Annotated in this window: 46 protein-coding genes; 31 read left to right on the plus strand and 15 right to left on the minus strand. The window is 67.4% G+C overall.

Annotation, left to right across the window (positions count from 1 at the left end; translation table 11 throughout):
- The coding region (locus DT074_RS20140) for a c-type cytochrome (RefSeq protein WP_162915038.1) at positions 1-391 on the minus strand (391 nt) is incomplete at its 3' end.
- A gap of 131 nt (positions 392-522) precedes the next feature.
- Between DT074_RS20140 and DT074_RS20145 the strand changes: the two genes are divergently transcribed.
- The 8 genes from DT074_RS20145 to DT074_RS20180 all read left to right on the plus strand — a co-directional run bounded on the left by DT074_RS20145 (position 523) and on the right by DT074_RS20180 (position 8,470).
- The gene (locus DT074_RS20145; RefSeq protein ID WP_119421664.1) at positions 523-1,494 is read left to right on the plus strand and encodes an SDR family NAD(P)-dependent oxidoreductase; all 972 of its coding nucleotides are present in this window, start codon (positions 523-525) and stop codon (positions 1,492-1,494) included.
- 138 nt (positions 1,495-1,632) lie between these two features.
- Entirely contained in the window at positions 1,633-3,039 is a 1,407-nt protein-coding gene (locus DT074_RS20150) for an amidase (protein WP_119421665.1), read from the plus strand.
- Positions 3,040-3,061: 22 nt separating this feature from the next.
- Positions 3,062-4,039: a branched-chain amino acid ABC transporter permease gene (locus DT074_RS20155; RefSeq protein ID WP_119421666.1), complete on the plus strand. Its 978-nt coding sequence runs from the start codon at positions 3,062-3,064 to the stop codon at positions 4,037-4,039.
- Positions 4,040-4,048: 9 nt separating this feature from the next.
- Complete coding sequence (locus DT074_RS20160) at positions 4,049-4,930, plus strand: branched-chain amino acid ABC transporter permease (RefSeq protein ID WP_119421667.1); 882 nt, start codon at positions 4,049-4,051, stop codon at positions 4,928-4,930.
- Positions 4,927-5,640 carry an ABC transporter ATP-binding protein gene (locus tag DT074_RS20165; protein ID WP_119421668.1) on the plus strand — a complete coding sequence of 238 codons (714 nt, stop codon included), beginning with the start codon at positions 4,927-4,929 and terminating at the stop codon, positions 5,638-5,640. The genes DT074_RS20160 and DT074_RS20165 overlap by 4 nt, the downstream gene beginning before the upstream one ends.
- 7 nt (positions 5,641-5,647) lie before the next feature.
- On the plus strand, positions 5,648-6,409 hold the full coding sequence (locus DT074_RS20170; protein ID WP_368744795.1) for an ABC transporter ATP-binding protein: 762 nt from the start codon (positions 5,648-5,650) through the stop codon (positions 6,407-6,409).
- A 52-nt stretch (positions 6,410-6,461) separates the two neighbouring features.
- Positions 6,462-7,691, plus strand: a complete 1,230-nt coding sequence (locus tag DT074_RS20175; protein ID WP_119421669.1) for an amino acid ABC transporter substrate-binding protein — start codon at positions 6,462-6,464, stop codon at positions 7,689-7,691.
- 26 nt (positions 7,692-7,717) lie between these two features.
- Positions 7,718-8,470, plus strand: coding sequence for a DUF1194 domain-containing protein (locus tag DT074_RS20180; RefSeq protein ID WP_162915039.1), 753 nt, complete (start codon positions 7,718-7,720; stop codon positions 8,468-8,470).
- Between the two features lie 11 nt (positions 8,471-8,481).
- Here the strand turns inward: DT074_RS20180 and DT074_RS20185 are convergent, their stop codons facing one another.
- The 4 genes from DT074_RS20185 to DT074_RS20200 form a co-directional block, all read right to left on the minus strand.
- Positions 8,482-9,498, minus strand: coding sequence for a GDSL-type esterase/lipase family protein (locus tag DT074_RS20185; RefSeq protein WP_119421671.1), 1,017 nt, complete (start codon positions 9,496-9,498; stop codon positions 8,482-8,484).
- A gap of 150 nt (positions 9,499-9,648) precedes the next feature.
- Positions 9,649-9,888: a hypothetical protein gene (locus DT074_RS20190; protein ID WP_119421672.1), complete on the minus strand. Its 240-nt coding sequence runs from the start codon at positions 9,886-9,888 to the stop codon at positions 9,649-9,651.
- Complete coding sequence (locus DT074_RS20195) at positions 9,867-11,444, minus strand: hypothetical protein (RefSeq protein WP_119421673.1); 1,578 nt, start codon at positions 11,442-11,444, stop codon at positions 9,867-9,869. Before DT074_RS20195 ends, DT074_RS20190 begins: the two co-directional genes overlap by 22 nt.
- Positions 11,445-11,465: 21 nt before the next feature.
- Positions 11,466-12,302: a hypothetical protein gene (locus tag DT074_RS20200; RefSeq protein ID WP_162915040.1), complete on the minus strand. Its 837-nt coding sequence runs from the start codon at positions 12,300-12,302 to the stop codon at positions 11,466-11,468.
- Between the two features lie 256 nt (positions 12,303-12,558).
- On the opposite strand from DT074_RS20200, the gene DT074_RS20205 reads away from it, so the two are divergent.
- Both DT074_RS20205 and DT074_RS20210 read left to right on the plus strand, forming a co-directional pair.
- Positions 12,559-14,031, plus strand: a complete 1,473-nt coding sequence (locus DT074_RS20205) for an amidase (RefSeq protein ID WP_119421705.1) — start codon at positions 12,559-12,561, stop codon at positions 14,029-14,031.
- A 21-nt stretch (positions 14,032-14,052) separates the two neighbouring features.
- Positions 14,053-14,808 carry an alpha/beta fold hydrolase gene (locus DT074_RS20210; RefSeq protein ID WP_119421675.1) on the plus strand — a complete coding sequence of 252 codons (756 nt, stop codon included), beginning with the start codon at positions 14,053-14,055 and terminating at the stop codon, positions 14,806-14,808.
- Positions 14,809-14,820: 12 nt separating this feature from the next.
- On the opposite strand, the gene DT074_RS20215 is transcribed toward DT074_RS20210, so the two are convergent.
- Positions 14,821-16,503, minus strand: a complete 1,683-nt coding sequence (locus tag DT074_RS20215; protein WP_119421706.1) for a flavin-containing monooxygenase — start codon at positions 16,501-16,503, stop codon at positions 14,821-14,823.
- A 166-nt stretch (positions 16,504-16,669) separates the two neighbouring features.
- Here DT074_RS20215 and DT074_RS20220 point away from each other — a divergent pair, with 166 nt between their 5' ends.
- From DT074_RS20220 to DT074_RS20240, 5 genes are all read left to right on the plus strand, one after another.
- Complete coding sequence (locus DT074_RS20220) at positions 16,670-17,746, plus strand: P1 family peptidase (RefSeq protein ID WP_119421676.1); 1,077 nt, start codon at positions 16,670-16,672, stop codon at positions 17,744-17,746.
- A 100-nt stretch (positions 17,747-17,846) separates the two neighbouring features.
- Positions 17,847-19,397, plus strand: a complete 1,551-nt coding sequence (locus DT074_RS20225; RefSeq protein WP_119421677.1) for an AMP-binding protein — start codon at positions 17,847-17,849, stop codon at positions 19,395-19,397.
- A gap of 180 nt (positions 19,398-19,577) precedes the next feature.
- The gene (locus tag DT074_RS20230) at positions 19,578-19,862 is read left to right on the plus strand and encodes a HigA family addiction module antitoxin (RefSeq protein WP_119421678.1); all 285 of its coding nucleotides are present in this window, start codon (positions 19,578-19,580) and stop codon (positions 19,860-19,862) included.
- A 118-nt stretch (positions 19,863-19,980) separates the two neighbouring features.
- Entirely contained in the window at positions 19,981-21,168 is a 1,188-nt protein-coding gene (locus tag DT074_RS20235) for an ImmA/IrrE family metallo-endopeptidase (protein ID WP_162915041.1), read from the plus strand.
- Positions 21,165-21,632: a PIN domain-containing protein gene (locus DT074_RS20240; protein WP_119421679.1), complete on the plus strand. Its 468-nt coding sequence runs from the start codon at positions 21,165-21,167 to the stop codon at positions 21,630-21,632. The genes DT074_RS20235 and DT074_RS20240 overlap by 4 nt, the downstream gene beginning before the upstream one ends.
- A 22-nt stretch (positions 21,633-21,654) precedes the next feature.
- On the opposite strand, the gene DT074_RS20245 is transcribed toward DT074_RS20240, so the two are convergent.
- Positions 21,655-22,368: an RES family NAD+ phosphorylase gene (locus DT074_RS20245; RefSeq protein WP_119421680.1), complete on the minus strand. Its 714-nt coding sequence runs from the start codon at positions 22,366-22,368 to the stop codon at positions 21,655-21,657.
- Positions 22,365-22,778, minus strand: coding sequence for an antitoxin Xre-like helix-turn-helix domain-containing protein (locus DT074_RS20250; RefSeq protein ID WP_119421681.1), 414 nt, complete (start codon positions 22,776-22,778; stop codon positions 22,365-22,367). Before DT074_RS20250 ends, DT074_RS20245 begins: the two co-directional genes overlap by 4 nt.
- Before the next feature lie 464 nt (positions 22,779-23,242).
- On the opposite strand from DT074_RS20250, the gene DT074_RS20255 reads away from it, so the two are divergent.
- From DT074_RS20255 to DT074_RS20305, 11 genes are all read left to right on the plus strand, one after another.
- Positions 23,243-23,959: a gamma-glutamyl-gamma-aminobutyrate hydrolase family protein gene (locus DT074_RS20255; RefSeq protein WP_119421682.1), complete on the plus strand. Its 717-nt coding sequence runs from the start codon at positions 23,243-23,245 to the stop codon at positions 23,957-23,959.
- Between the two features lie 11 nt (positions 23,960-23,970).
- The gene (locus DT074_RS20260; RefSeq protein WP_119421683.1) at positions 23,971-24,315 is read left to right on the plus strand and encodes a DUF1493 family protein; all 345 of its coding nucleotides are present in this window, start codon (positions 23,971-23,973) and stop codon (positions 24,313-24,315) included.
- 101 nt (positions 24,316-24,416) lie between these two features.
- Positions 24,417-25,385, plus strand: a complete 969-nt coding sequence (locus tag DT074_RS20265) for a Bug family tripartite tricarboxylate transporter substrate binding protein (protein WP_119421684.1) — start codon at positions 24,417-24,419, stop codon at positions 25,383-25,385.
- Positions 25,386-25,437: 52 nt separating this feature from the next.
- The gene (locus DT074_RS20270; RefSeq protein WP_119421685.1) at positions 25,438-25,908 is read left to right on the plus strand and encodes a tripartite tricarboxylate transporter TctB family protein; all 471 of its coding nucleotides are present in this window, start codon (positions 25,438-25,440) and stop codon (positions 25,906-25,908) included.
- A 10-nt stretch (positions 25,909-25,918) separates the two neighbouring features.
- Positions 25,919-27,391 (plus strand): tripartite tricarboxylate transporter permease, encoded by a 1,473-nt coding sequence (locus DT074_RS20275; RefSeq protein WP_119421686.1) that lies wholly within the window; start codon positions 25,919-25,921, stop codon positions 27,389-27,391.
- Between the two features lie 69 nt (positions 27,392-27,460).
- Complete coding sequence (locus DT074_RS20280) at positions 27,461-28,033, plus strand: cytochrome c oxidase assembly protein (protein ID WP_368744797.1); 573 nt, start codon at positions 27,461-27,463, stop codon at positions 28,031-28,033.
- 3 nt (positions 28,034-28,036) lie between these two features.
- Positions 28,037-29,131: a c-type cytochrome gene (locus tag DT074_RS20285; protein ID WP_119421688.1), complete on the plus strand. Its 1,095-nt coding sequence runs from the start codon at positions 28,037-28,039 to the stop codon at positions 29,129-29,131.
- The gene (locus DT074_RS20290; RefSeq protein ID WP_119421689.1) at positions 29,128-30,120 is read left to right on the plus strand and encodes a cytochrome c oxidase subunit II; all 993 of its coding nucleotides are present in this window, start codon (positions 29,128-29,130) and stop codon (positions 30,118-30,120) included. Before DT074_RS20285 ends, DT074_RS20290 begins: the two co-directional genes overlap by 4 nt.
- A gap of 2 nt (positions 30,121-30,122) precedes the next feature.
- Entirely contained in the window at positions 30,123-31,181 is a 1,059-nt protein-coding gene (locus tag DT074_RS20295) for a sodium:calcium antiporter (RefSeq protein ID WP_119421690.1), read from the plus strand.
- A 4-nt stretch (positions 31,182-31,185) separates the two neighbouring features.
- On the plus strand, positions 31,186-33,726 hold the full coding sequence (gene ctaD, locus DT074_RS20300; protein ID WP_368744798.1) for a cytochrome c oxidase subunit I: 2,541 nt from the start codon (positions 31,186-31,188) through the stop codon (positions 33,724-33,726).
- A 4-nt stretch (positions 33,727-33,730) separates the two neighbouring features.
- Positions 33,731-34,099, plus strand: a complete 369-nt coding sequence (locus DT074_RS20305; protein WP_119421691.1) for a hypothetical protein — start codon at positions 33,731-33,733, stop codon at positions 34,097-34,099.
- Here DT074_RS20305 and DT074_RS20310 read toward each other — a convergent pair.
- The 6 genes from DT074_RS20310 to DT074_RS20335 all read right to left on the minus strand — a co-directional run bounded on the left by DT074_RS20310 (position 34,096) and on the right by DT074_RS20335 (position 39,912).
- The gene (locus DT074_RS20310) at positions 34,096-35,412 is read right to left on the minus strand and encodes a TRAP transporter large permease (protein ID WP_119421692.1); all 1,317 of its coding nucleotides are present in this window, start codon (positions 35,410-35,412) and stop codon (positions 34,096-34,098) included. The genes DT074_RS20305 and DT074_RS20310 overlap by 4 nt on opposite strands.
- A gap of 12 nt (positions 35,413-35,424) precedes the next feature.
- On the minus strand, positions 35,425-35,958 hold the full coding sequence (locus tag DT074_RS20315) for a TRAP transporter small permease (RefSeq protein ID WP_162915042.1): 534 nt from the start codon (positions 35,956-35,958) through the stop codon (positions 35,425-35,427).
- A 72-nt stretch (positions 35,959-36,030) separates the two neighbouring features.
- Entirely contained in the window at positions 36,031-37,143 is a 1,113-nt protein-coding gene (locus DT074_RS20320) for a C4-dicarboxylate TRAP transporter substrate-binding protein (RefSeq protein ID WP_162915043.1), read from the minus strand.
- A gap of 108 nt (positions 37,144-37,251) precedes the next feature.
- Entirely contained in the window at positions 37,252-37,689 is a 438-nt protein-coding gene (locus tag DT074_RS20325; protein ID WP_119421695.1) for a GNAT family N-acetyltransferase, read from the minus strand.
- Positions 37,690-37,822: 133 nt separating this feature from the next.
- On the minus strand, positions 37,823-39,151 hold the full coding sequence (gene aptA, locus DT074_RS20330; protein WP_368744799.1) for an omega-aminotransferase AptA: 1,329 nt from the start codon (positions 39,149-39,151) through the stop codon (positions 37,823-37,825).
- Positions 39,152-39,285: 134 nt separating this feature from the next.
- Positions 39,286-39,912 (minus strand): glutathione binding-like protein, encoded by a 627-nt coding sequence (locus DT074_RS20335; RefSeq protein ID WP_119421697.1) that lies wholly within the window; start codon positions 39,910-39,912, stop codon positions 39,286-39,288.
- 155 nt (positions 39,913-40,067) lie between these two features.
- On the opposite strand from DT074_RS20335, the gene DT074_RS20340 reads away from it, so the two are divergent.
- A complete protein-coding gene (locus DT074_RS20340; protein ID WP_119421698.1) occupies positions 40,068-40,916 on the plus strand; it encodes a fumarylacetoacetate hydrolase family protein in 849 nt (282 codons plus the stop codon).
- A 7-nt stretch (positions 40,917-40,923) separates the two neighbouring features.
- Here the strand turns inward: DT074_RS20340 and DT074_RS20345 are convergent, their stop codons facing one another.
- Positions 40,924-41,370: an ion channel gene (locus DT074_RS20345; protein WP_119421699.1), complete on the minus strand. Its 447-nt coding sequence runs from the start codon at positions 41,368-41,370 to the stop codon at positions 40,924-40,926.
- A 72-nt stretch (positions 41,371-41,442) separates the two neighbouring features.
- Here DT074_RS20345 and thrC point away from each other — a divergent pair, with 72 nt between their 5' ends.
- The 4 genes from thrC to DT074_RS20365 form a co-directional block, all read left to right on the plus strand.
- Complete coding sequence (gene thrC / locus DT074_RS20350; RefSeq protein WP_119421700.1) at positions 41,443-42,846, plus strand: threonine synthase; 1,404 nt, start codon at positions 41,443-41,445, stop codon at positions 42,844-42,846.
- Positions 42,843-44,102 carry a M16 family metallopeptidase gene (locus tag DT074_RS20355; protein WP_119421701.1) on the plus strand — a complete coding sequence of 420 codons (1,260 nt, stop codon included), beginning with the start codon at positions 42,843-42,845 and terminating at the stop codon, positions 44,100-44,102. Before thrC ends, DT074_RS20355 begins: the two co-directional genes overlap by 4 nt.
- A gap of 40 nt (positions 44,103-44,142) precedes the next feature.
- Entirely contained in the window at positions 44,143-44,790 is a 648-nt protein-coding gene (locus DT074_RS20360; protein WP_368744800.1) for a GNAT family N-acetyltransferase, read from the plus strand.
- Positions 44,791-44,865: 75 nt separating this feature from the next.
- On the plus strand, positions 44,866-46,514 hold a 1,649-nt coding region (locus DT074_RS20365), incomplete at its 3' end, for an EAL domain-containing protein (protein WP_162915044.1).

Here is a 46,514-nt window from a genome sequence, read left to right on the forward strand (position 1 = left end):
TGGCCAGCCAGAACACCTCCTCGATATTCCACTCGGCGGCGGCCTCGGTCAGGTGCGGCGGCCGCGGGCGCATCCCGCCCGCCCATTCCGACCGTTCGACGCCGGGCCCGGCATGGCAGTGCTGGCACATCGCCTTGTAGTGCTCCGCGCCGGCCGCGATCATCTGGGGCGTGACATTCTCTGGCGGCGCGATATCCGCCGCCCGCCGCTCGATTGAATTTTGGAAGGTGGTCTCGAAGGCCCATCTGGTAACCGAGGTGTGGTCCTCGGTGGCCGCGATGTTGTAGAGCCCGCCATACACGACCACCAGGCCGATTCCGGCGAGCAGCGCCAGCGTCCCCAGGACACCGGCAGTCACGGCAATGCTGGCCCGTTTCCTCTCTTCGTCCATTTGCGGTCCCTGCTGTCACCGGAAGAAAGCAGGGGCGTGGCTTTTGTTCCGGCTTCGCTGCGGCATCCGCGGCGTATACTGCGCTACGCTCAAGCTCGCCGCTTTGAGGCGAGCGCCCAAGGGAGGAAAGCATGCAGGATTTCGCGGGCCGGATTGCCGTCATCACCGGCGGCGGCACCGGCATGGGGCGCGAGCTGGCGCGCCAGCTGGCGGCCGAGGGCTGCAACGTCGCCATGTGCGATGTCTCGGCGAAGACCATGGCGGAGACCAAGGCGCTGTGCGACAAAGCCGGCCTCGCCCAGGGCCAGCGCATCACGGCGCATGTCGCGGACGTGGCCGACGAGGCGCAGGTGACGCGCTTCCAGCGCGAGGTGGCGGAGCAGCAGGACACCGACCGCATCCACCTCCTGTTCAACAATGCCGGCATCGGCGGCGGCGGCAGCATGATCGCGACGCCGCGCGCGGAATGGGAGCGCACCTTCGGCATCTGCTGGGGCGGCGTCTATCTCAATACCCGCGCCTTCCTGCCCATGCTGATGCGGGCCGATGCCGGCCACATCGTCAACACCTCCAGCGTCAACGGCTTCTGGGCCTCGCTCGGACCCGGCGTGCCGCACACCGCCTACGCGGCGGCGAAATTCGCGGTCAAGGGCTTCACCGAGGCGCTGATCACCGATCTCCGCATCAACGCGCCGCATATCAAATGCTCGGTCGTGATGCCGGGCCATATCGGCACCTCGATCGCGGGCAATTCTGGCAAGGTGATCAGCGGCAATTTCTCCGACAAGCTGAGCGCGGCGCAGATCGCAACCGCCCGCGCGCGGCTTACGGCGATGCAAGTCGATGCCGCCAAATACAGCGACGAGCAGATCGAGGCGATGGTGAAGGAGCGCGCCCGCCGCTTCCTGGAAGAGGCGCCGATGACCGCGGCGGAGGCCGCCAAGGTCATCCTCGACGGCGTCAAGGCCGGGCGCTGGCGCATCCTGGTCGGCGCCGACGCGCACCGGATCGACGAGATGGTGCGCGCCGACCCGGAACGGGCCTACGAGCCGGATTTCTTTGCGACGATGGCGAAGGAAGTCGGCTGGCGCATCGGCTCGTGAGCGCGCCGCCCGCCCGCGCTGTCCCGATTAGTGGAACTCGATTGACTCGTTGACGGGCATGGCAGCAGCAAGCACGCTCGCCGCGATCGCGACGGCGTGCGTGACGATGCCGTCGCCGGTTGTCTTTGGGGGAGCGCCGTGGAACTGGCCGAACTGACCTTGGTGGAGCTTGCGGCCGTTCTGGCGGGTGGCAAGGCCTCCTCGCGCGAGGTGGCCGATACCTTCCTCAACCGGATCGAGAAGGCCGACGTCAATCTGCACGCCTTCACGGAGGTCTATGCGCCGGAAGCGCGGGCGATCGCCGATGCGGCCGACAAGGTGCTGCACGCCGGCCTGCCGCATGGGCCGCTGCTCGGCCTGCCGATCGGCTTCAAGGATCTCTGCGACATCGAGGGCCGCACCGGCACCGTCGGCTCGCAGATGTGGGCGAACCGCAAGGCAACGGAGACCTCGGCCACGGTGGAGCGCCTGCTCGCCGCCGGCATGGTGCCGCTCGGCAAGCTGCACATGGTGGAGTTCGCCTTCGGCGGCTGGGGCACCAACCCGCTGATGGGCGCGCCGTGGAATCCGTGGGATCTGGCGACCCATCGCTGCGCCGGCGGCTCGTCCAGCGGCACCGGCGTCGCGGTGGCGGCGCGCCTCGCCCCGGCCGGTATCGGCAGCGACACGGGCGGCTCGGTGCGCATCCCCTCGGCCTTCAACGGGCTGGTCGGTCTGAAAGTCACCTACGGCCGCATCTCGCTCCACGGCACCGGCCTGCTCAGCTGGACGCTCGATTCGATCGGGCCGATGTGCCGCTCGGTCGAGGATTGCGCGCTGCTGCTGCAGGCGCTCGCGGGGCCTGACCCGCGCGATCCGGCGACGCATGGTCAGCCGGCGGAAGACTTCCGCGCTGCGGCGGCCGGGCGCCCGATCAAGGGCGCGCGCATCGCGTTGCCGGATGCGGCCCAGCTGCCATCCTTCATGCATCCCGCCGTCACCGCCGCCTGGCAGACCGCGGCCCGCAGCTTCGAACGGCTGGGCGCCGTGGTGGAGCCGGTGCGGCTGCCCGACTGGTATTTCGATCTCTCCGTGCCGGCGGGCGCCATCATTGCCTCCGAGGCCTTTTCGCTGCATCGCGGCTATATCGAGGACGAGACGAAGGCGATCGGCCCGGCTGTGCGCCAGCGCGTGCTCAATGCCAAGAGCTTCGCCCCAGCGCTCTATGCCGAGACGGGGCGCGAGATGCAGGCGCGGCGCCGGTTCTTCGCCGACTGGTTCCGGCCCTATGACGCGATCCTGCTGCCCACGGCGGCGATCCCCGCCATCCCGCTCGACACCATCGACGAGATGTCGCCGATCCCGGGCTATCTGACGCGTCCGGCCAACTATCTCGGCCTTTGCGGCCTGGCGCTGCCGTCGGGCTTCGCCGACGGTCTGCCGCTCAGCGTGCAGGTGATCGGCAAGCCATTCGCCGAATCCACCGTGTTGGCGCTCGGCCGCGCCTTCCAGGATGCGACCGGCTTCCACAAGCGGAAGCCCGACCTCGCCGCGCTCGGCCTCTGAGCCCGTGGCGGATGCATCCGGCATGAACCGGCCGAACCCCTCGTCGCGCAGCGCCGACCGCGAGCGCGCCGACCGGATCTACTACACGCTCGCCGCCCTGCTGGGCGGCGCGGTGATCCTCTATTTCGCCGTGGTGCCGTTCGTCGGCGCCAATCTCGCCTTTCATTTCTACCTGATGCTGTGGATCACCATGGCCTCGGGCTTCAACGTCTCGTCCGGGTTCTCGGGCTACATGCCGTTCGGCTATGTCGCCTTCTACGGCGTCGGCGCCTTCACCACCGCGATCCTAGTGAAGAAGCTGGGCTTTCCCGTTTTGCTGGCGCTGCCGTTCTCGGGCCTTGCGGGGCTCGTTCTCGCGCTGCTCTTCGCCCCGACCTTGCGCCTCTCCGGCATCTACTTCGCCATCGTCAGCCTGGCGCTGGCGTATATCTGCCGCCTCGTCATCACCAATATGCCGGAGGAGATGACCGGCGGTAGCTTTGGCATTCAGCTCGGCAGCCAGGCGGAACCCGTGCTGTCCTTCTACGTCATGATGGCGACGATGATGCTGGCGCTCGGCACCATCCTGTGGCTGTCGCGCTCGCGGCTCGGCAAGGCGCTGCGCGCGGTGCGCGACGATGCCGAGGCGGCCGACATGATGGGCGTCAACATCACCCGCGTCCGCCTCTACGGCTGGCTGATCGCCGCCTTCTTCCCGGCGGTCTGCGGCGGGGTGGAGGCCTGGTACACCAACATCGTCGACACCGAGACCGCCTTCAACACGCTGATCACCGCCAAGACGGTGATCTACGCCATCGCCGGCGGCCTCGGCACGGTCAGCGGCCCGATCGTAGGCGCCCTGGTGATGGTGTGGCTGGACGAGCTGATCTGGCGCCAGTTCCCGCTGCTCAACCTGCTGATCCTCGGCCTGGCGACGGTGCTGCTCGTCCTGTTCCTGCCGCGTGGCATCGTCGGCACCCTGCTGCGCTGGCGCCCGGCCTGGCGCCGCTACGTGCCCTGAGGCCGGCCTATGGAAACCCTGGTCATCATCGGCATCGTCAACGGGCTGATCGTCGGCGGCGTCTACGCGCTGATCGGCATGAGCCTGACCCTGCTCTACGGCGTGCTGCGCGTGGTCAACTTCGCGCATGGCGAGTTCGTCATCGGCGGCTCGTTCCTCGCCTACGTGCTGTTCAACACGTTCGGCATCCCGCCGCTCGCCGCCCTGCCGATCGCCGCGATCAGCTTCTTCGGCCTCGGCTATGTCGCCTATTTCCTGCTGATCCCCCGGCTTGCCCGCAGCGACGATCCGGAAAGCATGTCGTTCCTGATGATGTACGGCCTCTCGATCGCGCTCGCGGCCTTCATGCTGGTGCTGTTCGAAGCCGATTCCCGCTCGATCGACTACAGCTTCACGCCGATCTCGATGAAGGTCGGCCCGGTCTATGTGGCCACCGCCCGCGTGGTGGCGCTCGGCGTCACCCTGGTGGTCGCCGCCGGGGTCAGCGCCTTCCTGTTCCTGACCCTGCCGGGCAAGGCGCTGCGCGCCGCGATCATGAACCGCGAGGCGATCCAGATCATGGGCGTCGACATCGTCAAGCTGTCGGCCTTCGCCTTCGCGCTGGCGACCGGCATCGCCGGCATCACCGGCGTGCTGGTGGCGCTGGTCTTCCCGGCCTTCAATGCGTTTTCGGGCCCGGAATACGCCATCATCGGCTTCATCGTTGTCGTGCTGGGCGGGCTCGGCAATCCGCTCGGCGCGCTGGCGGCCGGCGTCTTCTACGGCCTGGCCGAACAGCTCGCCACCGTGTTCCTGCCCCAGGCGATGGCGCAGATCGTCGGCTTCGCCCTGCTGGTCGGCACCATCCTGGTCCGCAATGCCGGCTTCGGCCGCTGGCGGGTCAGCCGATGAATGCGGCGCTGGAAGCCCGCGACCTGATCAAACGCTTCGGCGGCCTGGTCGCGCTCGACGGCGTGCAGTTCGCGGCGGCAGAGGGTGAGGTGCTCGGCATCATCGGCGTCAACGGTGCCGGCAAGACAACCCTGATGAATTGCCTCTGCGGCCTCTACCAGCCCGATGAGGGGGAGATCCGTCTGGCCGGCGAGGATGTTACCGGCCGCACGCCGCACGAGATCGCCGCTCGCGGCGTCGGCCGCACCTTCCAGGTGCCGCGCGTTTTCCGCCGCATGTCGCTGATCGACAACCTGCTGGTGCCGGTGCTGCGCCGGCGCGCGACCGACCGCGCGCTGATCGACCAGGCCGAGACGATGCTGGAGCGCATGCGGCTGATCGACCTGCGGCACAACTTCGCCGAGGAACTCTCGGGCGGGCAGCAGAAGCTGCTCGAGATGGCGCGCATGCTGATGCCGGATCCCCGGGTGGTGATGCTGGACGAGCCTTTCGCCGGCGTGCATCCGACGCTCTGCCGCTTCATGATCGAGCAGATCGAGGCCATGGCGGCGGAGCGGAAGACGGTGCTGCTGATCAGCCACGACCTCACCTCGATCTACCGGCTGTCGCATCGCGTGCTGGCGCTGAACCAGGGCCGCGTCATCGCCGAGGGCGGCGTCGAGGCGATCCGCGGCAATCCCGCCGTGATCGAAGCCTATCTCGGTGCGTGAGGGCCGGATGACCAATCCCGCCACGGATGCCCGCCCGGTCATGGAGCTGCGCAATGTCAGCGTCGCCTATCACGGCGATATCCGCATCCTGCAGGGCCTGAGCCTCGCGGTCCGGCCAGGGCAGATCACCGGCATCATCGGTCCGAACGGCGCCGGCAAGTCGACAGCGCTGCGCACGCTCTACGGCTTGCTCAAGCCGATCGAGGGCGATGTCGCGGTCGATGGCGAGGTGGTGACCGGCATGCCGCCCTGGCGCTTCATCGCCAAGGGCATCGCGCTGGTGCCGCAGAACCGCAGCCTGTTCAACGATCTCTCGGTCGAGGACAATCTGCGCCTGGCCTGCTGGTCGTTCCGCCGCGACAAGGCGCGGGTCAATGGCGCGCTGGAGCGCGCCTACGCGCAGTTCCCGATCCTGCACGAGCGCCGCAAGCAGCCGGCCGGCAAGATGAGCGGCGGCCAGCAGCGCTTCCTGGAACTGGGCCGTGCGCTTGCGCTGCAGCCGCGCGTCATCCTGCTCGACGAGCCGACCGCGATGATCGCGCCGCGCCTCAGCGCCGAGATCTACGAGTTCATCGCCACCCTGCCCAAACAGGGCATTACCGTCGTGCTGGTCGACCAGAACGTGCGGCAATGCGTGCGCATTTCCGACCATCTCTACGTGCTGGAGCTCGGCCAGAACAAGGTGGACGGTGCGAAGCAGGACTTCGCACAGGACGAGCAACTTCGTACTCTGATCGCCGAATGGGTCGATTATCGCATCGACGCTTGAGTCATCGGGGCAGCCGGCCGAGGCGGCCGGCGCCAAACAGGGAGGACCGAACATGAAACGCCGTGACTTCTTCTTGACCCTCGCCGCGCCCGTCCTGGCGGCCGGCCTGGCCGCCGCGCCGGCGCTGGCGCAGGACGGCCCGATCCGCATCGGCATGACCGTCTCCTCCACCGGCACCTTCGCGCTCGCCGCGCAATCGGGCCTGCGCGGCGCCGAGATCTGGGTCGACGACGTGAACTCGCGCGGCGGCATCGAGATCGGCGGCAAGAAGCGCAAGGTGGAGCTGGTCAAGCTCGACGACCGCAGCGACAAGACCACCGTGCCCAAGGTCTACGAGACGCTGATCAAGGAAGAGAAGGTCGATCTCCTGTTCGGCCCCTTCGGCTCCACGCTCACCGCCGCCGCGGTCAACGCGACCGAGACGGCGGGCAAGTTCATGGTGATCTGGTCGGCCTCGGCCGATTCGATCTATGCCCAGGGCTATAAATACGTCGTCTCGGCGACGCAGATCGCGGGCTCGCTGCTCGGCCAGCCCGGCGTGCGCGCGCTGCATTCGATGGGCGTGAAGAAGATCGCCTTCGCCTATCTCGACGAGCCGTTCCCGGCGGCGCTGACCCAGGGCGCGGTCGATCTGGCCAAGCAGCTCGGCATGGAAGTCACCATGAACGAGAAGTTCGCCAAGGGCACGAAGGACTTCAACATCCTGATCCAGAAGGCCAAGGCATCGGGCGCGGAGGCCTTCTATCCGACCGCCTACGAAGGCGACCAGATGACCATCGCGCGCCAGCTGCGCGAGGCGAACGTCAACTTCAACGCGGTCTATCTCGTCTATGCCTCGCAGCCGCAATTCCTGCAGCAGGCCGGCAAGGATGCCGAATACATCCTCAGCCAGACCCTGCTGCACGACAAGATCAACTGGAAGGTCACGCACGGCCTGAACCGGGCGCAGATGATGGAGCGCTACAAGAAGCTCCACCCGAACGCCCAGTACACCGCCGACTTCCAGACCGCGCTCGCCTACGGCGCCGGCGTGGTGACAGAGGAGATCATCAAGACCGCCGGGTCGGTCGACGCGGCCAAGCTGAAGGAAGCCGCGCTCAAGCTCAGCGACAAGATCACCACGGTGACCGGCGAGTACCAGATCGACCAGACCGGCAAGCAGTTCAAGAACGCCTTCTCGATCATGCAGAACCTGCCGGGCGGCATCGAGGTGGTCTATCCGCCGCAGGTCGCGACGGCGAAGCCGGTCTATCCGGTGCCGGCCTTCGACAAGCGGAAGTAGGGTCGGGCTTCGCCGTCGCCCTGCCTTTGACGCGCGAGAGCCGGCAGGCGCGACGGCGCCTGCCGGTTGCTCGCCGACTGCTGTCGGCCGTCGCGCTGGCGGCGCTGCTGGCCGGCACCGCCGCAGCGGCCGAGCGCGTCACCGCCGCCGTGGTGCTGGCGGTCGATGTCTCCGGCAGCGTCGACGCGGCGCGCTACGAGGTGCAGCGCGCCGGCATCGCCGCCGTGTTCACCGATCCGGCGATCCAGCAGGCGGCGGCCGGCGGCCTCGCCGTCGCGGTGATCGAATGGTCCGACGGGCATGCCGTCGTCATCCCCTGGACTATCCTGCGCAGCCATGAGGATGCGCTGGCCCTGGCGGCGCGCATCCGCAGGATCAAGCGCACACCTGGGGTCTCGACCGAGCTCTCGCTCGCCATGCTCGCCGCCGCCGACCTGCTCGACCAATGCCCCTGCGCGCCCGACCAGCGGGTGATCGACATCTCCGGCGACGGGCCGAATAACGGCCCGGTCTCGACCTGGATCGCGCGCGACCAGGTGGTGGCGCGCGGCATCACCGTCAACGGCCTTCCCATCGTGACCCCGGCCGAGCCGGATCTCGCCGACTGGTACGCCCGGGAAGTGGTGGGCGGCGAGGGCGCCATCCTGGAAGTGGCGCAGGGTTTCGAGGATTTCGCCCGCGCCATGCGGCAGAAATTCGCCCGCGAGATTTCGGCGCGGCCGGCAAGCGGGCCGGAGCGGCCGGTTCTCACGAATGCCGTGGATTGGCGCGTTCGCTGATTTCGATGCGTCTAGACCACACGTGCCGGAAACAGCGCCTTGAGTTCGCGATGGAACAGATTCGCGAATGATTGGAATCCCTTTTTGGATGGGTGCAGTTCGTTGTGCCAGGAGCTCTTTTGCGGCAGCAGCGTGCCTTGGCCGTTTATGAAGATCACGTTGGCGTGCACCGCCAGGCCCGTCAGCATGGCCGCGAATTGCTGCAGCATGGCCTTAACGACCTCCTGCCTTGCCGCGAGGGTCGGGAAATTGCGCAGGTCAAATGTCGGCTTCAGCCAAGGTCCCAGATGGCAAATGCCGCGGCCGTCCGGGATGGCAAAATCATAACCCTGAAACACCAGGACGGTGCCGGGACTTAGGCGGTCGCGCAGTTGGATCAGATCCTCGTACCCCGCGCGCACCAGCGCTAGCGCCGCATCGAACCGCTGCTGGTGAACCAGCTGGGCCGCCGGCACCGTCGGGTCCCAATCCTTGACCCAAAGCGCCATCGGATTGTCGACGATGTCGTTGCCGCCGCCGGAGAAGAGCAGTGCGTCCCATGGACCGCCGGCCGGGCAGCCTTTGCTCAGGTGGTCGGCAAGCAGCAGCCGTTCTTCGACGCCGAGCATATAGCGCACTTCATCGCCCGCCTTGGCCAGATTCAAAATCGGCACGCCGAGCAGGTTCTCCAGTCGAGGAATGATGCCGCCGCCGAAAAACAGTGCCGGGTAGTCGAACCATGAATCACCCTCGGCGAATATCTGCAGCGGCACGAACGAGCTGCTTTTGGATTTCGGTTCCGCGTCCGCCGGCTCCTTGGCGCTCTTCGGTCGTGCCCGGCGCGCGCCGCGCCGCTTCATGATGTCCATCGTCGCCTTGTACTCGCGGACGCGGCGCGCCAGCTCATCGTGCCAGCGCCTGTCGCGTTCCACGCGCGCAACGCCAATGGCGGCGGGCGATTCCGGCGGCAGTGCGCCTTTGCGTACGGCTTTCACCGCGAGCTTGGGCTGTTTGGCGCGGGCTATGCTCTTGGCTTCGGCCAGCGTCACCGGTCCCGAAGCGGGTGCCACGGGCCCCGTCGATCGGGCTTTGGCCTTGACCTTAGCGCGCGCCGGCTTCCGCGTCCTGTCGGACCTTTTCGAAGGTGCCATGTCGTCTCCCCTCCGCTGGCCGCGCATTTCCGGCGGTCGTCGTCTCCGCTACGGCAGGATCTCGATCCGCTCGGCGAGCAGCATGTAGTCGGCGATGAAGCCGTCGCAGCTGACGCGCATGCCGACATACTTGTCGAGCGCGCGGTCGCCGAAGGTTGGCCCGCCTTTGCGGCGGAGCACGAAGCGCCCCTCCGGCGTTTCCAGCCAGATCGTCATGCGCTCGCTCTTGCTGCCGCTGCCGAACGGACCACGCGACACCTTGCCCGTCAGACCATCGACCCGTTGCATGCCCGCTTTGCCGCTGCCCACGATTTCCCCATATAGATCCGATAGCCGACGATGCGGCCACCTACTTCCTTGGCCACGGCGGCGACGCTGGGAGGCGTGCCGTCGCGCGGCCGCTTCTTTGGCTGATAGACGGCGACATAGTAACGCGATGCCACCGGCGCTGCCTTGCTGCCGCGGGCCGTCCGTCCGCGCGGCGTCTTCACCTCGAAGGCCATGAAGTCCTTGTGCCGGCCGATCGCCGCTTCGCGGGCGATATTGCCGAGTGCTTTCGTCACGGCGGCGGACATCCGCACCTTCGTGGCCTTGCGCGACGCCACGGGCTTGGTCTCCTGCAGCAACTGGCCCTCATCACGCAACTTGCGGCGCCGGGCGCGCCGCTCCAGGCGCTTGTTCTGATCAACGTCGACACCTTTCGGCACGCTGGTGGCGCTGTTGATGAAAGTCGGATGAATCGATGGATCGCCGAGCAGGTTGAACTGCGCCAGTGTTTTCAGATCGACCGGGTCGAGTTCCGTCGTCTGCCGCACAAACTGCTGCCGGGCGAGCAACGCAGCGCGTCCGACGGACGCGCCGTCCAACACCGCCAGCAGGAAGTATTGCGTTATCAGATCGGCCGCGCCGTTCCCTTCCTCGGGGCCATAGGCAATGGTCGTGGCGCCGAAATAGCCGCAGGCGCCCTGCGCCAGGTAGCTCTGGCAAATCGGCATCGGCAGGGCAAGCGTGACGGAATCATAGAGCTCGGCACCGTAGCAGCATTCGACGGCCGCCACCGTGCCCGGCTTGATCCGTCCCTTGAGCGCGCCGCTCGACAGTGAGACCGGCTGCGCATTGCCCTTCTCGCCGTAGAATTGCGGATCGGCGAGGCCGCCATGGCAATTGATGAAATGTGCGAGCGGCGCCAGCCGAGTGGTCGAATGCTTCGGTCCGGAGGGCGGCGCAAGGGCGAGCATGGCGGAATTGCCGAAAACGTTGAACAGGCTGAGTTCGGTCGACCTCCGCCAAGAATGGGTGGAGAGCCCGAAATAGTTGCCGTAATCGGTTACCGGGCGCGGTCGATGCCGGCCGGCCGCGGCAAGCAGGCGCAGGAGATGCGAGGGTTCGCGCGCACCGGTCAGATCCGGCAGGCGGCCGACAACCCGGGTCGGGCCTTTGAACTTGGCGATGTCGCGAGAATAAGGCGCATCGCAGGCATAGGGCAGATCGCCGAAGGCGTGCCGGTCGGGATCGTCGGGCGGGTCGAAGGTGAGATTTGTCAAGTCCTGGTGCGGCACTACGTCGATCGCGCCGAGGATCATCAGGTATTCGAGCTCGACGCTGGCGAAGATCGCATCGATCGCATCCTTGTTCTGGCGCGCATTGCGCCGGTCGCTCACGGCAATGCCGCCGTAGCGCTTCATCGCCGTCGCGTCGTCGAGATAGACCAGTCGGCTTTTGATGCCCCTCGCGGCGTCGGCGGCGACCAGCGCATCCACCCCCTTGCGGATCTTGGCCAGGCCGGCCGTGCCGTACTTTCGGGTCAATGCGGATCTGTTGCTGACAATGATCTTGTCGTCCATTGCACCCCCCGTCGTTGGCAACTACTCCTGCGCCCAGAAGCCATGCTTGCGGAATTCGCTGCCGCTCCACCAGCTGCCGCTGCCCAGAAAGCCGTAGCGGAAATTGGTCACGCCCGCTTGGCTCTGCAGCGGACGGATCACTTTGCCGTCTGCGCGGTGGGCCGCATGCGCCGCATGCTCCGGCGCCACCAGCTGGATGTGCCCGGAGCGGTCGAGGTCGGTGCGCTGCGCGACAATGATCGCCGGTCGGCCCTGGTTTGCCGATGCCTGGAGCGCGTCGAGGTCAAACAGCCGGCGCCAGCCGAAGCTCGGCCCGTAATCCTCGAACCAGTCGGCGAGGTCGTTGGCGCTCAGCTCGCGCACTGTCTCGCCATAGGCGGCGGCGACCGGCTCGCCGGAACCGAGGCGCATCAGCGCCTTCGGCGTCCACCAGACGCGAGGCAGATAGACCCCGGCGAGATGACAGACGTCATGGGCGTAGATGTTGCAGAAAGTCGTGGTGCCGTTGGCGAGCCAGCGCTCGCCGCTCTCCACATCAAGCCAGTCAATGATGGCGAGCAAGCCGGCGCGCCGTGCCGCCGCGTCGCCGGCGACGGGGGGTGGGCGATCCGCTTCGCCGATCGGGAAGGCGCGACCGCCATCGCGGTGGCGGGTGATGTCGGTCCGGTTCTCCTTCAAATGCACCGCGCCGATCCGGGTTGCAGGCGGCGCTTCGGCCGGCGCATCGCTGGCCACTAGAAACGTCGAATTGACAAATCCCTCGACGCCGGCGCCCTGCAATACGGCGCCCACGCGCCACCAATTTCCCTCAGCCAGCGCCAGCCTGGCAACAATGCAGCCCTGCGGCAGCACCGCCACGCGATCCGCCTGCGCCGAGGGCTTGGCCCGCAGATTGAGCGCGGTGGCGGCGACACGGAATTGCATGGCCCTTTCTCCCCCACAGCGCGCCGATTCCGCGCACGCGGCGCCACCGTGGTTTCGGCCGCGATCCAACAGAAAGGTTGATAGCGTGTTCCATGTTATACCTTTGAGTGCAGAAATGCCAGAATGGCGAGGTTGATCGCCCGATCCATTGATCTAGCCTCGCCGCTTCGACAGCGCGGCGGTGGGCCAGATGACCTTGGCGATGAGTTGGGACGAATGGGCGCGGCATGATGCGCTTGGCCTCGCGGCCCGGCTGCGGAAGGGCGAGGTGACGCCGGCCGAGCTCGCGGCGCAGGCCGCCGCCGCCGCCGCCAAGGTGGATCCCGAACTCTCCGCAATCGTCGAGCTGTTCGACGACGTGATTGCCGATCCGTTGAAGGACGGCATGAACCCGGCCGGCCCCTTCGCCGGTGTGCCCTATCTGATGAAGGATCTCGGGCCGCAGATGAAGGGCCGGCTGCAGGAGATGGGTTCGCTGCTCATGCGCGGCAACCGCGCGCCGGCCGACACCTTCCTGACCCAGAAGATCCGCCAGGCCGGGCTCAACATCATCGGCCGCACGACGACGCCGGAATTCGGCTGCTGCAGCTCGGCGGAGAACCCCGCCGTCTATGTCACCCGCAATCCCTGGAACACCGGCTACACCACCTGCGGCTCCTCCGCCGGCACCGGCGCGGCGGTCGCGGCCGGCATCCTGCCGATCAGCCATGGCAGCGATGGCGGCGGCTCGATCCGCATCCCGGCCGGCGTCAACGGCAATATCGGCTTGAAACCCTCGCGCGGCGTGTTCTCCATCGCGCCGGCCCTGTCGGATCTCTCCGGCCTCGTCTCCACCCAGGGCTGCCACACCCGCACGGTGCGCGACAGCGCGGCCTTCTTCGATGCCTGCCGCGGCGGCGCGCCGGGCGAGTTCATGCCGTTCTGGCAGCCCACCGAGCCGTATCTCAAGCTGATCGAGCGCGATCCGAAGCCGCTCCGCATCGCCCTCTCGCACGAATGGGGCGACTATCGCGCCACGCCCGCGCTGGTCGACGAACTCACCCGCGTCGGCCGCCTCCTTGAAGGCCTCGGCCACAAGGTCGACTGGGCGCTGCCCAAGGTCGATATCCGCGCCGCCTTCGCCGCGCAGACCACCTGCTACATCAGCAATTTCGCCCAGACCATCGCCAACCTGATCGCGCCGCTCGGCCACAAGCGCCCGCCCGAGGGCCTGATCGAGCCGATCAACATCCGCATCTGGGAAGCCGGCATCAACACCAGCTTCAGCGAGCGCGCCAGGATGCAGGCGGTGTTCAACACCACCTCGCGCGGCTTCGGCGCCTTCTTCGAAGAATGGGACATCATCCTCACGCCGATCACCGCGCTGCCGACGCCCAGGATCGGCACCACCGAGTATCTGACCCTGAGCGACAATCCGGACGTGCACGACTGGTTCGGCAATCTCTGGCGCTTCTTCGCCTATACGCCGCTCGCCAATCTCTGCGGCATCCCCGGCATCTCGCTGCCGCTCGGCCGACAGGAGAACGGCTTGCCGCTCGGCATCCAGGCCCAGGCGGCGCAGGCGCAGGACGGCTTGCTGCTGCAGCTCGCCGCCCAGATCGAGCGCGCCATCGGCGGCCAGTGGAACGACGGCAAGCGGCCGGGGGTGCACGTCACCAACTGACAAAAAGGGGGAGGGAAGACGATGCCGATCCTGGAAAAGGGCAAGACCCGCATCCACTACGAGGAAGCGGGCGCCGGCCCGCCGCTGCTGGTGCTGCCGGGCGGCGGGCTCAACGCGACGATCGCCAAGCTCGACGGGCCGGGCTCGTTCAACCCGCTGAGGGAATTCGCTGCCACGCATCGCGTCGTCGCGCTCGACATCCGCAACGCCAATGGCGGCGGCACCACCGGGCCGCTGGAGCTCGACCGGCCCTGGGACGCGCATACCGACGACCAGCTCGCGCTGATGGATCATCTGAAGATCGACCGCTTCGTGGCGATGGGCTTCTGCATCGGCGGCCCGCTGATCTGGAACCTGATCCGCCGTGCGCCCGATCGCGTCATCGCCGCCGTGCTGGTGCATCCGAGCGGCCACCGGCCGGAGTTGCCGAACCAGTTCTTCGACAACAACATGGCGAACTGGGCGCCGCAGCTCTGCGCCACCCGGCCCGAGATCACCGCCAGCATGGCGGAGACCTTCCTCAACAGCATGTACCGCTCCGGCAACGACTTTGTCTTCACCGTGACGCGCGACTTCGTGCGCGAATGCAGGACGCCGGTGCTGGTCATGCCCGACGACATTCCCCCGCATCCTTTCGCCGCCGCGATGGAATCGGCGATGCTCGCGCCGAACGCGCAGGTCAGCCTCTATCCCTGGCGCGATCCGCCCGAGCGCGTGCCGCTGGCGCTCCGCCACGTCAGCATGTTCCTCGCCGCGCACCGCGCGATGGCAAGTTAGGCGAGGCTCGACTCAGTCGTTGCCGGCCGCGGCCACCAGCGGGCGCGGCATCGGCTCCGCGCGCGGCGTCATGACGAATCCCGGATAGCCGGCGGCGGCGATCTCGTCGCAATTCCGCTTGTAGCGGTCCACGCCGCCGACATAGGGCATGAACACCCGCGGCTTGCCCGGGATGTTGGCGCCCATGTACCAGGAATTTGCCTTGGGATAGAGCGTCATTTGGGCGATGTCGCCGACATGCCGGGTCCAGGCCTCCTGCGCCGCCCGGGTCGGCTCCACCGTGGCGATATCGTGCGCGCGCATGTGGCGCAGGCAGCCGACGATCCAGTCGACATGCTGCTCGCAGCTCAGGATCATCTGGCTCTTCACGCCCGGGCTGCCCGGGCCGGTGATCATGAACAGGTTGGGAAAGCCAGCGCACATGATGCCCAGCATGGTGTGCGGCCCGTCGCGCCATTCCTCGGCGAGCGTAAGACCGTCGGCGCCCCGCAGGTCGATCTCCTTCAGCGCGCCGGTCATGGCATCGAAGCCGGTGGCGAAGACGATGGCGTCGAAGGCGTACTCGGCTTCGGTGGTGCGGAGCCCGGTCGGCGTGATCTCCTGGATCGGCGCCGTGCGGGCATTCACCAGGGTGACGTTGGCGCGGTTGTAGGTCTCGAAATAGCCGGTATCCAGCACCAGCCGCTTGGTGCCGATCGGGTGGTCGTTGGGGCACAGCAGCTCGGCGGTCGCCGGATCCTTGACGATGGCGCGGATCTTGTCGCGCACGAACTCGGACGCGGTGTCGTTGGCCGCCTGGTTGGTCAGCAGGTCGGTGAAGCTGTAGAGGAAGCTGATCGAGCCGCCCTCGGCCCATTTGCGCTCGTAGATCGCGTTGCGCTCCGCGGCCGGCACGTCGAGCGCCGATCGGGTCGGCGGCGGATAGCCGGCGATGCCGAACGGCGTGTCGTAGGCGGCGCGGCGGCGCTCGGTGTATTCGGCCTTGTGCCGGGTCTCGCGCGCGCGGTCCATCGGGCCGTTCTGCGCCGGCAGGATGAAGTTTGCCGTGCGCTGGAACACGGTCAGCTGCTTGGCCTGGCGGGCGATGATCGGGATCGATTGCACGCCGGACGAGCCGGTGCCGATCACCGCGACCCGCAAGCCGGTGAAGTCGACGCCGCCCTGCGGCCACATGCCGGTGTGGTACCAGCGGCCCTGGAAGCTCTCCAGCCCCTTGAATTCCGGCACCCGCGGCACCGAAAGGTTGCCGGTCGCCATGATGCAGATCGGCGCGCTGAAGCTTTCGCCGCCGGCGGTGTCGAGCCGCCAGCGACCGCCCGCGCGGTCATACCGCGCCGCGGTCACGCGGGTGTTGAACTGGATGTCGCGCCGCAGGTCGAAACGGTCGGCGACATGGTTCACATAGTCCAGGATCTCCGGCTGATTGCCGTAGCGCTCCGGCCACGACCATTCCTGCTGCAGCGCGTCGTCGAACGAGAAGGAATATTCCAGGCTCTCGACATCGCAGCGGCAGCCGGGATAGCGGTTCCAGTACCAGGTGCCGCCGACCCCGTCGCCGGCCTCCAGCACCTTGACCTTCAGCCCAAGCGTGTCGCGCAGGCGGCGCAGCGCGTAGAGCCCGGCGACGCCGGCGCCGACGACGATCGCGTCATAGCTTCCGGCGGGGCTGTCCCCCGTGCCCTTGGATGGCGGCATGCTGGCGTTCTCCCGTATATCTTGTTGCCGCCGATCGTAGGCCGGCGGCGATGCGGCAGCAAATTCGCGGCCGGCCGGTAGGGGTTGCGGCCCGGCGGAACAGGCGCCGAAGATGCGGGTCGCGGCGGCCCGACCGGCCGCCGCCATCAACCCACGGAGTCTCCGCATGACGCGCCGCCGCCTTCGCGATCTGGGCCTTGCGACCGGCAGGCTGCCGCCGGGGCCGCTCAACGCCATCACCGACGTGGCCGGCGTGCGGGTCGGTTACTCCACCGTGGCCCGCGACACGCCGCATGTGGTGCGCACCGGCGTCACCGCGATCTGGCCGCGCGGGCCCGAGATCTGGGAGGATTATGTCTTCGCAGGCACGCATTCCTTCAACGGCAATGGCGAGATGACCGGGCTGCCCTGGATCGCGGAGCAGGGCTATATCGGCGCGCCGATCGGCATCACCAACACCTATCAGGTCGGCCTGGTGCGCGATGCGATCTGCCGGCTGGCGGTGCGCGACGGCGCCTCGCAGGATTTCCACCTGCCGGTGGTGGCCGAAACCTATGACGGCTGGCTCTCCGACATCCAGAGCTTCAGCCTGACGCAAGCCGATGCCTTCGCCGCCTTCGACGGCGCGGTCGGCGGGCAGCCCATCGCCGAGGGCAATGTCGGCGGCGGCACCGGCATGATCGCGCACGAGTTCAAGGGCGGCACCGGCACCGCGTCGCGCGTCGTCGCGATCGACGGCGCCGGCTACACGGTCGGCGCTCTGGTACAGGCGAATTATGGCGCGCGCGAGCTGTTCCGCGTTGCCGGAGTGCCGGTCGGCCAGCTGATTGGCACCGATATCGTGCCCTCGCACGACCCGCGCCCGCGCGAGGCCGGCTCGATCATCGTGATCCTGGCGACCGACGCGCCGCTGATCCCCATCCAGTGCCAGCGCCTGGCCCGCCGCGCCACCACGGGCATGGCCTGGGTCGGCGGCATCGGCGCCAACGGCTCGGGCGACATCTTCCTCGCCTTCTCCACCGCCAACCATGTGCGCCAGAAGGACCGCATCTCCGACCTGCGCATGCTCGCCGCCGCCTCGATGACCGATCTCTTCCTTGCCGCCGCCGAGGCGACGGAAGAGGCGATCCTCAACGCCCTCTGCATGGCCGAGACAATGACCGGCCGCGACGGCAAGACCGCCCACGCCCTCCCGCTCGACCGCCTGGTCGAGGCGATGCGCGCGCGGGGCGCCGCGGCCTAAGGTCGCCGGCCTCTCGCGCGCGCTGGCGCGGTTGCGCTAACCTCGGGCCAGAACCGCCCCGGCGCTCTGCGGCCGGGCAGAACAGGCGACGAGGAAACGCATGTATCCGGGCAAGCAGGCCAAGGCGCATCCCGAGCGCGCCGCGATCATCATGGCGTCATCGGGCGAGACCATCGCCTATGCCGAGCTCGAGGCGCGCAGCAACCGCCTCGCGCATCTGCTGCGCGGCCACGGCCTCGGCCGGCTCGACCACTACTCGATCTTCATGGAGAACCACGCCCGCTATATCGAATGCTGCGCGGCGGGCGAGCGCGCCGGCCTCTACTACACCTGCGTCAACTCCTTCCTCACGGTCGAGGAGCTCGCCTATATCCTGGAGAACAGCCAGTCGCGCGTGCTGATCACCTCGCAGGCCAAGCGCGACGTGGCGCTCGGCGCGCTCGCGCTGTGCCCGAAGGTCGAGCTCTGCCTGGTGGTGGACGGGCCCGGCGATGGTGCCCGCGTGCGGAACCTGGAAGAGGCCACGCGCGGCCTGCCCGCGACGCCGATCGCCGACGAGAGCCTCGGCACGCCGATGCTCTATTCCTCCGGCACGACGGGCCGGCCCAAGGGCATCCTGCGCCCGCTGCCGGAACAACCGCCGGTGCAGCAGCTGCCGATCTTCGATTTCCTCGACAAGCTCTGGCAGTACCGCGCCGGCATGATCTATCTCTCGCCCGCGCCGCTCTATCACTCCGCGCCGCAGGCGGCCGTGTCGCTCACCATCCGCAACGGCGGCACCGCGGTGATCATGGAGAAGTTCGATCCGGAGCATTACCTCCAGCTTCTCGCCAAGCACCGCGTCACGCATACCCAGCTCGTGCCCACCATGTTCTCCCGCATGCTGAAGCTGCCGGAGGAGGTGCGCCGCCGCGCCGACACCTCCTCGCTCGAGATCGCCATTCACGCCGCCGCGCCCTGCCCGGTGCAGGTGAAGCAGCAGATGATCGAATGGTGGGGCCCGATCATTCACGAGTACTACGGCGCCACCGAAGGCCTCGGCTTCACCGCCTGTAACTCGGAGGAATGGCTCGCCCACAAGGGCACCGTCGGCCGCGTGCTGCTCGGCAAGCTGCATGTGCTGGACGATGAAATGAACGAGCTCCCCGTCGGCCAGCCCGGCACGCTCTGGTTCGAGACGGCGACGCCGTTCGAGTACTTCAACGACCCGGCGAAGACGAAGGAGGCGCGCTCGCCCGACGGGCGGATGAGCACGGTCGGCGATGTCGGCTTCGTCGACCGCGACGGCTATCTCTACCTGACCGACCGCGCCACCTTCATGATCATTTCCGGCGGCGTGAACATCTATCCGCAGGAATGCGAGAACCTGCTGATCACCCACCCGAAGGTGGCGGACGCCGCCGTGTTCGGCGTGCCGAACGCCGATCTCGGCGAGGAGGTGAAGGCGGTAGTCCAGCTCATGCCCGGCGTGCCGCCGAGCGGGGAGACGGCAGAGGAGCTGCTCGCCTTCTGCGCCCAGCACCTCGCCCGCCAGAAGGTGCCCCGCTCGATCGATTTCGAGGACGAGCTGCCGAGATTGCCGACGGGGAAGCTCTACAAGCGGCTGCTGCGCGACCGGTACTGGGGGAACCGGACGAGTCGGATTGTGTGAGGGCGTCGCTGACCGGCGTCTCGCCGCTCTCCACAAACTTCGCCAGTCGCCAATGCGGGATCGCGGAGATTCGGGCGCAGTTATACGCAGACCGCGAAGTGAGTATAACCACGGTGCGTCGGGTTGCCGACGCAGAACATCTTTGCACGGGGCCGACGGAGCAGGGCGTGAGGGGGCGTCATGAGTGCATCGCAGGGCATCCGCATGAAGCGTCCAGCCCATCCGGGCGGCTTCGTGAAGCACGAGATCATCGACCCGCTCGGCCTCTCCGTTACGGGCGCCGCGGCGGCGCTCGGCGTCACGCGCCCGGCGCTCTCCGCTCTGGTCAACGAGCGCGCCGCGCTCTCGCTCGAAATGGCGCTGTGCATCGAGAAGGCGTTCGGCGTCTCGACGGATACACTGGTGCGTATGCAGAACAGTCACGACGTGGCCGAGGCGCGCAAACGCCAGACAGCATCAAAGTGAGACGCCACCAGGCGGAACTGCAATCACGGACGGCATGTTGCCGGGCGGCTCAGTGGCTTGGCCGCTCGCGCAACACGGGTTAGCTTTCTGCGCCGTGAGGAGCAAGTGAGGCGGAGGGATGGGAAAGGCGGTGCCATTGCCAGGTGTTCAACCTGCGCTGCTCAAGTGGGCGCGGGAAACAGCACACCTTTCCCTGGAAGAGGTTGCGGCACGTCTAAAGAAGGCTGTCGAAGAGATAGATGCCTGGGAGACCGGGGCAGACGCACCATCCTATGCGCAGCTCGAAAGGCTCGCTTACGATCTCTACAAGCGTCCCCTGGCTATTTTCTTCCTGCCGTCACCGCCGGCGGAGCCAAAGCCCGAAGCAGAATTCCGAGCTCTTCCCGACGCTGATCTGCGTCGTCTGAGTCGAGATACGGTCCTTTTGATCAGGCGCGCGAGAGCCTATCAGGCGTCCTTGGTCGAGCTGTTTGCGGGCCGATCCCCTGTTGCGGAGCCTCTATGGCGCCGCCTGAACCTCGACACTTCGAGACCCATCGCACCGCAGGCCGCCGCGATACGATCTGCACTTGGTGTTCCTGCGCCAGGAGCCGATGAATGGGGTGCCGCTGACGGCGACCAAGCCCTGAAGCTTTGGCGAAAGGCTATCGAGGCTGCTGGCGTTTTCGTATTTAAGGACACATTCAAGCAGAAGGAACTGTCGGGATTTTGCCTGGAGCATCCCGAACTGCCTGTCGTGATGATCAACAACAGCACGACGAAAACGCGACAGGTGTTCAGCCTTCTCCATGAGCTTGCCCACGTTCTGATGCGCCGCCGCGCGATAAGCACATTTGACGACTCCTTGCTGGAGCGGCTGCCGCCGACCGAACAGAGGATTGAGCGTTTCTGCAATCGTATTGCCGCCGAAGTGCTGGTTCCGAGCCAAGACTTCGCTGCTCAAGCAACAGTCCTTTCAGCGAGTATTGAGGCGCTTCCTTCGGAAGCGTTTGCGGCCCTGGCCGCCCGTTATCGTGTAAGCCGAGAGGTCATCCTGCGCCGCTTTCGCGACGCAGGACGCGTGAGTCAAGCATTCTACGAGGAACGCAAGAGCGAGTGGGATGGCCAGCGAAGCGAGAACGCAAGTTCAGGTGGGAACTTTTATCTCACCAAGGGGGCCTACCTCAGCGAACGGCTGATGAGCGAAGTGTTTGCCCGCTATGCCCGCCGCCAGATCAGCGTCGATGAAGCTGCCGATTTCATCGGCGTGAAACCCAGACAGGTCGACGAGCTGGAGAGCCGCTTCCTGCAAGGCTTGGCGGCATGATCTTTGTTCTCGACACGACCAGCTTTCGAGAAATCGAACGCTACTATCAGGATGTGTTTCGTACATTTTGGGAGCTGTTCCAGGCTGAGGTGGATGCCGGCCGCGTCATCTCCGTACGTGAAGTGTGGAGGGAACTTCAAGCCTCCCCCGAGACGCATGTGATCGCTTGGGCCAGGCAGAATCCAGCGGTCTTCAAGCCTCCCATGCCGGAGGAGGCCGCGTTCGTTGGCCAGATCTTTGCTGTTCCTCACTTCGCTCAGTTGATTTCCGCAAGAGCAAGGATGATCGGCAATCCAGTCGCAGACCCTTTTCTGATCGCCGCAGCACGGGCTTGCTCCGGGACGGTGGTCACCGAAGAACGGCTGAAGCCAAACGCCGCGAAGATACCGAACGTCTGTCAGCACTTCGGAATTGCATGCACCAACTTCGAGGGCTTTCTGAAGGCGAAGGGCTGGAGATTTTGATCGCTCGTCGAGAGTGGTCATCTCACCCCACCCGAAACACCTCCCCGCTCCCCGGCTCGCGATAGAGGTCCACCCGCGTGCCGTCCCAGTGATAGTCGAGATGCCGGCCCTGCCGCACATTGCCCACGCGGTCGGGATAGAACAGGCCCGCGCATTCGCCGCCCGCATCGCGCACGCTGGGATAGGCAACGCCGTCCGATCCCGCTTCGCGCAGCGCCGCGCCGAGCGCCTGCGCCGCCGCATAGCTCTCGGGCGCGAGCGCCGACGCGAAGCGCGCATTGCCGCCGCGCAGGTCGTGCAGGTCAGCATCGAGATCCATCACTAGCTCGCGGAATTGCGACGCCCAGCCCGGCGCCTCGGCCGTCCGCGCCATGAAGCGACCGTGGTGGTGCATGGTCTCGAACAGCGCCGTCTCGAACGCTCGCGCGAGATAGAGCACGCCATAGGCGCCGGCGCTGAACCGGCTCGGCCGGTCCGGGCTCGCATGGGTGAACGGCGCCATCAGCCAGCTCGCCCCCGGCCCGCCCACGCGCCGCCACGGCGGCACCAGGTCGAGCATGCCGATCGTTTCCATCAGGCGCGGGTTCGTCTTCTGCTCGGCGGCGAGGAGGAGCGGCCAGTCCTCCGGCTCGGCGATGTCCTCGAACAGGTCGATCGGCGGATAGAGGCTGCGGATGATGCGGCGCGCGCCCGGCCACACCACGCGCGCGGTCGGTACCGTGGCCGTGTCGATCACCAGGCGCCGCGCTCGGCATCCAGATAGCGGCGCACGCGCATCAGATCGGTGATCTCGCCGCCCAGCATCACGTCGAGCGCGGAGCGCCCGCCGAACGCCGCGTTCGGCCGCTTGATCCAGCCATAGCCGCGTGGGGCCTCGCGGAAGATGATGCGCAGCGCCTTGTGGATGCCCATCAGGTTGGAGAGGCGCGCCTTGCCGTCGCGGCCGATGCGGCCGATCTCGCCCGCCTTCCAGCGCGCGAAGGTGCGGCGCGGCAGGTCGAGCAGGGTCGCCGCCTGCTCGTCGGTCACGCCCCACAGCCGGAACAGGTTCAGCGCCGCGCGGAACATGGCGGCGGCCTCCGCGTCGCTGATCGGCGCGGGCGAGAAGGGCGGGGCGTCGGTCTGGATCTGGGTCAGGGCAGCCATGGCGCGTCCAGTGTCATATGGCCTTATATTATTCCAGGTATGCCATTCGGCAAGGTGTCTTGAATTTTGCCTTTGCCGCAACTATATGCTGGGGACACTCCGCCCGGCGGAGCCCTGCTCTTTGAACGTGTGAAGAGAGTCGCCAAGAGACCCGAAGCCAGTTCGGGGCGCGGTTTCGCGTCGCCGAAGTGATCCCCGGGATCACCTGCTAAGGGAAAGCCCAACTTAAACAGCGGATTAGGCCGATAGAGCGCTCCCCGAAACGGGCCAAAACTGGCAGCCGCTGGCAAAAAACTGGCAGAAATTGGCTCCCAACAGGCGTTTGTTGGCTGTTGTTGGGCGATCGTTGGCCGCCGTTGGCATCCATCGCCTCCAGCGCAGCGCCCGCCGGCAATCGTCCGCTAATCCGCTCCGTGCTATGTGGGGCGCCGAATCGGAAGCTGCCACCTCTAAGATTGACCGGCATGTCCCGCGCCCCCCTCATCGGCATCACCCTCGATTCGGAAGAGCCCGGCGGCTATTCCAAATCGCCTTGGTACGCGCTGCGCCAGAACTATGCCGCCGCCGTCGCCGCCGCCGGCGGCACGCCGATCATGCTGCCGCACGAGGTGGAAGAGGCCGGCCGCTATCTCGACCTGATCGACGGCCTCGTCGTCACCGGCGGCGCCTTCGACGTGGACCCCGCCATGTTCGGCGCCACCGAGCGGCATGCCACCGTGAAGCTGAAGACGCGCCGCACCCAGTTCGAATACGCCGTGACCCAGGGCGCGATCGAGCGCGACCTGCCGCTGCTCGGCATCTGCGGCGGGCAACAGCTGATGAACGTCGTGCTGGGCGGCACCCTGATCCAGCACATCCCGGACGAGGTGCCGAACGCGCTGGCGCATGAGCAGAAGAACCCGCCGAGCGAGCCCGGCCACACCGTGAAATTCGCCCGCGGCACCCGGCTCGCCGACATCGTCGGCGTCGCCGAGATGGGCGTGAACACCTCGCACCACCAGGCGGCAAAGGCGACAGGCCGCGACGTGGTGGTCAACGCCATCGCGCCGGACGGCGTGATCGAGGGCATCGAACTCAAGGGCCGGCGTTTCTGTATCGGCGTGCAGTGGCACCCGGAGTATTTCGTCGCGGAGGGCGACCGCCGCCTGCTCGCCGCCTTCATCGCCGCATCGCGCCGGTAAGCGCCTCGGCCATGAGATCCGCCGCCGTCGAGGATGTCGATGCAGCCGTGATCATCAAGTTCTGCTCAGACTTTTTGGGCGGCGCCTATCCGGTGACGATGCACACGTCGCTGAACAACGATGCTGGTATCGACGGCATCGACGCGATGGAGTTCATACGGCGGTTCGAGCAAGAGTATGACCTTACGGGTGATGCGTTTCGCTATTACGACTATTTCCAGGACGAAGGCACCACGTTGACGGGCATGGTTCGGGCCGTGTTGCAGAAATTGGGACTGTTTGATGGAAGCAAGAAGGACTTCACGGTCACCACGCTCGTGAGCAGCGCCCGCGCTAAGCAGTGGGTCTATACCTGACCATCCGACATCGCAGTTTCTCTCCCGCGCCGGCGCTGCTAGCCTTCTATCGATAATCAAGGGGGCGGCACTCCAGCCGCCGTCAGTTTGGGGAGAGTTCCATGCAACGACGTCACCTTCTTGGCGTTGCCGGCGCCGTATTCGGCCTGCTCGCGGCGGGCAGCGCGCAAGCGGCCTGGCCGGAGCGGCCGGTCACCGTCATCGTGCCCTGGGGCGCCGGCGGCGGCACCGATGCCACCGCGCGCATCATCGCCTCGCTGCTGGAGAAGGAGCTCGGCAAGCCGTTCAATGTGGTCAACCGCACCGGCGGCTCGGGCGTGGTCGGCCATTCGGCGATCGCGACCGCCGCACCCGACGGCTACACGCTCGGCATGATCACGGTCGAGATCAACATGATGCACTGGCAGGGGCTCACCCCCCTGACCTACAAGGACTACACCCTGATCGCGCAGGTCAACGCCGATCCGGCGGCGCTGCAGGTGCGCACCGATTCGCCCTACAAGTCCGCGAAGGAAGTGCTCGCCGCGGCCAAGGCCAATCCGGGCAAGCTCAAGGCGTCGGGCACCGGCCAGGGCGGCATCTGGCATCTGGCGCTGGCCGGCATGCTGCAATCGGCCGGCATCCCGCCCGCCAACGTGCCTTGGGTGCCGAGCCAGGGCGCCGCGCCGGCCATGCAGGATCTCGCCGCCGGCGGCGTCGACATCGTCACCTGCTCCATCCCCGAGGCGCGGGCGATGATCGAGGCGAAGAAGGCGGTCGGCCTCGCGGTGATGGATTCGGTGCGCAACCCGATCTTCCCCGACGTGCCGACCCTGAAGGAGGCGACCGGCTCCGACTGGTCCACTGCGGCCTGGCGCGGCATCGCCGGCCCGAAGGGCCTGCCGGCCGAGGTGCAGCAGAAGCTCGGCGCCGCGCTGAAGAAAGTCTACGACAGCGCCGAGTACAAGAAATTCATGGCCGATCGCGGCTTCGGCGTGGTGTGGAAGGATGCCAAGGATTTCGATGCCTTCCTCGCCAAGTCCGATGCCGATTTCGGCGCGCTGATGAAGCAGCTCGGTCTCGCGAAGTAGGTTGACCGGCCCCGCGGGTGACCGCGGGGCCTTCTCTTCCGGCGGTTCGTATATGCGCTTGAACGATGCCGTGATCGGCCTCGTGCTGATCGTCGTCGGCCTCCTGGTGATCTGGCACACGCGGAGCTTTCCCGCCATGCCGGGCCAGAAATACGGGCCCGACCTGTTCCCCAGCCTGATCGCCGCCGGCCTCGCCTTCGGCGGCGTCATCCTGGTGGCCTCCGGCCTGCGCGCCCGGGCGCCTTTCGTTCAGATGGGCGCCTGGGCCCGCTCGCCGCTTCTCCTGCTCAATTTCCTGAGCGTGCCGGCGGCGCTGCTGTTCTACATCCTGTGTTCGGATGCGCTCGGCTTCCTGCTCGCCGCGCCGCTGGTCCTGGCCGTGCTGATCGCGCTCTACCGCCGCGGCCGCGTGGTCTCCTCGGTCGCGATCGCCATCGTCGCGGCCCTGCTGATCCAGCAGGCCTTCTCGCGGCTGCTGCTGGTGCCGCTGCCGCGCGGCGTGATCGAAAACCTGATCGGCTGAGGCGCGCGCCATGCTCACCACCGCCTTCGGCCTGGTCTTCGACCCCTATGTCCTCGCGGTGATCGTCGGCTCGGCGGCGTTCGGGCTGTTCGTCGGTGCCATACCGGGGCTGACCGCGACCATGGCGACGGCGCTCCTGGTGCCGGTGACCTTCTTCATGGATCCGGTGCCGGCCATCGCCGCCATCGTGACCGCGACCGCGATGGCGATCTTCGCCGGCGACATCCCGGCGGCGCTGCTCCGGCTGCCCGGCACGCCGGCCTCGGCGGCCTATGTCGACGAGAGCTACGCCATGACCCGCAAGGGCCAGCTCGAGCTCAATCTCGGCGTCAACCTCGTCTTCTCCGTGGTCGGCGGCCTGATCGGCACGGTGGTGCTGGTGACGGCGGCGCCGGCTCTGGCCGAGGTCGCGCTCAACTTTTCCTCCTTCGAGTATTTCTGGCTCGCGCTGCTCGGCCTTACCTGCGCCGTCTTCATTTCGCCGTCCTCGCCACTCAAGGGCGTGATCTCGCTGCTGATCGGTCTCGGCATCGCATCCATCGGCATCGACGTGACGGCCGGCCATCCGCGCTTCACCTTCGGCTCGGTCGAGATGATGGGCGGCGTCTCCTTTATTCCGGCGATGATCGGCATGTTCGCGGTGTCGGAGGTGATGCGCAGCGTCTGCGATGCCGACGCGCCGTTGAAGCTGGCGCAGGAGCGGATCGGCAATGTGTTCCGCGGCATCGGCGCGGTGACGCGCCGCTATTGGAAGAACGTGCTGCGCGGCAGCGTGATCGGCACCGCGATCGGTGCGCTGCCCGGTGCCGGCGCCGATATTGCCGCCTGGATCTCCTTCGCGGTCTCCAAGAAATTCTCCAAGGAGCCGGAGAAGTTCGGCACCGGCCATATCGAGGGCATCGTCGACGCCACCTCGGCCAACAACTCGGCTTTGTCCGGCGCCTGGATCCCGGCGCTGGTGTTCGGCATTCCCGGCGATTCGATCACCGCTGTGGTGATCGGCGTGCTCTACATGAAGGGCATGAACCCGGGGCCGACCGTGTTCATGCAGGCGGCCGATCAGCTCTATGCCGTCTTCATCGTGTTCTTCCTGGCCAACCTCTTGATGCTGCCGCTCGGCCTCGCGGCGATCCGTCTCTCCGGCCAGATCCTGCGGGCGCCGCGCACCGTGCTGATGCCGATCATCCTGATGTTCTGCATCGTCGGCGCCTTCGCCATCAACAACACGGTGTTCGGCGTCGGCATCATCCTGGTCATGGGCATCCTCGCCTGGGTGATGGAGGAGAACGGCTTCCCGGTCGCGCCGGCCATCCTCGGCATGGTGCTGGGCGAGCTGCTCGAGGGCAGCTTCATGACCTCGATGATCAAGGCCGACGGCGACCTGCTCGCCTTCTTCCACCGCCCGATCGCTGCCGTACTCGGCGTCGCGACCATCGCGCTCTGGCTGTCGCCGTTATTGCTCCGATTGCTTCGGAAGCGTTGATCCGGAGGGAACCACCCCTACACCAGCCCGTTAAGGCAACGTAGCTCCAGCCTCGACGGGGAGGGCTCTGTGTTCGCTGCGACCCCTCCGGTCGGTCCCCTGGCCCAGCACATGGCGCTCCACGTGCTGACAATGAATCTCGTCGCCCCGCTGATAGCCTTGGGCTTGCTCAGGATTCCCGGCTTTGCCGATCCCGGGAAGCTCCTCTTCGGCGCCAGCAGCCTGATCATCGCGACGGTGCTGCAACTGGCATTGCTCTGGGGCTGGCACGCGCCGGCGGCCCTCGCCGCGGCGCTCGGCGACCACGCGCTGCACGCCGCGATGCAGCTTTCGCTGTTCGCGGCGGCGCTCTGGTTCTGGCTTGCCGTCGTGGCGCAGAAGGCGGCCCGGCGCTGGCTCGCCATCGGCGCGCTGCTCCTGACCGGAAAGCTGTTCTGCCTGCTCGGCGTGCTGCTCATCTTCACGCCCCGGCTGCTCTATCCCGGCATCGGCGCGCCGCACGGGGCGACGGATCTGGCCGATCAGCAGCTCGCCGGGCTGCTGATGGTGGCGGCCTGCCCGGCGACCTATGTGCTGGCCGGGATCGTGATCGCGTGGCGCTGGCTGGCCGAGCTCGGCCTGGCCGAAGCAAGGCCCGGCTGAGGCGTGGCCTGGCGGCGCGGCGCCCTCTGGGTCGGCGGAACGCTGGTCGCGCTGGCGCTCGGCGGCCTGCTCTTCGCGGCGTCCGGCATCTACAACGTCGCGGCGCGAAGCGGCCATTTCGACGTCACGACCTGGGTGATTGAGCTCGTCCTTCGCCGTTCGGTCGCGTTGCACGCCCGCTCCGCCGAGGCGCCGAACCTGGACGATATCGACAGGATCCGTCTCGGCGCCGCGCATTTCCAGGGCGGCTGTGCGCCCTGCCACGGCGCGCCGGGCACGGCGCGCAATCCGATCGTCAAGGGCATGCTGCCGGTGCCGCCCGACCTCGCCCGCGCGGCCGAGACATGGTCGGAGAAGGAGCTCTTCTGGATCGTCAGAAACGGCCTGAAATACACCGGCATGCCGGCCTGGAGCGCGCCGACGCGCGAGGACGAAGTGTGGTCCGTCGTCGCCTTTCTGCGCCGGCTGCCGACGATGGACACGGCGGGATATCGCGCGCTGGCAGAGGGCGAGGCGGAGCCGGCCGTCGCGCAGCGCGCCGGCTGGTCGCCGGAATTGCTCCGCTGCGGCCGCTGCCACGATACCTCTGACCGTCCGAGCGCAAGCCAGCTGGTGCCTCGGCTCGCCGGCCAGTCGGCACGCTACTTCGCCGCCGCGCTCAGAGCCTACAAGGACGAGTGGCGGCCAAGCGGCATCATGCAGCCGATTGCCGCCGAGCTCGACGAAGCGGCGATCGACCGCCTGGCGGAGCAATATGCGCGCCTTCCCGGCCTCGTCGGCACGGCGCCGACGGCGCTGGCGGACGACCTGTCCCAGGGCCGCTCGATCGCCACCGCGGGCGTCCCGGAAGCCGGCATTCCGGCCTGCCTCAGCTGCCATGCGAGCGGCTATGGCCTGTACCCCCGGCTGATCGGTCAATCGGCCGCCTACATCCGCCAGCAACTGCACCTTTTCCAAGCCGGGCAGCGCGAGCAGACAGTGCTGGGGCAGATCATGACCCCGGTCGCCAGGCGGCTGAACGATCGACAGATCCAGGAAGTCGCCGACTTTCTCGCGTCTTCCGGCAGGGAGCCTCCAGGCGGGGATCTCTCGCCGTGAGCCCCGTCGCCAGGTGCATTCTGTTGGCCTGCCTGGTCTTGCCGCTCGCCGGCTGCGAAGGGGTCCAATCGGTGCTCTCGCCGGAAGGGCTGTCGGCCCGGCGCATCGCGCTTCTCGCCCATGTTCTGTTCATCGGCGGCGCCGTCATTCTCGTCGGCATTGTCGCGCTGACCGCCTTGTCCATCTATGGCGGGGCGGGCTGGCGCAATCGCCTTGCCAGCGAAAAGATCGTCATCGGCGGTGGCATCGTTTTCCCCGTGGTCGTGCTGACGGCGTTGCTCGTCTATGGCCTTGCGGTCACGCGCGTCGGCGGCACCGACCGCGCCGGGCCCGACGCGCTTCGTATCGCCGTCGTGGGCGAGCGCTGGTGGTGGCGCGTCATCTACACGGATGCCGACGGCCGGCGCTTCGAAAGCGCCAACGAGATCCGTATCCCGACCGGGCGACCGGTGGAGCTGGCGCTGACCACCGCCGACGTGATCCACAGCTTCTGGGTGCCGAAGCTCGCCGGCAAGCTCGACATGATCCCGGGCCGGACCAACTACCAGACCGTGGTCGCGGAAGTGCCGGGCGTGAGCCGCGGGCAATGCGCCGAATATTGCGGCGGCGCCCATGCCCTGATGTCGTTCTTCGTGGTGGCGATGCCGCCGGACGAATTCGAAGCCTGGCTGGTGCGCGAGGCAGGGCCGGCAGCGGCGCCCGGCGGCGCGGCAGCATCGCAGGGTCGCCAACTCTTCCTGCGGGGCGGCTGCGGCGCCTGCCACAAAGTGCGCGGCACGCCCGCCAACGGCGCGATCGGGCCCGACCTCACGCATGTGGGCGGCCGGCTTTCCATCGCGGCGGCCACGCTGGAGACCAGCCCGCAGGCCTTCGCGAGGTGGATCGCCGAGAACCAGCACATCAAGCCGGAGAACCTGATGCCGCCGTTCCGGATTTTCGCGGACGACGAGCTCGATGCGCTCGCGACCTATCTGACGAGCCTGAGGTGAGCATGCCGGATTTCGCCGAGCTGGGCCTGGCGGCGAATATCGGCATCTTCGCGGCGGCCGCCGTGGCGGTGTGGCTCGCCGGCACTCGCATAGCGCGCTACGCCGACGGTCTCAGCAAGAAGCTGGGCATCGGCCAGGCGGTCATCGGCCTGCTCCTGCTCGCCGGTGTCACCTCGCTGCCGGAGATCGCCGTCACGACCACCGCCGCGACAACCGGCGATGCCGATCTTGCCGTGAACAATCTCCTCGGCAGCATCGCCATGCAGGTGACGGTCATTGCCGTGATCGACCTGCTGGTCAGTCGCCGCGCCATGACGGCCATCGTTCCGGATCCCTCGCTGCTGCTGCAGGGAACGCTGAATGTGCTCCTGCTTTCGATCGCCGCCGCCGGCATCGTGGTCGGCGACATCGCCGTGCTCGGTATCGGCGCCTGGGCCTGGGGCTGCCTGATCGCCTATGTGGCCAGCGTTTGGGTGCTGTCCCAGGCACAGGGCCGGCAGCCCTGGCATGCGACGGATGCGGAGCGATCGCGCGGGAACCGGCCGTCGCCGCGGAAGAGTGGCGCCGATGCCGCGTCCGCGGAGGCATATCCGCTGCCGCGTCTGATCGCGATGACCGCCGCCGCCGCCGCCGTCATTCTGGTGGCGGGCTATATGGTGGAACGCACCGGCTCGGCGATCGCCGAACAGACCGGACTCGGTTCCAGCTTCGTCGGCTTCGTGCTGGTTGCGATCTCCACGTCGCTGCCGGAGTTCAGTTCGGCGCTCTCCGCCGCCCGCCTCGGCCTGTTCACGATGGCGATCTCCGACATCCTCGGCACCAACCTGATCAATATCGGCCTGATCTTCGTGACCGACCTGCTGGCCGGCGGCGAACCGGTGCTCAATCGGCTCGGCTCGTTCTCGATATTTGGGGCGCTGCTCGCGATCATCCTGGTCGCGATCTATATCGGCGGCGTCGCCGAGCGGCGGGACAAGGCGATCTTCCGCATGGGGATCGATTCCTTGCTCGTGCTCGTCCTTTACGCAGGCGGTCTCGTCCTGCTCTACACGATGCGGTGACGCCGTGAACGACGACCCCGGCGCCGCGCGCCTGCCCTATCCCGAGCCCCGACCGCCCGGCGAAGTCGCCGAGCTCGAGCGCATCTGGGCCACGCCCTCTGGCTGGCGCCTGCCGACGGCGGTGAACAACACCGTCATCGGCGTCTTCTATATCGGCGCCGCCTTCACCTTCTTCATCCTGGCCGGGATCATGGCGCTGCTGATGCGGGTGCAGCTCGCGGTGCCGGAGAACACCTTCCTCGGCCAGGATCTGTACAACCAGATGTTCACCGTGCACGGCACGACGATGATGTTCCTGTTCGCCGTGCCGGCGGTGGAGGCGCTCGGCGTCATGCTGCTGCCGCAGATGCTGGCCGCCCGCGACCTGCCGTTCCCGCGCCTCAGCGCCTTCGCCATCTGGGCCTATGTGATCGGCGGCACCGTCTTCGTCTCCACCATCCTCTACGACCTGTCGCCGAAGGGCGGCTGGTTCATGTATCCGCCGCTGACGCTGATGGAGTACTCGCCGGGCGACAATGCCGATTTCTGGCTGCTCGGCATCGGCTTCATCGAGATCTCGGCGATCGCCGGCGCGATCGAGATCATCGTCGGCTCGCTGCGCACGCGCCCGCCGGGCATGACCCTGGCGCGGATGCCGATCTTCGCCTGGACGATGCTGATCTTCGCGCTGATGATCGTCGTCGCCTTCCCGGCCGTCATCCTCGCCACTATGCTGCTGGAGATCGAGCGCGCCTTCGGCTGGCCGTTTTTCACCGCGGCAAAGGGCGGCGATCCGCTGCTCTGGCAGCACCTCTTCTGGTTCTTCGGCCATCCCGAGGTCTACATCATCTTCCTGCCGGCGGCGAGCCTCGTCTCCATGATCGTGCCCACGATGGCGCGGACTCCGCTGGTCGGTTACCGCTTCATCGTGGTCGCCCTGATCGCGACTGGGTTCTTCAGCTTCGGACTGTGGGTGCACCACATGTTCGCCACCGGCATCCCGGCGCTCAGCCTCAGCTTCTTCTCGGCGGCCAGCATGGCGGTGGCGATACCGTCGGGCATCCAGGTCTTCGCCTGGATCGCCACCATCGCCAAGGCGCGCGGGCGGCTTCGCATCACCACGCCCTCGCTCTTCGTGCTCGGCTTTCTGTTCATCTTCACCCTGGGCGGGCTGACCGGCGTGATGGTGGCGCTGGTGCCGTTCGACTGGCAGGTGCACGACAGCTATTTCGTCGTCGCGCATTTCCACTACGTGCTGGTCGGCGGGATGGTCTTCCCGCTCTTCGCCACCTTCTACTACTGGTTCCCCATGGTGAGCCGGAGGATGCTGTCCGAGCGGGTCGGCCGCTGGGTGTTCTGGCTGATGTTCCTCGGCTTCAACATCGCCTTCCTGCCGATGCACCTGACCGGCCTGCTCGGTATGCCGCGGCGCGTCTGGACCTATCTCGACGGCATGGGCTGGGGCGGGCTGAACATGCTCTCCACGGTCGGCGCCTTCATCCTTGCCGCCGGCGTGGCGCTGTTCGTGATCGACCTGATCCGCTGCTTCCGCTGGGGCAGCGGTCCGGAGAACCCCTGGGATGCCGGCACGCTCGAATGGCTGCCGAACGATGTCTACTCGACGCGCAGCATTCCGCGCGTGACCGGCCGCGAGCCGCTCTGGGACCAGCCGGATCTCGCGCGTCAGGTGCAGGATGGTCATCACTATCTTCCGAATGCCCCGACCGGCGGGCGCGAGACCCTGGTGACCAGCCCGGTCGAGGCGGAGCCGCAATACGTGATCCAGATGCCGGGGCCGAGCTGGACCCATGTGCTGGCGGCACTCTTCACCGCGGCTTTCTTCCTCTTGCTCACGGTCAAGGTGGTGGTGCCGGCCGTGATCTGCGGCGTGCTCGCGGTCGTCTGCTGCGTCGTCTGGGTCTGGGGGCTCGATCCGGGCCCGGATCGCGGCCCGATCGAGGTGGCGCGCGGGCTCAAGCTGCCGGTCTATATGACCGGGCCGGCATCGCATGCCTGGTGGTCGATGGTCGTGCTGATGCTGGTGGCGGGCTCGCTCTACCTCGCCTTCGTGTTCTCCTATCTCTACCTCTGGACCGTCTCGCCCGAATTTTGGCCTTCCGGCACCGCGCCGGCGCTGCCGCCGCACGAATGGCCGCTCGCGGCGGCGGCACTGCTCGTTGGCGCCGCCGCGGCGTTCTTCGCCGCGAGCCGCCTGCTGCCCGCGCGCGGCCGGCGCTGGGGATGGAGCCTGCTGCTGGTCCCGACCGGCGCCGCCTGTCTCGTCGGTGCCGTCGCGGTGGAGATCCTCGGCCACTGGCAGGCCGGCCTCGATCCGAGCGAGAGCAGCTATGGCGCCCTGGTCTACCTTGCCGCCGGCTTGTCAGGGCAGCTCGTCTTCGCGGTCGTGATCATGGCGCTGTTCACGGTCGCCCGGCAGGTGGCGGGCAAGCTGGACCATGTGCGTCGCTCGAGCTTCGAGAACACCTCGCTCCTGGTCTATTACACCGTCGGGCAGGCTCTGTTCGGCCTGCTTCTCGTGCATGGGTTTCCCCATGTCGTCGGGTGAGCGCATGGTCGAAGCCGGCGCGCGCGCGAGCGCTTCGGGCGTGGGCACGCTGGTCTATCTCACCTCGGGCCCGATCCTCTGGGCGCTGCACCTGCTCGTCATCTACGGCGCGCAGCCCTTGGTCTGCATGACCTCGGCGGAAGCCGGCACGATCCTGGTTTCGATCGCCACGCCGGCTTTCGCGGCGCTGACCGCCGCGGCGATGACCTGGCCGGATCGGTTGGCCCGCTTGCTGCGGGCAACCGTCGAATCACTGGAGCTCGGCCGCTTTCACCGCAGCGTGCTGCGCTGGCTCGGCTTCCTCTCCCTGCTCGGCATCGTCTGGGCGGGGGCGACAGCGGCCATCATCCCGGCCTGCGAGCAACTCCGCTAGCCTTCGCCCAGCATCAGGTTCGGCAAGGTCAGGCTGATCTCCGGGAAGGCGACCAGCAGCGCGACGACGACGATGTCGACGGCGATGAAGCCGAGCAATCCCTTGAAGATGGTCGAGAGCGGCACGAGATCGCCCACCACGGTTTTTATGACGAAGGCGTTGAGCCCGACCGGCGGCGTGAGCAGGCCGATCTCGAGCAGCATGACGACCAGCACGCCCATCCACACCATGTCGAGCCCGACCGCCTTCCACATCGGCAGCAGGATCGGCAGCGTGATCAGCATGATGCCGATCGGATCGAGGAAGCAGCCCAGGATCAGGTAGATCACCACCATGAAGAAGATCACTTCATAGGGGCCGAGAGCGGCGTCGCGCACGAAGCTGCCCATGAATTGCGGCAGGCCGCAGAGCGCCAGGAACCGGGTCAGCAGCACCGCGCTGACGGCGATGAAGAAGATCGAGGCGGTGGAATGCAACGCGTCGACCACGCTGTCCTTCAGCGCCAGCTTGTTCATGCCGCCTTTCAGGAAGGCGATGATCAGTGCGCTGAAGGCGCCGAAAGCGGCCGCCTCGGTCGCGGTGGTGAGGCCCGAATAGATGCCGCCGATGACGCAGAGGATGAGGAGCGGGATCGGCCAGATGCGCCCGAGCGCCGCGAACTTGTCCGCCGTGGTCGGCTTGTCGTCCGGCGGCGGCGCCGCGTCCGGCTTCAGCTTGCAGTAGCCGATGATATAGGCGGCAAACAGGACGGCATTGAGCACGCCGGGCACGATGCCGGCGATCAGCAGCTTGCCGATCGGCGTCTCGGTGTACCAGCCGAAGATGACGAAGCCGATCGAGGGCGGGATCATGGCGCCCAGCGTGCCGGCGGCGGCGACGGTGCCGGTGGCGAGCGCCGGGTCGTACTTGAAGCGCAGCATCTCCGGAATGGCGAGCCGGCCCATCGCCGCCGCGGTCGCGATCGACGAGCCGGAGGCGGCGGCGAACATCGCGGCGCCGAAATTCGCCGCCACCGCGAGGCCGCCCGGCAGCTTGTAGAGCCACATGCGCGCGGCTTCGAACAGCGACGTCGTCATGCCGCCGCGGAAGGCGATCGATCCCATCAGCAGGAACATCGGGATCGCCGACAGTGTCCAGCTGGCGGAAAAGTCGAATGGCGCCGAGCCGAGCGTGCGCAGCGCCGTGTCGGGGCCGCGCAACAGCGCGATGCCGCCGAGCGAGCTCAAGCCCAGCGCGACCGCGATGGGGATGCGGATCGCCATCAGGAAGATGGCGACGCCCATGCAGATGAAGGCGAGCGTGATCGAATCCATGGGCGCGGCGCCTCAGATCGGGTGGTTGCCGAGGCTGGCGCGCGTGCGCTTGCCGGTCGCGAGGAAGCGGGTATCGTCGATGAACTGGTGCAGCGCGATCAGCGCGGCGAAAGCGGCGCCGACCACCAGCACCCAGCGCGACGGCCAAACCGGCACCTCGAAGAAGGTGGCGTCCTGCGTCTCGCCGATCGTGGTCCGGTGCCAGGCGGTCTCCGCCCCCATCCAGGCGATCAGGCCGAGATAGACGAAGGTGAGCAGCGCGCCGAGCGCATCCAGGCCCAGCCGTTGCTGCGCCGGCAGCTTCTGGGTGAACAGCTCGACGATGATGTTGCCGCGGCCCCATTGCACATGCGGCAGGGCGGGGAAGATCGTCGCCACCATGTAGATCACGGCGACGAATTCGAGCGTGCCGATGATCGGGTGGTTCAACAGCACCTTGGCCAGCACATCGGCCGTGATGTGCAGCATCATCACCATGATGACGATACCGGCGAACGTCAGCAGCACGCCCGAGGCGCGCTCCAGCAGCTTGTCGATCAATGCCACGGTTGCCCCCGCGCCTCGGGAAAGGCCGTGCCCGCGGAGATGCGCGGGCACGGCGGCCGGTTCAGCGAACGGTCAGAAGGAGGCCTTGCTGTAGACCTCGCGGTTCAGGGCGGCGATGTACTTCGCCTTGTCGCCCTTCACCTCGTCCTTCACGATCTTCTCCCATTTGGCGATCTTGCCGAGGAAGGCCTCGATCAGCGCATCGGCGTTCTTCACGCCGCGCTTCTGGGCCTGCTCGATCACCCGCTTGGTGTCGTTCTTCAGGAAATCCTCGTAGGCCTTGGTCAGGCTGGCATCGGGCTCGACGAACTTGACGCCGTGGCTGGCCGCACCCTCTTGCGCCGCCTTGGATTCCTGGAGATAGCCGAAGGTCACGTCGGCGGCGAGGATCGGCGCGTTCTTCTTGATCGACGCCTTCACCTCGGCAGGCAGCGACTTGAAGGTCTCCGCGTTGATCGCGAACAGCTGGCCGCCGTGATAGGTGCCGATCGGCTGCTTGGTGACGGCCTTGGCGACATCCCAGAGCGTGTAGGATTTCAGCCAGGCATCGGCGCCGACATTGCACTCGGCCTGGCCGCGCTGCATCGCCTCGTAAACCTCATCGGAGGTGATATTGACCGGCACGCCGCCCATCGACTTGACCAGCAGGCCGAAGGCGGCCGTGGCGCGCACCTTCTTGCCCTTCATGTCGTCGACCTTCGTCACCGGCGACTTGCACATGAAGACGTAGGGCGCCGTCGAGTAGAAGGCGGTGGAGATGATGCCGGCCTTCTTCTGCTCGTCCAGACAGCCCTTGCAGTCGACCAGCTGCATCTCGTTGACCGCGCCGGCCATGACCAGCGCGTCCTTGCCCTGCAGGGCGAGCTCGGTCAGCGTATAGCTGTGCGGCAGCTCCTTGTTGACGTAGCTGTCGACGATCATGCCGCTGGTCACCAGCTTGTCGCGGATCTGGTCGATCGCCGCCTTGGCGGGCGCGACCGAGCCGCCGGTGAAGATCTCGAACTTCACCTTGCCGCCGGTCTCCTGCTCGACCCGCTTGGCGAAGGGCTCGATGCCGGCATGGTTGTTGACATGGGTCGGCGGCAGATAGGTGCCGTAGGAGATCTTGATCTGCGCCTCGGCGGTGCCGCCCAGAGTCGCGGCCATGATCAGGGCGCCAGCGGCGCCCAGCAGATGCTTCTGCATATTTATGTTCCTCTCCCTAGAACTCTGATTTGTGCCGCATCTTTGAAGACGCGCGCGCATCCGTCAATTGAAGCGACGGCGGTTTGCCATCATGACCGTGATGGATGCTCAGGCGATCGAGTAGTCGTAGCGGATGAAGCCCTGGAAGCGCGCCACCTTGTCGTAGAGCGCGCGGCCGCGGGCATTGTCCTCCTGGGTCAGCCAGTAGAGCCGCGGCGCGCCGCGCGAGCGCGCATCGGCGGCGACCGCCTCGATCAAGGCGCGCGCCACGCCGCGGCCGCGCACCGCCTCGTCGGTGAACAGGTCCTGCAGATAGCAGACATCGGCCATCCACACGCTCTTGTGGAACAGGTAGTGGGTGATGCCGACGAGTCTGCCGTCGAGATGCGCGCCGAGGCCGAACAGGCCTTCGTTGCCGTGCAGCCGGCGCCAGGCTTCGTCATAGCCCGCCGGCGAAACGTCCGTGCGGTAGAACGCCTTGTAGCCGCGCGCCAGCACTTCCCAGCGCGCCCGGTCTTCCGCGCGCAGCGCCGTCACCTCGATCATGCAGGTTCCTTCCCTTCGCCGCGCCGACGATCGCCGCGGCAACGGGCCGGCGGAAGAGCCAAGTGAGCCGAAGACGATGGGGCCAATGGAAACCCTCCCCCACGCCGCGTTCGCGGCGCGAGGGAGGGCTAAATCATGCCACCGCCTTGATGCACTGGCCGAGCGTGTCGATCATCTCGTCGATCTGTTTCTTCTGGACGATCAGCGGCGGCGAGAGCGTCACCGTCTCGCCGACGCCGCGGAACATGAAGCCCGCCTCGTACCCTTTCAGGACGATGTCATTCGCGCGCGTGCCGGCGCCGCCGGTGCGCGGCTCCAGCTCGATGGCGCCGATCATGCCGATATTGCGGATGTCGATAACCTTCGAGGTGCCCTTCAGCGAATGCACCGCGTCTTCCAGATAGGGCGTGAGCTCCGCCGCGCGCTCGAACAGGCCCTCCTCCTTATAGACGTCGAGCGTCGCAAGTCCCGCCGCCGCGGCGACCGGATGCGCGGAGTAGGTGTAGCCGTGGAACAGCTCCACCGCGTTCTCCGGCCCCTGCATGAAGGCGTCGTAGATGTGTTTCCTCACGATCGCGCCGCCCATCGGGATGGTGGCGTTGGTGACGCCCTTGGCGATGGTCATGATGTCCGGCACCACGTCGAACTTTTCCGAGGCGAAGGCATGGCCCAGGCGGCCGAAGCCGGTGATCACCTCGTCGAAGATCAGCAGGATGCCGTGCTTGTTGCAGATCTCGCGCAGCCGCTTGAGATAGCCCTTGGGCGGCACCAGCGCGCCGGTCGAGCCCGCCACCGGCTCGACGATCACGGCGGCGATGTTGGAGGCATCGTGCAGCGCGACCAGCCGCTCCAGCTCGTCGGCGAGATGGGCGCCCCATTCCGGCTCGTTCCGGCTGAACGCCATGTCCTTCAGGCTGTGGGTGTGCGGCAGGTGGTCGACACCCTGCAGGCCCATGCCGAACCACTTGCGGTTCGCCACCATGCCGCCGACCGAGATGCCGCCGAAGCCGACGCCGTGATAGCCGCGCTCGCGCCCGATCAGCCGCGTGCGGGTGCCCTCGCCGCGGGCGCGGTGATAGGCGATGGCGATCTTCAGCGCGGTGTCGACCGCCTCCGACCCGGAATTGCAGAAGAACACGTGGTTCAGGTCGCCCGGCGTCATGGCGACGATGCGGGCCGCCAGCTCGAAGGCCTTGGGATGGCCCCACTGGAACGAAGGCGCGTAATCCAGCTCCTTCACCTGGTGCTGCACCGCCTCGATGATCTTCTGCCGGCCATGGCCGGCATTGACGCACCAGAGCCCGGCGGTGGTGTCCATGATCTTGCGGCCGTCGGCGGCGGTGTAGTGCATGCCCTCGGCCTTCACCAGCATGCGCGGATTGGCCTTGAACGCCCGGTTCGCCGTGAACGGCATCCAGAAGGCATCGAGATTGTTGGCGTTCTTCGCCATCGACTGGGGCATGGGCGCGCGGGCTCCTCGTGAGCGGAAAGTCGAGCGCGGAGCCTAGCCGCTTTTTCACAGTCCAGGGAGTGGGGAAGCCAGCAAAGCTGGGATGCGCGCAGCGCCCCCGCCGCTGATGCGGCGGAGGCAATTGCTCACTTCTTCGCCTGTTCCTCCAGGTAGAGCTTCGTCTCTTCGGCCAGCGCTCGGCCGACCGAGGGGCGCGCGCACAAGCGCTTGAAATAGGCCGGCACCGAAGGCGCGGCGCTGAAATCCTGCTGCAGGAACATGGCCCAGTTCAGCACCGTCACCAGATAGGCATCGGCGACGCTGAACCCGTCGAGCAGGAAGTCGTGGCCGGCCAGGCGGCGCTCGAGCACGGAGAGACGCAGCGCCGCCTTGGATTTCGCATAGTCCCTGGCGCCCTGGCCCGCCTTCGGGTCCAGCGGCGGCGTGAAGGTCGCCTTGTGCAGCTCGGTGCCGATGAAGCCGATCCACTCGTGCAGGCGGAAGCGCTCGGCGCCGTGCTGGGGCCCAAGCAGGCCTCGGCCTGCGCGGTCGGCCACATAAGGCAGCACGGCGCCGTTCTCGGTGAGCAGGGTGCCGTCATCGGTGCGCAGCACCGGCACCTGGCCCATCGGGTTGATGGCCATGAAATCGGCACCGTCGGCGGCGCGCCTGGCCTTGGTGTCGACCTGGATGAAGTTGATCGGCAGTTCGGCTTCGTAGGCGGCGATGCGGGTCGCCATCGAACAGGCAAGCGGGGCGAAGTAGAGGTCCATCGGTGGGCTCCTGCGATCGGGAAGCCCATGTTCGCCGTAGCCTTGTCTTGGGGTCGATTACCTGGCGGGCAATGGTGCCTTCCGTCCGCGGCAACTTGATCGGCATACGGCCCACGCCTAGGGTGCCGCGGCAATCCAGACGGGGATATTCATAAATGAAGCTCGTGACGTTCGAGGCCGGCGGCAAAGTCTCCTGGGGCGTGGTCGCCGGCGACGGGATCGTCGATCTCGGCGCCAGGCTCGGCTCGAAATATCCGGACCTCAAGGCGGTGATCGCCGCCGATGCGCTGGCCGAGATCGCGGCCGCAGCCAAGGGGGCCAAGGCGGACTGGAAGCTCGCCAGCGTCATCTTGCTGCCGCCGATCGGCAACCCCGACAAGATCCTTTGCGTCGGCGTGAATTACGACGAGCACCGGGTCGAGACCGGGCGGCAGAAATCGGATTTCCCGGTGATTTTCACCCGCTTCGCCGACACCCAAGTCGGTCACGGAAGCCCGCTGGTGAAGCCGCGCTCTTCCGAACGGTTCGATTTCGAAGGCGAGCTGGCGGTGGTGATCGGCCGGCCCGGTCGCCACATCCCCGAGAGCACCGCGCTCGCCCATATCGCCGGCTATGCCTGCTACAACGACGGCAGCGTGCGCGACTGGCAGCGCCATACCCACCAGTTCACCCCGGGCAAGAACTTCCCCGGCACCGGCGGCTTCGGGCCCTGGATGGTCACCGCCGACGAAGTGCCGGATCCGTTCAAGCTGACCCTGACCACCCGCCTCAACGGCGAGGAGGTGCAGAAGGCAACGACGGACATGATGATCTTCAATATCCCGCAGCTGATCGCCTATATCTCGGGCTTCACCGACCTGCGCGCCGGCGATCTCATCATCACCGGCACGCCGGGCGGCGTCGGCGACCGCCGCACGCCGCCGCTCTACATGAAGCCGGGCGACACGGTAGAGGTGGAGATCTCCGGCGTCGGCCTGCTGCGCAACGGGATCGTCGCCGAATAGGTGCCGCTCATCGCTTGTGGGACCTGCGCGGGTGCAGGTCCCACAGCTTCTCCATGGCGAGATAGGTGAACGAGGCGGTCCAGCCGATCATGACGAGGCCGTTCAGCGCCTCGACGCCCGACACCAGGCGCAGCGCGCCGTGCGGCACCAGATCACCATAGCCGAGCGAGCTGTAGGTCACGGTCGAGTGGTAGAGGTAGGTCGAGAACTCGCTGACCGTATCGCCGGTCAGATAGCCGAGTCCGGCAAAGCGGTCGAGCAGCAGAAAGCCGAGCGCGTAGAGCCACACTTCCACAGTGTGGGCGGCAAAGGCGCCAATGATGATGACGATAATGCGGGCGCGCGGCCGGATCCGGAGATGCGGCAGCAGGGCACTGACCAGCCGCAGCGCCTCGTAGTGGATGCCGACGGTGGCGAGGACCAGGGCCGTCGAGGCGAGCATACCCATCAGCATCCGGCGGCGGGCTCCATGATTGCGGCTTGCACAAGCAGGGCGGTACTCTAGCCGCCCATCGGAGGATCGGTTTTGCGCTATGTCAGCACGCGGGGCGAGAGTCCCGCGCTCGATTTCGAGGGCGTCCTGCTCGCCGGCCTGGCGCCGGACGGCGGCCTCTATGTGCCGGCGCGCTGGCCCCGGCTTTCCCGCAAGTCATTGATTTCATTGCGCGGAAAGTCTTACGCCGAGCTCGCCGCCGCGGTGCTGCAGCCCTATCTGGGCAGCCATCTGGACGCCGATGCCTTCGGCCGGCTGCTGGCCGAGACCTATGGCGGCTTCGACCATCCGGCGGTGGCGCCGCTCACCCAGCTCGACGCCAACGACTGGGTGATGGAGCTGTTCCACGGGCCGACCCTCGCCTTCAAGGACATGGCGATGCAGGTGCTGGGCCGCCTGCTCGACGGGGCCCTGGCCCGGCGCGGGCGGCGGGCCACCATCCTGGGCGCGACTTCGGGCGATACCGGCGCCGCGGCCGTGGATGCCTTCCGCGGGCGGCAGGCGATCGACGTCTTCATGCTGCATCCGGAAGGGCGCATTTCCGCGGTGCAGCGCCGTCAGATGACCACGGCGCCGGACGCCAATGTCCACAACATCGCCATCCAGGGCACCTTCGACGACTGCCAGGCGCTGGTGAAGGCGCTGTTCCAGGAGGCGGATCTGCGCGACCGCCTCAACCTCGCCGCGGTCAATTCGATCAACTGGGCGCGGGTGATGCTGCAGATCGCCTATTACGTGCATGCCGCGGTGGCGCTGGGCGGGCCGGACCGGCCGGTCGCCTTCAGCGTGCCCACCGGCAATTTCGGCGATGTCTATGCCGGTTATGCCGCGGCGATGATGGGTCTGCCGGTGGCCGGCCTTGTCGTGGCGACCAATCGCAACGATATCCTGGCCAGGTTCTTCGCCTCCGGCGAATACCGGCGCGGCGAAGTTTCCGCGACCATCTCCCCCAGCATGGATATCCAGGTGGCATCCAATTTCGAGCGTTACGTATTCGACCGCGTCGGTCGCGATGCGGCCGAGCTCAACGCCCGCATGGCAGCTTTCGCGCAGCTCGGCGCTTTCCGGGTCGAGGTCGGCAATGCCGATCTCTTCCGCGCCGCGTCCGTCGGCGAGGACGAGACCAGGGCCGAGATCGCCCGCACCCATCGCGCGACGGGCTGGCTGCCCGATCCCCATACCGCGGTCGGACTGGCGGCGTCGCGCATCCGGCGCGGCGATCCCGCCGTGCCGATGGTGACGCTGGCGACGGCGCATCCGGCCAAGTTCGCCGAGGCGGTGACGGCGGCGAGCGGCGTCGTGCCGCAACTGCCGCCGCGCTATGCCGACCTGATGCAGAGGCCCGAGCGCTGCACCACCCTGCCGAACGATGTCGGCGCGGTGCGCGCACATCTCATGGCGCATGCCGCGCTCGGCGACCGGCGGAGCGCGGCATGAGCGTCACCGTCACCACGCTGAACAACGGGCTGCGCATCGCCACCGATCCGATGGAGGGCGTGCGCACGGCTTCGGTCGGCGTGTTCGTCAATGCCGGCGCGCGGCACGAGACGCAGGACGGTCACGGCGTCGCGCATTTCCTCGAGCACATGGCGTTCAAGGGCACCGAGCGGCGCAATGCCCGCGGCATCGCCGAGGAGATCGAGGCGGTGGGCGGGCACCTCAACGCCTATACGGCGCGCGAGCAGACGACCTACTACGCGCGCGTGCTGGCCGACGACGTACCGCTCGGCATCGATTTGCTGGCCGATATCGTGCAGCACTCGGTCTTCGCCGAGACCGAGCTGGACAAGGAGCGCCAGGTCATCATCCAGGAAATCGGCCAGGCCGAGGACACGCCGGACGACCTGGTGTTCGACCTGCTGCAGGAGATCACCTTTCCCGACCAGACGCTCGGCCGGCCGATCCTCGGGACGCCGGAAAGCGTGGCCGGCATGCCGCGCGCGGCTTTGTGCGATTTCATCGACGGCCACTACGCGCCGGCCAATGTGGTGTTCTCAGCGTCGGGCGCGGTCGAGCACGAGCGCATCGTCGATCTGGTGACGAAGGCGTTCGGCGCGCTGCCGGCGGGCCGGCCGCACCAGATGGAGCCGGCGCGCTTCCTCGGCGGCGAGCGGCGCGAAAAGCGCGAGCTGGAACAGGCGCATCTCGCGCTGGCATTTCCCTGCGTCGCCTTCGACGACCCGGATTTCTACGCTGCGCAGGTCTACACGACCCTGCTCGGTGGCGGCATGAGCTCGCGCCTGTTCCAGGAGATCCGCGAGAACCGGGGCCTCGCCTATTCGGTCTTCGCTTTCACTGGCGCCTATAACGACGGCGGCGCGCTCTCCATCTACGCCGGCACCAGCGAGGAGGATCTCGGCGAGGTGGTGCCGCTGGTCGCCGCCGAGATGCTGGCGCTGACCGAGGCGGTGACCGAGGGCGAGGTGGCGCGCTCGCGGGCCCAGCTCAAGGCCGGCCTGCTGATGTCGCTGGAAAGCTCGACCGCGCGGGCGGAGCAGCTTGGCCGCCAGCTCCTGGTGCACGGCCGTCCGCTCCCGACCGAGGAGATCGTGGCGGCCGTGGATGCGGTCGACGAGGCGGCGATCCGCCGCGTCGCCAGACGCGTGCTGGGCGGCCCGGTCGGCGTCGCGGCGGTCGGCCCGGTCGGGCGGCTTGCGGACTATGCGAGGTTGGCGGCAAGATTTCGGCTCTGAGTCGGCGGCATTCCGCCCCGGCGCGGTGGGGGCCAGGCCCGTGCTGCTCGAGCGTTTCGGTGGTCTTGGTGGCAGGTTGCCGGTGCTGCACGGCCGGCGGGTCGTGCTGCGCCAGCCGCGTTACGGCGACTACGAGGCCTGGGCGCGGCTGCGCGCCTCGAGCCGTGCCTTCCTCGAACCCTGGGAGCCGCCCTGGCCGGCCGATGCGCTGGATCGCGGCGCCTTCCGCCGGCGGGTCCGGCGCGCGGTCGGCGATGTGCGGACCGGCACCGGCTATTCCTTCCTGGTCCTGAACGCCGACGAGAGTGCGCTGCTCGGCGGCATCGCGCTGTCGGATATCCGGCGTGGCATCGCCCAGAGCGCCGATGTCGGCTACTGGATCGGCATGCCGCATGCCCGCCAGGGCTATATGGCGGAATCGCTGCAGGTGGTGGTCGACTTCGCCTTCGACGAGCTGCGGCTGCACCGTATCGCCGCGGCCTGCCTGCCCGATAACGATGCCAGCCGGGGCGTCCTGGCCAAGGCGGCGTTCCGGGCGGAGGGGCTGGCGCGCGGCTATCTCAACATCAACGGCAGCTTCGCCGATCACGCGCTTTATGGGATCCTCGCCACAGATCTGCGACCATGGCGGCTAAATGGCCGTGCGCATGCGCGAAATATTAACGCGGGCTTTACTCCCGCCACCTAGGGTCGGCAACCGGCAGAAAGTGGGCCGAGGACCATGGCGGACCTGGAGCAGTTAAGGCGGCAGCGCGATCGCTTCGTGGCGTTCGCGTTCTCGGCTGCCGATCTGCTGATCGAGGTCGGCGGTGACGGCCGGATTCAATTTGCCACCGGCGCTGGCGCCGGCGTGGTGCGGCGCCCGGTGGACGAGCTGGTGGGCGCGCCCTGGCTCGATCTGATCCATCCGCGCGACCGCCGCATGGTCGACCTGCTGACGGCGGGCCTGCAAGCCGGCCAGCGTCGCGGCCCGATCGCGGTTCGGCTGCGCATCGGCGGCCAGCGCAAGGACGATCCGGCGGTGCATGCCGCCTTGACGATCTACCGCATGCCGACCGAAGGGGCGGCGCTCCACTGCACGCTCAGCGCTGTCAAGCGCCCGATGCGAGTCGACAGCAGCGAGGACAAGCGCGATCCCGAAAGCGACATCCTGAACAAGGACGGGCTGCTTGCCGCGGCGAACCGCCTGCTGAACGATCCAAGCGTCGCCAAGGACGAGACCACCCTCACGCTGCTCGACCTGATCGATGTCGAGAAATTCGCGCCCGGCCTGCCGAAGGGGGACCGCGAGGAGCTGATCAAGAGCGTCGGCGCCACCTTGCGCGCGAACTCGATCGACGGCGACGGCGCCGGCCGCTTCGCCCGCTCGAAATTCGGCGTGCTGCACGAGAAGGCCATCAACGTCGACCAGTTGCGCAATGCGGTGACCGACGTCATCAAGGGCTTCGATCCCGCCGCCGACGGCAACGTCATCAAGGCTTCGACCATCGATCTCGGCGGCGACAATCTCTCCTCGGCCGAGGCGATGAACGCCATGGTCTACGCGGTCAACCACTTCACGGCCGCGGCGCCGGGCGAGTTGCCGCCGGCCAGCCTTGCCGAAGCGCTGGAGGAGATGGTCGGCGAGACGGTCAAGCGCGTCTACTCGTTCAAGGAGGTGCTGGGCGAGGAGCGCTTCACCTTCGCCTTCCAGCCGATCGTCGCCATGAAGGACCGCAGCGTGCACCACTACGAGGTGCTGGCGCGCTTCCAGGACGGCCGGCCCGCTTTCGAGACCATCCGCTTCGCCGAGGCGATCGGCATGGTCGAGCAGTTCGACCTTGCCGTCCTGCGCCGCTCGATGGCGATCCTGGACGAGCGCATTGCCGAGCCGGAGCTGCGCCTCGCCGTCAACCTGTCCGGCCGGTCGATCCAGAACGACATCTTCGTCAAGGTGCTGCTCGGCCTGCTCGATCGCGGCCGCATCCTGGCCCAGCGCCTGAGCCTGGAGATCACCGAGAGCGCCGAGATCGCCGATCTCGAGAAGATCGACCGCGTGCTGCAGGAGATCCGCGGCCGGGGCTTTGCCGTCTGCATCGACGATTTCGGCTCTGGCTCCGCCTCGATCCGCTACCTGAGCGGGCTCTCGGTCGATTTCCTCAAGATCGATGGCTCCTACGTTCAGCGCATCACCCATTCGCGGCGGGACTATGCGCTGCTGAAGTCCCTCGCCCAGCTCTGCCGCGACCTCGATATCGGCACCATCGCCGAAATGGTCGAGACGGAGGCACAGGACAAGTCGCTGCGCGAGATCGGCATCTCGCTCGGCCAGGGCTGGCTCTACGGCAAGCCCGGGCCGCTTGTGCCGCCGCAGCCGGCCCCGGCCGCCGCCCGTGCCGCCCCGCCAGCCGCCCAGCCGGCCCGGGCGGCCCG

This window comes from Desertibaculum subflavum (assembly GCA_003576705.1).
Classification (GTDB): domain Bacteria; phylum Pseudomonadota; class Alphaproteobacteria; order Ferrovibrionales; family Ferrovibrionaceae; genus Desertibaculum; species Desertibaculum subflavum.

Bases quoted from the DNA above. Each gene is read 5' to 3' on its own strand.
- DT074_RS20145 (WP_119421664.1), top strand. From the start codon at position 523: ATGCAGGATTTCGCGGGCCGGATTGCCGTCATCACCGGCGGCGGCACC.
- DT074_RS20155 (WP_119421666.1), top strand. From the start codon at position 3,062: ATGAACCGGCCGAACCCCTCGTCGCGCAGCGCCGACCGCGAGCGCGCC.
- DT074_RS20160 (WP_119421667.1), top strand. From the start codon at position 4,049: ATGGAAACCCTGGTCATCATCGGCATCGTCAACGGGCTGATCGTCGGC.
- DT074_RS20165 (WP_119421668.1), top strand. From the start codon at position 4,927: ATGAATGCGGCGCTGGAAGCCCGCGACCTGATCAAACGCTTCGGCGGC.
- DT074_RS20170 (WP_368744795.1), top strand. From the start codon at position 5,648: ATGACCAATCCCGCCACGGATGCCCGCCCGGTCATGGAGCTGCGCAAT.
- DT074_RS20175 (WP_119421669.1), top strand. From the start codon at position 6,462: ATGAAACGCCGTGACTTCTTCTTGACCCTCGCCGCGCCCGTCCTGGCG.
- DT074_RS20190 (WP_119421672.1), bottom strand. From the start codon at position 9,888: ATGCAACGGGTCGATGGTCTGACGGGCAAGGTGTCGCGTGGTCCGTTC.
- DT074_RS20195 (WP_119421673.1), bottom strand. From the start codon at position 11,444: ATGGACGACAAGATCATTGTCAGCAACAGATCCGCATTGACCCGAAAG.
- DT074_RS20205 (WP_119421705.1), top strand. From the start codon at position 12,559: ATGACCTTGGCGATGAGTTGGGACGAATGGGCGCGGCATGATGCGCTT.
- DT074_RS20210 (WP_119421675.1), top strand. From the start codon at position 14,053: ATGCCGATCCTGGAAAAGGGCAAGACCCGCATCCACTACGAGGAAGCG.
- DT074_RS20215 (WP_119421706.1), bottom strand. From the start codon at position 16,503: ATGCCGCCATCCAAGGGCACGGGGGACAGCCCCGCCGGAAGCTATGAC.
- DT074_RS20220 (WP_119421676.1), top strand. From the start codon at position 16,670: ATGACGCGCCGCCGCCTTCGCGATCTGGGCCTTGCGACCGGCAGGCTG.
- DT074_RS20225 (WP_119421677.1), top strand. From the start codon at position 17,847: ATGTATCCGGGCAAGCAGGCCAAGGCGCATCCCGAGCGCGCCGCGATC.
- DT074_RS20230 (WP_119421678.1), top strand. From the start codon at position 19,578: ATGAGTGCATCGCAGGGCATCCGCATGAAGCGTCCAGCCCATCCGGGC.
- DT074_RS20235 (WP_162915041.1), top strand. From the start codon at position 19,981: ATGGGAAAGGCGGTGCCATTGCCAGGTGTTCAACCTGCGCTGCTCAAG.
- DT074_RS20240 (WP_119421679.1), top strand. From the start codon at position 21,165: ATGATCTTTGTTCTCGACACGACCAGCTTTCGAGAAATCGAACGCTAC.
- DT074_RS20250 (WP_119421681.1), bottom strand. From the start codon at position 22,778: ATGGCTGCCCTGACCCAGATCCAGACCGACGCCCCGCCCTTCTCGCCC.
- DT074_RS20255 (WP_119421682.1), top strand. From the start codon at position 23,243: ATGTCCCGCGCCCCCCTCATCGGCATCACCCTCGATTCGGAAGAGCCC.
- DT074_RS20260 (WP_119421683.1), top strand. From the start codon at position 23,971: ATGAGATCCGCCGCCGTCGAGGATGTCGATGCAGCCGTGATCATCAAG.
- DT074_RS20265 (WP_119421684.1), top strand. From the start codon at position 24,417: ATGCAACGACGTCACCTTCTTGGCGTTGCCGGCGCCGTATTCGGCCTG.
- DT074_RS20270 (WP_119421685.1), top strand. From the start codon at position 25,438: ATGCGCTTGAACGATGCCGTGATCGGCCTCGTGCTGATCGTCGTCGGC.
- DT074_RS20275 (WP_119421686.1), top strand. From the start codon at position 25,919: ATGCTCACCACCGCCTTCGGCCTGGTCTTCGACCCCTATGTCCTCGCG.
- DT074_RS20295 (WP_119421690.1), top strand. From the start codon at position 30,123: ATGCCGGATTTCGCCGAGCTGGGCCTGGCGGCGAATATCGGCATCTTC.
- DT074_RS20305 (WP_119421691.1), top strand. From the start codon at position 33,731: ATGGTCGAAGCCGGCGCGCGCGCGAGCGCTTCGGGCGTGGGCACGCTG.
- DT074_RS20310 (WP_119421692.1), bottom strand. From the start codon at position 35,412: ATGGATTCGATCACGCTCGCCTTCATCTGCATGGGCGTCGCCATCTTC.
- DT074_RS20320 (WP_162915043.1), bottom strand. From the start codon at position 37,143: ATGCAGAAGCATCTGCTGGGCGCCGCTGGCGCCCTGATCATGGCCGCG.
- DT074_RS20325 (WP_119421695.1), bottom strand. From the start codon at position 37,689: ATGATCGAGGTGACGGCGCTGCGCGCGGAAGACCGGGCGCGCTGGGAA.
- aptA (WP_368744799.1), bottom strand. From the start codon at position 39,151: ATGCCCCAGTCGATGGCGAAGAACGCCAACAATCTCGATGCCTTCTGG.
- DT074_RS20335 (WP_119421697.1), bottom strand. From the start codon at position 39,912: ATGGACCTCTACTTCGCCCCGCTTGCCTGTTCGATGGCGACCCGCATC.
- DT074_RS20340 (WP_119421698.1), top strand. From the start codon at position 40,068: ATGAAGCTCGTGACGTTCGAGGCCGGCGGCAAAGTCTCCTGGGGCGTG.
- DT074_RS20345 (WP_119421699.1), bottom strand. From the start codon at position 41,370: ATGCTGATGGGTATGCTCGCCTCGACGGCCCTGGTCCTCGCCACCGTC.
- DT074_RS20355 (WP_119421701.1), top strand. From the start codon at position 42,843: ATGAGCGTCACCGTCACCACGCTGAACAACGGGCTGCGCATCGCCACC.